This window comes from Actinomadura decatromicini (assembly GCF_008121305.1).
GTDB classification, from domain to species: Bacteria; Actinomycetota; Actinomycetes; order Streptosporangiales; family Streptosporangiaceae; genus Spirillospora; species Spirillospora syzygii.
The window spans coordinates 792670-847344 of record NZ_VSRQ01000004.1; the positions used below are offsets into that span (position 1 = coordinate 792670).

The following is a 54675-nucleotide window of genomic DNA, read 5'->3' on the forward strand; positions in this document are numbered from 1 at the left end:
GCCGTGCCCGGCCTCGTCGGCGACCTCCGCGGCCTCCTCCGACTCGGCGAGCCGCAGGGCCAGCTCCTCGGCCGCCTCCGTGTCGCGCTCCAGGGACTCGTTGGCCGCGTCGAGCGCCTTGGTCAGCCGCTCCGCCTCGCCGCGCGCGGCGCGGGCGTCGGCCTCCAGGCGGGCGGCGCGCTTGGCCTCCTGCGCGGCCTGCGCGTCGAACTCGCGCAGCCGGGCGCGGACGCGGTCGAGCTCGGACTGCGCCGCGTTGACGCCCGCCTGCGCCTCGGTGGCGGCGACCTCCGCGGCCTCCACCGCCGCCTGCGCGGACTGCTCGCGCTCCAGCGCGCCGGCCAGTTCGTTCCCGGCCGACAGGGCGGCGGTCTCGGCCGCGGCGAGGTCCTCGGTGGCCTCGTCCAGCGTCGCGCGCATCTGCAGAAGGCCCTGCGCGCCGGAGGCCCCGCCCTGCGCCCAGTGCGCCCCGACGAGCTCGCCGTCCCGCGTGACGGCCCGCAGAGTCGGCTCCCGCCGGACGAGAGCGGCCGCAGCGGAAAGATCGTCCACCACTGCCACATCACCCAAAAGGTGCTGAACCGCAGGCCGCACGACTTCCGGCACACTCACCGCGTCGACCGCGTAATCGACGCCCGGAACCCGCCGCGCCTCCGCGACGGGCCCTCCCCCGACCAGCAACCCCGCGCGTCCGGCATCCCGAGACCGCAGCAGCGCCAGTGCGGCCTCAGCCGTCCCCAGCGACCCGACCGCGATGGCCTCGGCCGCGTTCCCCAACGCGGCCGCGACGGCGGTCTCATATCCGGCCCGGACGTTCAACAGCGAAGCAACGGTGCCGAGAACACCCTCCAGCGACCCATCAGAGCCCGCCGACAACAATGCCTCGCCACCATCGGCGGCGCTGGCGAGCGTGAGGTTCAGCGCCTCGATCCGCGCCTGCAGCGCGGTGACCTTCTTCTGCGCGGCCTGGTCGGCGGAACGGGCCGCGCCGACCGCCGCGCGGGCCTGCTTGAGCGCGCGGCGCGGGCCGTCGACGGCCGCCCGCGCGGACTCGGCGGCGTCCTTGGCGGTGGCGAGCGCCTCCTGCACGGCCTGGTGCTCGGCGGCGAGCGCCGGGTCCTCCACGACGTCGGCCTCGAAGGCCTCGAACTCGGCCTGCGCGGTCCCGGCCCGCTGCTCGGCCTCCTCGCGGGCGTCGGCGAGCCGTCCGATCTCGGACCGCCCGGCCTGCGCCTTGCTGCGCAGCGCCTCGACGCGGCCGCGCAGCCGCGCCAGTTCCTCGCGGCGGTCGGCGGCGGCGCGGGCGGCGGCCTGCAGCCGGCGCTCCTCGGCGGCGAGCGCGTCCTCGGCGGCCGTCCGCTGGTCGACCGCGCCGGTCAGGGCGTCCTGTGCCTCGTCAAGGGCCGCGCGGAGCATGTCCTCCTGCGCGCGGATCTCGGCGGCCTCGCGCTCCATGTCCTCGGGGTCGCGGCCGCGCCGCTCGTCCTCGCGCGCTTCGGCGGCGTTGCGGTGCCGCTCCTCCGCGAGGTCGGCGACGCCCCGCAGCCGCTCCTTGAGCGCGGACAGCCGGAACCAGGTGTCCTGCACCTGGGCGAGCCTCGGCGCCGCGGCGGCCTCCTCGGCCTCCAGGACGCCCTCGCGCTCCTGCGCCCCGGCGAGCGCCCGCTCCGTCTCGGTGCGGCGCTCCCGGACGGCGGCCTCGTCGGCGGCCTCCTGTTCGAGCTTCGTCCGCAGCGTGACCAGGTCGTCGGCCAGCAGCCTGAGCCGCGCGTCGCGCAGGTCGGCCTGGATGACGGCGGCCCGGCGCGCGATCTCGGCCTGCTTGCCGAGCGGCTTGAGCTGCCGCCGCAGCTCACCCGTGAGGTCCTGGACGCGGGTCAGGTTGCCCTGCATGGCGTCCAGCTTGCGGAGCGCCTTCTCCTTGCGCTTGCGGTGCTTGAGGACGCCCGCCGCCTCCTCGATCACCGCGCGCCGCCCCTCGGGCCCCGCGTGCAGGACGCGGTCGAGCTGCCCCTGCCCGATGATCACGTGCATCTCGCGGCCGATGCCGGAGTCCGACAGCAGCTCCTGGATGTCGAGCAGCCGGCACGGGTCGCCGTTGATCGCGTACTCGCTGGACCCGGACCGGAACATCAGCCGGCTGATCGTGACCTCGGTGTAGTCGATCGGCAGCGCGCCGTCGGCGTTGTCGATCGTCAGCACGACCTCGGCACGGCCGAGCGGCGCCCGGCTGGCGGTGCCGGCGAAGATGACGTCCTCCATCTTCCCGCCGCGCAGCGACTTGGCGCCCTGCTCGCCCATCACCCAGGCCAGCGCGTCGACCACGTTGGACTTGCCCGACCCGTTGGGCCCGACGACCGCGGTGATCCCCGGCTCGAACTTCAACGTCGTGGAGGACGCGAAGGACTTGAAGCCGCGCAACGTCAGGTTCTTCAGATACACGCGCTAGCAGCCCCCTCCTCCTCGACACGTCCGACGCACGATACCGGCCGACGCCCCTCGGAGACCGCCACGCAGCCCAAGCAAGGTCACGCCCGCACCCCAAAACGGCACAAAAACACCAGAGCGCCATAAACCAAATACGGCCCGAACCTTGCCCGAACCATGACCGGCGAAGCGGGCCCAAGCCACCGCCGCCAGAAATGGCGACCGTCCCCACTTGGACCAATCAAAGCCCCGACCAGGAACGATGTCGATCCCAGGAACGAGCCATAATGCCCGTCTTGGGACGAAACCTGAACCGGGGCCACGGCTCGCGCGGCCGGAGGCGCCCCAGCGCCGGAGGCCGCGCGAGCCGCCGACGCAGGCGACCGGAGCGACGCCCCACCCACCGCAACAGGCACAAGAAACCGCAACGGCGTCGTGAGGATCGCCTGCGTCGCGCGGGGGGTCAGGGGGGTCGCCCCCCCTCGACAAAACAAAGGGACGCCACGTCGCGGCGTCCCTGTTCACACTGGGATTTTCAGGCGCCGATCAGGTCAGCGCCGGTTCACGGTCCTTCACCGCGAGCGACATCACGTCGTCGTCCGCCGCCGTCGCGAGCGCGTCGTTCTCCGCCTGGAGCCGTACGAGTTCGGCCTCCAGGTCACGTACGCGCCGCTGAAGGCGCCGCATCTCCGCGACCATCCGGGGGTCGGGACCGCCGACGTGGCCGAGTAGAGCCTTCGCCATGACTAAGGGTCCTCCACGCTGAGTAACCAGCAGGGATCGCGCACGAGAATCAATCGAAGTCGGTGCGCGTATCGTCTAGAGTCGCACCGGCCGCTGTCCTGGTCAAGACGCACATCACAGGCCGGTAACAACCTTCCTCTACTAGTTTAGCAGGTATAAACCAGAACTCCCTACCCGGTCAGCGCTCCACGAAACCCGCGGCCTCGCCGCGGGCCCCGCTCCAGCGCTCGGCGACGCCGGTGACCTTCCCTGGCCGGGCCGTCAGCGTGTCGCTTCCGGAGTCGTCCGCGGTCAGCAGGTCGAGGAGGCGGCGGCACCGCTCCCGCGGCCCCTCCGCGACGACCTCGACGCGCCCGTCGGACAGGTTCGTGGCGCTGCCCGCGAGGCCGAGTTCCAGCGCCCGCGCCCGCACCCACCAGCGGAACCCGACGCCCTGCACGCGGCCCCGCACCCATGCGGTGAGCCGCACGACCTCGTCGCCGCCGTCACTGTCCGCGTCCATGGACTCCCCCGTTCCGCTCATCGGTTCACCGTCCCTCCGCGCCGCCGTGCCCTAATACCGTGCCCGGCGGGGCTGGGGCTGGCACGTCGGGCAGCTGTAGGACGAGCGGTTCATGAACTCGTCGCGGCGGATCGGCGTCCCGCAGCGGCGGCACGGCTCGTCCCGCCGCCCGTAGGCGTCGAGGGAGCGCTCGAAGTACCCGCTCTCGCCGTTCACGTTCACGTAGAGGCTGTCGAACGACGTGCCGCCGACCGCGAGGGCCGCGCCCATGACGTCCTGAGCGGCCGCCAGGACGCGCGCCGCCTCCGCCCGGGTCATCGTCTCGGTCGGGCGCGCCCAGTGCAGCCTGGCGCGCCACAGGGCCTCGTCGGCGTAGATGTTGCCGACGCCGCTGATGAGCGACTGGTCGAGCAGCGCGCGCTTGATGCCGGTCTTGCGGCGGCGGAGGGCGCGGTAGAACGCGTCCGGGTCGAAGCCCTTCTCCAGCGGGTCGGCGGCGATGTGCGCGATCGGCTCCGGGACGAGCCCCGGGCCGTCCGGGCCGCCGACCGCGTCCGGGACGAGGTCGGCGACCATCAGGTGCCCGAACGTCCGCTGGTCGACGAACCGCAGGTCGTGGCCGCCGTCGCCGAACTCGACCCGGACCCGCAGGTGCTTCTCGCGCTCGCGGTCCGGCTCGCCGACGAGGAGCTGCCCGCTCATCCCGAGATGGGCGAGCAGCGCCTCACCGGGCTCCCCGTCAGCGGCCCCGTCATCGGCGCGGAGCGGCAGCCACATGTACTTGCCGCGGCGGCGCGGGGTCAGCACGGTCCGCCCGGCGAGCCGGCCCGCGAAGTCGGCGGGCCCGGCCTCGTGGCGGCGCACCGCGCGCGGGTGCAGCACCTCGGCGGACGCGATCGCGCGGCCGGCCGTCCAGCGTTCGAGGCCGCGCCGGACGACCTCGACCTCGGGCAGCTCAGGCACCGGCCTGGGCCGCCTGTCCGGCCTGCTCCTGGCCCGCGGGCGCCCGGCCGTCGACCGGCGCCGCCGCGGGCGCCGCCGGGGCCGCGCCGTCCTGCGCCGCCTCCCGCCGCACGACGAGCGCGCGGATCTCGTTCCAGGCGGCCTCGGCGGCGTGCTGCTCGGCCTCCTTCTTGCTGCGCCCCTCGCCCGAGCCGTAGGTCTGCCCGCCGACCCGCACCGACGCGCGGAACGTCTTCTGGTGGTCGGGGCCGCTCTCGGCGACGTGGTACTCGGGGACGCCGAGCTCCTCGACGGCGGTGAGCTCCTGCAGCGAGGTCTTCCAGTCGAGCCCGGCGCCGAGGCTCGCCGACCGGGTGATCAGCGCGTCGAACAGCCGGTGGACGAGGGCGGACGCCTCGTCCAGCCCCCGGTCGAGGTAGACGGCACCGATCAGCGCCTCCAGCGTGTCGGCGAGGATGGACGCCTTGTCGCGCCCGCCGGTGCCCTCCTCGCCGCGGCCGAGCCGGATGTGGGCGCCGACGCCGAGGCCGCGCGCGACGCCGGCGAGCGCCCGCATGTTGACGACGGCGGCGCGCAGCTTGGCGAGTTGCCCCTCGGGCAGGTCGGGATGGCCGCGGAACAGGGTGTCGGTGACGACGAGCCCGAGCACCGAGTCGCCGAGGAACTCCAGGCGCTCGTTGGTCGGCAGGCCGCCGTTCTCGTAGGCGTACGAACGGTGCGTCAGCGCCCGTTCGAGCAGGTCGGCGCCCACTTCCACGCCGAGTGCCCTGGTCAGTTCGGCACGTTCCGGCGCCGGGTCGTTCTTCTTGCCGCTCACAAGCCCTCCTCACGGGCTGCGCCGCGCAGTGCGCGGACGCGCGTCTGCGGCGCGCGGCCGTCGGGCCGGGACGGCGAGGACGCACGGCGGGGAGGGGTTGTCCGCGAAGACGAGGTGCGCGCCGGTCGGCTGATCCCGGCGTGCACCACGGCTCCGGGCGCTGCGAGCCGCGGTGGACCGCTGCTCGTTCCCGCGCCGGTCACCACGCCGACGTCGCGCCGGGTGGTCGGGTGCCCGTCCTGCCGCATCGGGGGCGGCCGCGCCGTGCGCGGATCCACCCCCGGATGCGAGAAGACTCAGGACGACGGGGCGATGACCTGCCGCCGGTCGTAGGTTCCGCACGTCGCGCACGCGGTGTGCGGCAGCTTCTGGTCGCGGCACGTCGGGCACTCGACCAGCGTCGGCGCCGATGCCTTCCACTGCGAGCGCCGGTGCCGCGTGTTGCTGCGCGACTTCTTCCGCTTCGGGACGGCCACGTCAGCCCTCCTGCCTTCGTTCTCGTCGGTCGGCTGTTCCGCGGGAGCCGTTGCTCCCGCTCCCCCGGTCGGGCCCCGCGGGCGTGTCGCCCTCGAGGCCCTGCAGCGCCGCCCACCGGGGGTCGACGGCGTCGTCGTGGCGGTGGCCGGGCTGGTCGGCCAGCCGTGCACCGCAGTCCGGGCAGAGGCCCGGGCAGTCGTCCCGGCACAGCGGGGACAGCGGCAGCGCGAGGACCACCGCGTCCCGCAGGACGGGCTCGAGGTCGATCAGGTCGCCCTCGAGGCGGAGCTCGTCGTCTTCGGCGTTCCCGCCGGAGCGGGTGTCGTCGTAGACGAAGAGCTCCTGGAAGTCCGCCTCGAAGGTCGAGGCGATCGGGTCGAGGCAGCGCGCGCACTCCCCCTCAAGGGGGACCGTCGCGGTGCCGGTGACGAGCACCCCTTCGAGAACCGCTTCGAGCCGGATGTCCAGCTCGATCGCGGCGCCCGCCGGGACGCCCACCATCTCGACGCCGAAATCCTCCGGTGCCGGCGCGGACAGGGTCTCCTCCCGCGACGACCCGGGTTGCCTGCCCAGAGCTCGGGTGTCGAGCACGAGAGGGGCGTTGGGGTCGAGGCGTGTCAGCGGATTCCTGCTTTCGTGCGGCATGAGAATGACGGCCGTGACCGATGGCCGATGTCCCAGGGTACCGAAGACACGGGCGAGGTCCCAACTCGCGGCCGTCCGACCAGGGGCGGGGGCCGCCGCCCGGCCGCGCCGGGTCAGCCCTCCCTGAGCCGGGTCAGTCCTCCTTGAGGCGCCGCACGAGCCGCTCGTGGACGGTGTCGGGGACGAGCCCGGAGATGTCCCCGCCGAACTTCACGACCTCTTTCATCAGGCTCGACGAGAGGAACGCGTACTCGGGGTTGGTCGCCATGAAGAGCGTCTCCACGCCCGCGATGCGGTGGTTCATCTGGGCCATCTGGAGCTCGTACTCGTAGTCGCTGACGGCCCGCAGCCCGCGGACGATCACCGGGATGTTCTGCTCGCGGCAGTAGTCGACGGTGAGGCCGTAGAACTTGTCGACCTTGATGTTGCCGTACTCCTCCGTGACCTCGGCGATCATGTCCGCGCGCTCGTCCACGGTGAACAGGCTCTTCTTGTTCTTGTTGATCAGCACGGCGACGACCACCTCGTCGTAGAGGCGGGAGGCGCGGCTGATGATGTCGAGATGGCCGTTGGTGACGGGGTCGAACGATCCCGGACAGACGACACGGCGCACGGCGCGAACCCCTTCGGTCCCGGTTTCTGACCTGCGGCGCGAACGTACCAAATCGCGTTCGGCCCGGTTCCACCCGGGCCCTCGGGTCACTCCCCTCAGGAGCCGAGCGCGTCGATGATCGCGGCGGCGATCGGCCCCGACTCGACGCCGTACCCGGGCGCCTCGGTCATCACCGCGACGGCGTACTTCGGGTCCGAGCGGGGGCCGAACCCGATGAACCAGCGGTCGTTGTAGGACGCTCCCTCGATGTCGGCGGTCCCGGTCTTGCCGCCGAGGACGGACGTCCCCTTCAGCGACTTGCCGGTGCCGCGCTCGACGACGGCCCGCATCATGTCGCGCATCTGCCTCGCCTGGTCGGCGCTCATCGCCTCGGACAGCTCGCCGGGCGAGAACCTCTCGACCGTCCGGCCGTTCGCGGCGCGCAGCCCGTCGACCAGGCGCGGCTTCATCACGACGCCGTCGTTGAGGATCCCTGCCGCGACCAGCGCCATCTGCAGCGGCGAGGCGACCGTGCTGCCCTGCCCGATGGAGCCGAGCGCGCTGAGCGACGGCTCGTCCGTCTCGGGGAACGAACTGGCGACGCCGCGCAGGCCGGGCGCGTACCCGATCCGGTCGCCGAACCCGAACCGCGACGCCGCCTCGCGGACGCCGTCGTTGCCGGGCTTCTCCGCGCCCATGAAGGCGAACGTGGTGTTGCACGACTGCGCGTACGCCTCGGCGAGCGGGATCCGGGGCAGGTCGCAGGACCCGCCGATGTCGCCCGCGTCGTTGGCGATCGCCTGCCCGGCGCGCGGCGGCTTGTAGCTGCGTCCGGCCCTGACCTGGGTGTTCTCGGTCGCGCCCGCCTGCAGCGCGGACGCCGCGACGACGGTCTTGAACGTGGAGCCGGGCGGGAACAGCTCGTTCGCCGCCTTGTTGAGCAGCGGCTTCAGCGGCTGGTCGCCGAGCCGGTCGAACGCCCGCACGGCCTTCCGCCGGTCGAGCGTGGACACCTCGTTCGGGTCGTAGGACGGCGTCGACGCCATCACCTTGATCGCGCCGGTCTTCGCGTCGAGCACGACCGCCGCCGCGCGCCGCGCGCCCGCGCCGCTCAGCGCGTCGTAGGCCGCCCGCTGCGCCTTCACGTCGACGGTGGACTCGACCGTCCCGCCGGGGACGTGCTTGCCGATGAGCCGGTCGACGAGGTCGGTGGTGGCGAGGCGGGCGTCGGTGCCGTCCAGGAAGTGGTTCTCGGCGTCCTCAAGGCCCGTCTGGGCGAACACGGAGAAGTAGCCGGTGATGGGCGCGAACACCGGGCCGTCCTTGTAGCGGCGCTGGTAGCGGTCGCCGCCGACCTCGTCCGACCAGGCGAGGCGCTCGCCGTCCGCGACGATCGGGCCGCGGTCGATCTTGAAGCGGTCCTCGAACTGGCGCGCGTTGAGGGGGTCGTCGCGGAGGTCCTGCGCCTCGAACCCCTGCACGTAGGTGATGTTGGCCATGAGCGCGCCGGCCATCACGAGCGCGACGATCCAGGTACGCCCCACGGCACGGTCGATGCCGGGCCTCATGGCCGGGCACCTACCCGGAAGCCGCCGCCCTCAACGGCCGATCGCGCGCCCGTACCAGAACACCGCCTCTCCGTAGCGCCGCTCCCGTTCGGCTTCGTATCCGTCCGGCCATGACAACGAACGGCCGCGGGCCGCGCGTTCCACGACGACCAACGCGTCCGGCGCCGTCCAGCCGTTGTCGCGGAGGTCTTCCAGGAGGGCGGTGACGGCCGCGTCCGCGAGCGCGTAGGGCGGGTCGGCGAAGACCAGGTCGTAGGGCTCGTCCGGCGGCCGCCGCACCAGCCGTTCCACCTTGTCGGCGCACGGGACCGCCCCCGGCAGCCCGAGCGCCGCCGCGTTCCGCCTGATCACCGCCATCGCGCGCGGATGCGACTCGACGAGCAGCGCGTGCGCCGCGCCCCTGGACAGGCACTCGAGCCCGACCGCGCCGGACCCGGCGTACAGGTCGGCGGCGCGCAGGCCGTCCAGCGGTCCGAGCAGGGCGAGGACGGTGCCGAACAGCCCTTCCCTGGCGCGGTCGCTGGTCGGCCTGGTGTCGCGTCCCGGCGGGACGTCGAGCCGCCGCCCGCCCGCGCTGCCCGCGATGACCCTGGTCATCCCCCCAGTATCGGGGCGGCGCGGCGGCGCCGCGCCCGGGGCCCGGAACGCGGGTCCCCGCACCCCCGACAACGGGCGTTTTCCAAAAAGATCCACAACCCGGACGTCAGCCTCTTGTGAACCTGCGCCCAAATGGGCCGAACGCTGTTCACAACGACTACGGGACGTGTAAACGTGCTCGCAGGTTGTGCAACCCAACCCCTCAGGAGAACTCTGTGCATAACGGTAGGAGACTGGCGGTGACGGCGGGGGCGGCGGTTCTCGGCGTCGCGGCCATGAGCGGCGTGTCGCACGCCGAGACCTCCCAGCCCCTCGCCAAGCGGACCGCGCACCCGGCATCGGCGGACGCGCCGCTTCTCGGCCTCCGTCTGGACGCGCCGGTGAAGCACGACGGGCGGACGCACACCACGACCGCCGGGCTCGACCTCGGCGCCGGAGTGAACACGCCCGTGGCCGGCGCGGACGTCCGGCTCAAGACGCGGGCGTCGGCCGGGCCCGGCGGCGTCAAGGCGGGCGCGCGCGCCGACGCCGCCGTCTCCACCCCGGCGGGCGGCGGGCGGCGGGCGCTCGCCGCGGGCGACCCGCAACTCCTGAACGTCGGGGCCGGGGCGGGCGCGTCGCTGTCCCCGGGGAGCGCGACGCCGCTGAAGGCGAACCTGTCGGCGCACGCCTGCCTCGGCGGCTGCGCCGCGCCGACGCCGCCCACCCCGCCGACTCCCCCGGTCCCGCCGTCGCCGCCGACCCCGCCGGACACGCCCCCGCCGGGCACCCCCGCGCCGCCCGGACCGCCGTCCTCGCCGCTGCTCCCCGAGCTGCCGTCCACCCCGGGGATGGGCGCGGGCGCCGTGGCCGCCGAGATCACCCCGCCGAAGGGGCTGCCGTTCACCGGCGCCGACTCGCTGCCGCTGCTGGCGCTCGGGATCACCGCCGTCGCGGCGGGCAGTGCGGCCGTGGCCGCGACGCGGCGGCGCACCGTCCGCGAGTCCTGACCGCTCCTCCCGAGAAGGGCGCCTCCCCGCCGGGGAGGCGCCCTTCTCGGCGTCTGAAGGGATTCGGCGTCTAGAGGGATTCGGAGCCGACGACCTTCCAGCCGCCGCCCGCGCGCTGGAGCCCGAGCCGCCGGAACGTGACCCGGTCGGCGTCGGTGCAGCCGCCCTTGCAGGCGCCGAGCGTCACCAGCGCCGTCACCCGGTCGGCCGGGCCGCCCGCGCGGAGGCCGATCTCCACGGGCGTGCCCGCCGCGACGGACGGGTCCCGGGCCACCGCGTCCAGCACGCCGTGCGCCGCCGTCCCCGGCCACTGCGCGCCCGCCGTGTCGGCGCGGGACGAGCCCGCCTTCAGCGAGAACAGGCTGTCCAGCAGCCAGCCCGCCCCCCGCTTGACCATCGTCGCGCGCATCGGGTCCTGGAGGCGGCTCGGGTCGGCGTTCTCGGCGCGGACCGTCCGCTTCACGTACGCGAGGACGGTGACCCTGCCCGGCGCCGCCGTCACCACCGCCGAGTCGACGACCTCCGTCGCGACCGAGCCCTTCTTCTCCTTCAACTGCTCGCGGTAGTCGCGGGTCGCGAGCTGGCGGTCGTACTCCGTCCCGTACCGGGGCGTGGACGCGCGGTGCGCCGCCGCGACGTCCCGGTCGAGGGTCGCGTGGTCGAGGCTCAGCACCGCCTTGATCGCGTGCGCGGCCGGGGCGACCGCCTCCGCCGCCGCGGCGGGCGGCGCGGCCGGGCCGGTGTCGGCCGTCGCGGGCTTCTCCCCCGAGCCGTCGGCCAGCAGTGCCCACGCCGTCGCGCCGACGGCCGCCGCGACCAGCAGCGCGACCCCGGCGGCGGCGAACCCGAGGCCCCGCCGCCGGCGCGGCGGCGGACCGGTCGGCGGCAGGTTCGGCGGCTGGTAGGGCGGGACCGTGCCGCCCGAGTCGGTCCCCATGAGCGTGCCGGGACGGCCCACGGTCGGCGGGTTCGGCGGCGTGCGCGGGTCCCCGGCGAGGTGGGCGCCCGTGCTGAGCGTGTCCTGGACGGGCAGCTCGTCCGGGACGTCGCCGCTGATCAGCCGCAGCAGCACGTGCTGCGCCTCCGGCCGCCGCGCCGGGTCCTTCGCCAGGCACAACGCGACGACGCCGCGCAGCGAGTCCGGCAGCGCCGACAGGTCGGGCTCGTAGTTGAGGATCCGGTGGAACACGGCGGAGATCGTGTCGTTGCCGAACGGGTGCCGTCCGGTCGCCGCGAACAGCATCGTCGCCGCCCACGTGAACAGGTCGACGCCCGTCCCGAGGTCGGTGTTCGTGACCTGCTCGGGCGCCATGTAGGACGGCGTCCCGACGACCCCGCTGCCCTTCTTCGCCGTCGTGCCGAGCACCCGCGCGATGCCGAAGTCGATGACGCGCGGGCCGTCCGGCCCCATCAGCACGTTGGACGGCTTGAAGTCGCGGTGCAGGATGCCCGCCCGGTGGATCGCCGCGAGCGCCGTCACCGTGCCGATCGCGAGGCGGTCGAGGTTCGTCCCGGTGCGCGGGCCCTCCTCGTTGACGAGGCCGCTCAGCGACGGGCCCGGCACGTACTCGCTGACGACGTACGGCAGGTCGCCGGAGATGTCGGCGTCCACGACCTGCGCCGTGCAGAACCCCGCCACCCGGCCGATCATCGCCAGCTCGCGCTCGAACCGCGCCCGCCACTCCGGGTCGCGGACGAACCGGTCGCGCAGCAGCTTCACCGCCGCGCGGCGGCCGTCGTCCTCGTGGCGCCCCAGGAAGACGATGCTCTGCCCGCCCTCGCCTATCCGTCCGACCAGCTCGTACCGCCCCAGCCTGGCCGGGTCGTTGGGCAGCAGGGGGCCGACCGCCGTCATTGGGAGCTCCTCCGTCGCATGCGAACCCGCGCTACATGTCAGACGTCTGTGATCAACCGTGTCTTCTCAGTATCCAACGGGGGGAACGCCCCAGAGAACCTTCCGCGCGCGTCACTTCGGCGTCGGACGTCAGGTCTTCTCAAGGAAGTCGGCGCGCTCCTCGTCCAGGAGGGACGCCAGGACGGTCGCCAGGCCCGGATGGTCGGCGAGGTCCGGATCGGACTCGACCAGCGCGGTCGCCTCGTCGCGGGCGTCGCGGATGACGTCCTCGTCCTTCTGGAGGGTGAGGAGGCGGAGGCTGGACGTCCGGCCCGCCTGCGCCGCGCCGAGCACGTCACCCTCCCGGCGCTGCTCCAGGTCGAGCCGGGACAGGGCGAAGCCGTCCGTCGTGGACGCGACCGCCGCGAGCCGCTCGCGCGCCTTGCTGCCGGGCTCCGCGTCGGTGACGAGGAGGCACAGGCCGGGGAGCGTGCCGCGTCCCACCCGGCCGCGGAGCTGGTGGAGCTGGGAGACGCCGAACCGGTCGGCGTCCATGATGACCATGACGGTGGCGTTCGGGACGTCCACGCCGACCTCGATGACCGTGGTGGCGAGCAGGACGTCCAGGTCGCGGTCGGTGAAGCGGCGCATCACCGCGTCCTTCTCGTCGGGGTGCAGCTTGCCGTGCAGGACGCCGATGCGCAGCCCGTCGAGCAGCTCCTCCAGCTTCGGCAGCACCTCCATGATCCCGAGCGGGGAGCGGCGGCCCTCCTCGTCCGCGGCGACGGCGTCGCCCTCGTCGCCCTCCTGCTCGCCGATGCGCGGGCAGACGATGTAGATCTGCCGGCCCTGCGCGGCCTCCTCCTTGATGCGCTCCCAGGTGCGGGCGAGGAACGCGGGCTTCTCCGGCGGCACCACGTGCGTCTGGATCTCCGACCGGCCCGCCGGGAGCTGCCCGAGGACGGACGTCTCCAGGTCGCCGAAGACCGTCATCGCCACCGTGCGCGGGATCGGCGTCGCCGTCATGACGAGGACGTGCGGGCGCCCGCCGCCGGTCTTCTCGCGCAGCGCGTCCCGCTGCTCGACGCCGAAGCGGTGCTGCTCGTCCACGACGACGAGGCCGAGGTCGGCGAACTGGACGGTCTCCTGCAGCAGCGCGTGCGTGCCGACGACGATGCCCGCCGCGCCGGACGCCGCGTCCAGCAGGGCGGCCTTGCGCGCCTGCGCGCCCAGCGACCCGGTGAGCAGCGCGACCCGCGTCGCGTTCTCCGCGCCGCCGATCTGCCCGGCCTCGGCGAGGTCGCCGAGCATCCCGGTGATCGACCGGTAGTGCTGCTGCGCGAGCACCTCGGTAGGCGCGAGCAGCGCGGCCTGCCCACCGCCGTCCACGACCTGAAGCATCGCCCGCAACGCGATCACGGTCTTCCCGGCGCCGACGTCGCCTTGGAGGAGGCGGTGCATGGGGTGTTCGACGGCCAGGTCGGCGGCGATCTCGTCGCCCACCTGGCGCTGGCCCTTGGTCAGCTCGAACGGGAGGCGGGCGTCGAACTCGGCGAGGAGTCCGCCGAAGGACGGCGGGCGCGGGGTGGCCGGGAGGGCGGCGGCCGCGAGACGGCGCTGGGCCAGCGCGACCTGGACGACGAACGCCTCGTCCCATTTGAGGCGGGCCTTGGCGCGACCGAGCTCGTCCCAGCTCCGCGGGCGGTGGATGCCCTCGTACGCCTCGCGCAGGCCGATCAGGTCGCGGCGGCGCAGCAGCGCTCCGGGCATCGGGTCGGCGGGCAGGGTCAGCTGGTCGAGGACCATGCCGACGGACGTCCCGATCGTCTCGATCGGCAGCGTCTTCGTGGACGGGTAGATCGGGATGATCTCGTCCGCCCACTCCTGCGCCGCCTGCTCGGCGCTCGTCTCGTGGACGACCTTGTACTGCGGGTGGGCGAGCTGCCGCACCGGGCGCCCGCTGCGCGGCCGGTAGGTGCTGATCTTCCCGGCGAACAGGCCGCGGGTGCCGGGCGACAGGTCCTTCTCCGGGCGGTAGGACCCCTTGCGGCCGAAGAAGCTCAGCTTGAGCTCGCCCGTCCCGTCCGTGACGGTGATCTCCAGGACGTAGCCGGGGCTGCGGTTGAGGCTGCGGCCCTGCACCTTCACGACCTCCGCCATGACGGTGACGTGCTCGCCGTCCTCCAGGCCGCTGAGCTGGGTCAGCTCGCCGCGGTGCGCGTAGCGGCGCGGGTAGTGGTGCAGGAGGTCGCCGACGGTGCGCAGGTCGAGGCCCTTCTCCAGGGCCTTGGCCGTCTTGTCGCCGAGGACGTCGCGCAACGGCTCGTCGAGGTTCGCCACGCAGTCTTTTCTAGCCCAAAGCGGCGGCGCGTATCACCGGACGCCTCACTCCACGCCGACGAGGAGCGGGTATTTCTCCTGCCCGCCGTCGTAGACCCCCGCCTCCACGTCGGGATGGACGTCGCGCAGATGCTCTTCGAGGACGGCGGCGAGGCCGGGCGGCGCGTCCCGTCCGGTGATCAGCGTGACCAGCTCCCCGCCGCCGGACAGCATCCGGTCGAGGACGCGCCGGGCCACCTCCGCGACGTCCGCGCCGATCGTCGCGACGTCGCCCTCGATCAGCCCGAGGACGTCGCCGCGCCGGCACAGCCCGACGCTCGTCACCGCCTCCCGCGCGGCGACCTCCAGGTGGCCGAAGCGGGTCGCGCCCGCCGCGCGGGTCATCTCGATCACGTCCTCGCCGAAGCGGCGCAGCGGGTCGTGCACCGCGAGCGCCGCCAGCGCCTGGACGGACGCCTTCGCGGGCACCACCTCGATCCGCGCCCCCGCGTCCCGGGCCCGCTCGGCGGCGGCCTCGGCCAGGGCGTGGACCTCCGGCCCGTCCGGCAGGACCGTCACCTCGTCGCCCGCCGCGAGGATCGCCTCGGCCAGCACCGCGAGCGGCGGCACGGTGCCCGGCTGTCGCCGGACGGCCCGCGCGCCGCTCTCCTCGAACAGCGCGGCGAGGCCGTCCGCGGCGGTCACCGCGACGACCGCGCGGCCGGTGCACGGCGCGTGCGGCTCCCCGGTGGCGGCGTGCAGGTACGTGACGCGGATCCGGTGCGGACGGCCCGCGTCGAGCCCCGCCTCGACGGCGGCCCCGGCGTCGTCCACGTGGACGTGGACGTTCCACAGGCCGTCGCCGCCGACCACGACGAGGGAGTCGCCGAGGGCATCGAGCCGTTCGCGCAGCGGGTGGACGGCGTCGTCTGGCGCGTCCAGCAGGTACATGACCTCGTAGCTCGGCCCGGACGGCGCGGCGGGCGCCGGGGCCTTCGCGCCGGGAGCGCGGGCCGGGACCTCGTAGCGCTCCGGGTACTCGTCGGTGAGCACGGCCGCGAGGGCGTCGAGGACGACGCAGAGCCCGGCGGCGCCCGCGTCCACGACGCCCACGCGGGCGAGGACGTCGAGCTGCCCGGGCGTGGCGCGCAGCGCGCGGCGGGCTCCGTCCGCGGCGGCCCGCGAGACGCCTGCGAGATCAGCTCCGGCGGACGCGCCCGCGGCCGCCGACGCGGCGAGCACGCTCAGGACCGTGCCCTCGACGGGATGCTCGACCGCGTCCCTGGCCAGCGCGGACGCGTGCGCCAGGGCCGCGGCGAGCGCGGCGCCGTCGGGCGGCGCGTCCAGCGGGCCGAGGACGTCGGCGAGCCCGCGGAGAACCTGGCTGAGGATCACTCCGGAGTTGCCCCGCGCGCCGAGCAGCGCGCCCCGCGCCAGCGCCCGCCACGTGTCCGGGGCGCCCGTGCCGGGCGGGAGCGCGTCCAGCGCGTCCGCCGCCGCGCGGACGGTCAGGTGCAGGTTGGTGCCGGTGTCGCCGTCCGGGACGGGGAACACGTTCAGCGCGTCGATCTCCGTCCGGGCGCGGCCGAGCGCGTCCGCCGCGAGCCCGCACCACCGGCGCACCGCCGCGCCGTCGAGGACCTCGCCCAACGCCCGCCCCTCCCCGCCGCCGCTCCGGCCGCGCGTGCGGCCGCGGCCGATTCGCCTACCCGACGCGCCGTCGGCTACTCTGATCCATGCGCCTCGTCCGGGGCGCCCGTCAGTGAGCACCCATGATGCCCGGTTCGCCCGCCTGCGGCCGCCGGGGCGGCGCTCCGTCAGAGCATCGACACCACTTGGAGTTTCCCGTGGCTTCCGTCTGCGACGTCTGCGGCAAGGGACCCGGTTTCGGCATGCGCGTCTCCCACTCGCACCGCCGCACCCCGCGCCGCTGGAACCCCAACATCCAGCGCGTGCGCGCCGTCGTGAACGGCGCCACCAAGCGGATCAACGCCTGCACGTCCTGCATCAAGGCCGGCAAGGTCGTCAAGCCGACCGTCTGAGGTCCGCCGCAGCCAGGCTTTCCCGCCAGTCCATCGGAGCCGCTCCGATGGGCTGGCTTTCGCATGTCCTGAATCAGGGGCGCCAGTGCCAGGCGTGGTCTACCGGGCCGATGCCCGCGCCGAGCGGGAAGCCCGCCGCGATGGCGCCGGTCACGTACTCCTTCGCCGCCGCCACCGCCGCCGGGACGTCGTCGCCGAGCGCCAGCCGGGACGCGATCGCCGAGGCGAGCGTGCAGCCCGTCCCGTGCGTGTGCCGGTTGTCGTGCCGGGGCGCGGTGAAGCGGTGCTCGCGCTCCCCGTCGAACAGCAGGTCGGCGGCCTCGCCCGGCAGGTGCCCGCCCTTGATCAGCACCCAGCGCGGGCCCAGCGCCCGCACGGCCTCGGCCGCCTCGCGCAGCCCCGACTCGTCCACGACCTTGACGCCGGTGAGCTGCTCCACCTCGTAGAGGTTGGGCGTGACGACGGTCGCGGCCGGGATCAGCGCCGACCGGACGGCGTGCACCGCGTCCGGCGCGAGCAGCGGGTCGCCGTGCTTGGACACCCCGACCGGGTCGACGACGGCGGGCGCGTCCGACCCGGCCAGCGCCTCCGCGACGATCTCGACCAGGCCGCTCGACGCGAGCATCCCCGTCTTGATCGCGTGCACCCCGATGTCGGACAGGACGGAGTCGAGCTGCGCGCGCACCGCCTCCGGCGGCAGTTCCCAGTACCCCTGGACACCGAGCGAGTTCTGCGCGGTGACGGCCGCGACGACGCTCATCCCGTGGACGCCGAGCGCGAGCATGGTCTTCAGATCCGCCTGGATCCCGGCGCCGCCGCCGGAGTCGGACCCCGCGATCGTCAGCACGAGCGGCGGCGCCTGAACGGGCGGCACGGACGGAGCGGACGAGGCGGACGGGGTGGGCGTCATGCCGTCCACTTTATGGCGTCATGACCGCGTCACGGCGGCCCGGACCCCGCCGGGCGGTCTCAGACCAGGGAGCAGGGGTTGCTGTTCATGACGCAGGTCGACGGCTTCGCGGGCGTCCCCTGCGCGGCGAAGGCGATCCGCACGGTGGCGCCGGGCGCGATCGCCGTGCGGCCGCGGACGAACGGGACCTTGCCCGTCCGGACGACGGTCGCCCCGCTGACCGCCGTGACCGAGGCGCTGTCGATCTTGAAGGCGAGCGCCCACTTGGCCACCGGCTGCGGGCCCTTGTTGGCGATCGTGGCGGTGAAGGTGAACCCGCCGGGCTTGCGGGACGCGACCCGGAACGCGACGACGAGGCCGTCCGGCCGGGCCGCGCCGCGGCTGGCGCGCTCGCCGGGCCCGCGCTGGGAGACCTGGTTGTCGCGCGGGTCGGGCTGCGAGTCGTGGGCGGGCGCGCCGCCCGCGAAGTTGAGGGAGATCTGCTGCGTGCTCAGCGCGTAGGCGACGATCCCGACCGCGATGACGAGGGCGACGATCGGCAGCATCGGGACGGGCAGCACCGAGAGGAGCTTGAGCCTGCCGCGCCCGCCCGGCTTCTCGGACGGCTGCGGCTTCTCGCCCCACGGCTCGCCGAAGTCGGGGGGAGGACCGTCCTGGTAGTCCCCCGGGAGCGGCTCGAAGCCGTAGTCGTACGGCGGGTCGTGCGGGTGCCCGGCGCCGGGCGCGGGTCCGGTCGAGGTGGTCTCGTGCGGCGACACGTAGAGCCGGTCGTCGGTCGGGCCGGAGTATGCGTCGAAGGGCGGTGCGGGTGGTGCCCCGTAGTACGAGCCCTGGGACGTGCGGGCGTCCGGTGCGGGCTCGTCATCCGGTTGACCGAGCTTGGTGTGTCGTCCCATCCCATCCCTCTTCGATCACACGGATGTATACCAAACCCTCACCAACCATGCCTACAAGACACGTCAACAAGCACGTAAGGACGCCCTCCGCGCGGCGCCCCTCACGTCGGGAAATGATCCCATGCGCCGGGCGGTGGCTCGCGCCCGTCCACACGGACACCTGTCCCTTCGGTGACGGTCCCGATCCGCGTCCAGGACGGCGGCAGGACGGCTCCGGCGGGGAACGTCCCGGCGAAGGCGTGGTCCTCGCCGCCGGTGAGGGCGTGCCGGAGCCCGTCCGGCCCGAGGACCGCCGGGACGGGCACGGCCGCCGATTCGACGTCGACGCGGACGCCGCTCGCCGCCGCGATGTGCCCGAGGTCCTGGACGAGCCCGTCGCTCACGTCCAGCAGCGCGGTCGCCCCGGCCGCCCGCGCCTCCGCCCCGGCCGCGTACGGGGGGCGCGGCCGCCGGTGCGCCTCGGTCAGCTCGGCGGGGCCGTCGCGTCCGGCGGCGAGCAGCGCGAGGCCGGCCGCGGCGAACCCGAGCCGGCCGCGCACGGCCACGGCGTCGCCCGGCCGCGCCCCGGCGCGGGTGAGCGGCGGCGCGCCGCCGAGGTCGCCGAGCGCGGTGACGGCGAGCGTGACCTCCGGCGCGGCGACGACGTCCCCGCCCGCGACCGACGCCCCGGCCGCCCGGCACTCGTGCGCGAGCCCGTCGTAGAGCCGCTCCGCCCATTCGACGTCCGTCGCGGGCGGCGCGGCGAACCCGACGAGCAGCGCGGTCGGGCGGGCGCCCATCGCGACGACGTCGGCGAGGTTCTGCGCGGCGGCCTTGCGGCCGATGTCGTAGGGGCCCGACCAGTCGCGGCGGAAGTGGCGGCCCTCGACCAGGACGTCCGTGGTGGCGACGACACGCCCGTCCGGCGCGCCGATCACGGCCGCGTCGTCGCCCGGCCCGAGCAGGACGGCCGGGCCCTGCGGAAGCCGCCGGGTCAGCGTGGCGATCAGCGCGAACTCCCCCAGGTCACCGATCGTCCCCATATCGCCGATTCCCCCTGATCCACGCGTGCCGGACGCGGCCGTCCGGCCCGCGCGCCCCCCGCCGCCCGCCGCGGCGCGTAACACGATACGGTGAACCGTCCGACGTAGATTCTCCGCCCGGGGAGGACGTGATGGTGCAGGCCTACATCCTCATCCAGACCGAAGTCGGCAAGGCGGCCGAGGTGGCCGGCCACATCTCCGGCATGACGGGCGTCACGCTGGCGGAGGACGTCACGGGCCCCTATGACGTGATCGTCCGAGCGGAGGCGCGGAATGTGGACGAGCTGGGCAAGCTCGTCGTCGCGCAGATCCAGTCGGTCGAAGGCATCACGCGTACGCTCACCTGCCCGATTGTCCATATCTGAGGCGTCGCCCCGGCGGCTGCGCCGGGCGCGGGCGGTGGCCGTCCTCGGCGTGCTGGCGCTGCTGGCCGCGGCGTGCGGCGAGGGCGCCGTGCGGGTGCCCGTCCCCGGGCCGGACGCGGCGACGCGGCGGCTGTGCGAGGGCCTCCGGCTCCCCGAGAAGGTGCGCGGCCTGGAGCGCCGCGACACCTCCCCCGACTCGCCGCTGACCGCCGCCTGGGGCTCCCCCGCGATCGCGCTGCGCTGCGGCGTGCCGCGGCCGGCCGCGCTCCGCCCCGAGTCCCAGCTCGTCACGATCAACGGGATCGACTGGTTCGGGCAGCCGATCGACCGTCCGGTGACGTTCACCGCGGTCGCGCGGCAGGCGTACGTCGAGGTGACGGTGCCGCCCAAGTACAACCCGGCCGGGGACGCGCTGATCGAGCTCGGCCCGTCGATCAAGGCGACGATCCCGCAGAAGCCCGAGGGCCAGATCTGAGCGCCCCGAGCCGCCATTCGGCGGCGTCGGGCAGGGTCGGCTCCGCCGTCCCGGCGAGCCGGTGGGGCGGGTGGGAGTCGAACCCACTCAGCGCGTGGCACTTGGTTTACAGCCAAGCCCGACTCTCCGACGTCGGCGCCGCCCCGTGCGCGCGGGGCCCCCGGACCCGCGCCGTACCTCCGGAGGGATTCGAACCCTCAGCACACGGCACCTCATGCCGCTGTCTCTGCCATTGGACTACGGAGGCGTGCGTGCGGCCCCCGGGATTCGAACCCGGAACAACCACTTCCTGAGAGTGGCCTCTCTGCCAATTGGAGTAGAGCCGCGTGAAAGCAATTCGCGTGAGGCGGCGTCACTCGCGGCGGCCCGGCCGGAACGGCCTCTAGGAGGCGGGATACCGGCCGGGGCGGGCGTGCGACGCCGAGGGCAGTCGAAGTCGGTACTGCTCCAGAGCCATGGCCGGTCCTCCTCTCGGAGCCTCGTGTTTCGGGCTGACGACGTCCACGATGCCATCGCCGCGTGAATGGCCGCAACGCATTTGTCCGGCCGTTCGCGGGAGCGGTCGCGCGGAGCCGGGCGGTGGAAGTCATGGGGGCGGTATGGGGGTCGAAATCGGTCAGGAGAGGATGGCGGCGGTGTCGGGCGGTGTCGGCGGAGGAGAGGCGGTCCGTTCATGGCAGTGGGGTTCATCGGGCTGGGGCGGATGGGCGCGCCGATGGCGGCGCGCCTCGCCGGGCGGGGCCTCGTCGTGTACGACGCCCGCTCGGAAGCGATGACGCCGCTCGTGCGGGTGGGCGCGCGGGCGGCGCGGAGCGTCGCGGACGTCGCCGCGCACGCCGAGCTCGTGTCCGTCATGGTGCGGGACGACGCGCAGGTGCGCGAGGTCGGCGAGGAGGTGCTGGCGAGCGCGCGTCCTGGAACGGTCCTCGCGATCCACTCGACGATCCGCGCCGCGACGGCCGAGGACCTCGCCGAACGCGCCCTCCGGTACGACATCCACGTCGTGGACGCCCCGGTCAGCGGCGGCTCCGCCGGGGCGGGCGCGGGCACCCTCGCGGCCATGGTCGGCGGGACGGACGAGGCGTTCGACCGCTGCCGCGAGCCGTTCGGGACGTGGGCGGACCTCGTCCTGCACATGGGCCCGGTCGGCGCGGGCACCCGCGCGAAGCTCGCCCGGAACCTGCTGCACTACGTCGCGTACACGGCCGCCGCGGAGGCGCAGCGGCTGGCCGAGGCGGCGGGGGTGCCGCTGCGCGAGCTGGGGCGGGTGGTCCGGCACACGGACGCGATCACCGGCGGGCCCGGCATGCTCATGCTCCGCGACACGACCGCGCCGCTCAAGCCGGACGACGACCTCTACGACACGCTGCGACACGTCCGCGACCTCGGTGAGAAGGACCTGGCGCTCGCCCTGGAGCTGGCGGACGAACTGGACGTCGACCTCCCGCTCACACGCCTCGCCCGCGAGAGGCTGTCGCCCGGACTCGGCCTGCCGGATGCGTCCGACTAAATCCAACTAAGGGGGAACCTGGACGGGCTTGTTTGCGTCCAAGGTCAATGCGTGGACGCACACTCGCATCGTCCGTGACAGCGCTCGCCCTGGCCGGAGCGGCCAGATGCGGCGGCTCCCCTGGCGGCGCGCACCGTCCCGCCCCGCCGGGGCCGGAGGTCCGGCTCGTCGCCTACGACGGCTGCGACGCGCTCCTCGACGGCCTGCGCCGCGCGACGGCGGACAAGGTCGGCCCGTACGGGCTGAGCGGCGTCCCCGGCATGGTGCCGCTGGAGGGCGACACCGCGCTGCGCAAGGGTCCCGAGGCGGCGCAGCCGGGCGTCCCGAACGCGGCGCCGCCGCCCGGCACGCCGCAGCATTCCACCACCAACTCGCACGAGCCGGGCGCGGACGAGCCCGACCTCGTCAAGACCGACGGCCGCCGCATCGTGACCGTGACCGGCGGCGAGCTGCGCGTCATCGACCCGGCCACCCGCAGGGTCGCGCACACCATGGACCTCCCCGGCCTCGGCGGCGCCTTCCGCGGCGCCGACGCGCAGCTCCTGCTCAGCGGCGACCGCGCGCTCGTGACGACCCAGCAGACGGCCATGCTCCCGTTGGAGCGCCGTCCCGTCCCCGGGCCCGGCGGGTTCGACGACCTGCCGACGCCGACCGCCGTGCCGACCACGCGGCTGACGCTCGTCGACCTGTCCGCCGCGCCGAAGGTCGTCGGGACGATGACCACCGAGGCCGCCTACGTCGACGCGCGGCAGACCGGCTCGACGGTGCGGGTCGTGATGCGGTCCACGCCGCGGATCCAGTTCCCCGGCGGGAACGGCGGCAAGGGCGAGAAGCACGCCGCCGAGGCGAACCGCGCCGCCGTCCTGAAGGCGCCGCTCGACGCCTGGCTGCCGTCCTTCCGGACGGACGACGGCGCCGGCGGCCGCGCCGCGACGTACCGGAGCCCGTGCGACCAGGTGAGCCGCCCGTCCTCGTACGCGGGGTCGTCGCTGCTGTCGGTGCTGACGTTCGACCTGGCGAAGGGGCTCGGCGACCCGAAGGCCATCGCCGTCGCCGCCGACGGGACGACCGTCTACGGCAACGGGAAGAGCCTCTACGTGACCGGCACTCCCCCGACCCCGTACACGTGGAACGCGCCCCCGCGCGCCCCCGAGCCGCGCACCGACGTCTACAAGTTCGACGTCGCTGGGACGGAACGCCCCCGCTACGTCGCGTCCGGCTCGGTGAAGGGCTTCCTGCTCAACCAGTACTCGCTGTCCGAACTGGACGGAAACCTGCGCCTCGCGACGACGACCAGCCAGATCGACTCCCGTGAGCGCAAGTCGGAGAGCGCGGTGTACGTCCTCGCGCAGCACGGCGGACGCCTCGACGAGATCGGCCGCCTCGGCGGGCTCGGCAAGGGCGAGCGGATCTACTCCGTCCGGTTCCTCGGGACGACCGCCTACGTCGTGACGTTCCGCCAGGTCGACCCGCTCTACACGCTCGACCTGAAGGACCCGCGGCGGCCCCGGCTCGGCGGCGAGCTGAAGATCACCGGATACTCCGCGTACCTGCACCCGCTGGCGGACGGGCGGCTGCTCGGCGTCGGCCGGGACGCCGACGCCTCCGGCCGCACGCTCGGGCTCCAGGTCTCGCTGTTCGACGTGTCCGCCGCGCAGCCCCGCAGGGTCGCCTCCTACCGGCTGCCGGACGCCTCGTCCCAGGCGGAGTTCGAGCCGCACGCGTTCCTGTACTGGCCGCAGTCCGGCCTCACCGTCATCCCGGTGACGGACCCCGGCGGCGGGACGAGCGAGGCCCTCGTCCTCAAGGTCGGCGGGACGTCCATCACCAAGGCGGGGACCGTCCGGCACCCGGACACCGAGCGGTTCGGCAACGGCGTGAGGCGCTCGCTCGTCGTCGGGAACACCCTCTGGACGTTCTCCGACGACGGCGCCCGCGCCACCGACGCCGCCACGCTCAAGGACGCCGCCTGGCTGCCGTTCAAGTGAGGGCGAGGGATCAGCGGAGGCCGGTGGAGCGGCCCAGCGCGGTCTGGATGAGCCGGTCGACGAGCGCCGGGTAGTCGAGCCCGGTCGCCGCCCACATCTGCGGGAACGCCGACGCCGGGGTGAACCCCGGCATCGTGTTGATCTCGTTGAGGATCCAGCCGCCGTCCGGCGTGTGGAAGAAGTCGACGCGGGCGAGGCCCTCGCAGTCGAGCGCGTCGAACGCCTGCACGGCGATCCGGCGGACCTCCTCGATCGCGGCGGGCGGCAGGTCGGGCGGGATCGCCATCCTGGTGGCGCCGTCGAGGTACTTGGTCTCGAAGTCGTAGAAGTCGTGGCCGCCCGCCATCAGCACCTCGGCGGGCAGGCTGGCCTCGGCGGGGCCGTCGTCCAGGCCCTGCAGGACGCCGCACTCGATCTCGCGTCCCTCGATCGCCGCCTCCACGACGACCTTCGGGTCGTGCTCGCGGGCCGCGTCGACCGCGGCCTCCAGGTCGGCCTCGGCGGTGACGCGGCTGATGCCCATGCTCGACCCGGCGCGGGCCGGCTTGACGAACACCGCGCGGCCGTCCGCGAGCCCCAGCTCCTTGATCTCGTCGATCTTGCGCTTGCGCTCGCGCCGCCACTCCCGGTCGCCGACCAGGACGTACGGGCCGACGGGCAGGCCGCGCGCCTGCCAGACGAGCTTCATGAACCCCTTGTCCATGCCGACCGCGCTCGCCAGCACCCCGGCGCCGACGTACCGGACGCCCGCGAGGTCGAGGAGGCCCTGGATGGTGCCGTCCTCGCCGTAGGGGCCGTGCAGCAGCGGCAGCACGACGTCGACGTCGCCGAGCGTCTCGGGGACCTTGCCCTGCTCGACGACGATCAGGCCGCGGCTGTCCGGGTCGAAGGGCAGCGCGAGGACGCCGCCGGAGCCCGTCACCTCGGGCAGCAGCCCGTCCTCGATGGCGAGCCGCAGGTCGGCGGGCGCGAGGACCCAGCGGCCGTCGCGGGCGATGCCGATCGGCACCACCTCGTACCGGTCCCGGTCGATGGCGGCCATGACGGCCCCCGCGGTGACGCAGGAGATCGCGTGCTCGGAGCTGCGTCCGCCGAAGACGACGGCCACGCGCGTCTTTGAAACCTGGGACATGAGGCCCGACCCTATCTGTGATCAGTCCGCGGCGGCCATGAGCGGGCCGCCCGCCTGCGCCCCGCCGGCGCGGGTCACACCCCGTACCGTTCGGGCTTCGGGGAGCGCGAGATCAGCGAGATCGCCGCCTCCTTGATGGGCATGCCGTGGTGCAGGACGGCGGTGACCGCCTCCGTGATCGGCATCTCCACGTTGTGCTTGCGGGCGAGCTCCAGCACCGGCTCGGACGACTTCACGCCCTCCGCCGTCTGCTTGGTGACGGCGATGACCTCGTCCAGCGTCATGCCGCGCCCGAGGTTCACGCCGAACGTCCGGTTGCGGGACAGCGGCGACATGCACGTGCCGACGAGGTCGCCCATCCCGGCGAGGCCCGCGAACGTGTGCTCGTCCGCGCCGAGCGCCGCGCCCAGCCGGGCGATCTCGGCGAGCCCGCGGGTCATCAGCACCGCCTGCGTGCTCGCGCCGAACCCGAGCCCGGCCGCCATCCCGACGCACAGCGCGACGACGTTCTTCACCGCGCCGCCGAGCTCGCAGCCCACCACGTCCGTGGAGGTGTAGACGCGGAAGTACGGCGTCATCGTCGCGGCCTGGAGGCGCTGGGCGACGGCCTCGTCGGCGCAGCCCGCGACGGCCGCGCCCGGCTCGCCGGTCGCGATCTCGCGCGCCAGGTTCGGCCCGCTGAACAGCGCGACCCGCTCCTCCGGGACGTCGGCGACCTCCCGGATCACCTCCGACATCCGCCGCGTCGTGCCGAGCTCGACGCCCTTCATCAGGCTGACGAGCACCGCGTCCGGCGGCAGCAGCGGCACCCACGCGGCGAGGTTCCGCCGGAGCGTCTGCGCCGGGACGGCCAGCGCGACGAAGTCGGCGCCGCGCAGCGCCTCCGCCGGGTCGAGCGTCGCCCGGACGGCCTCCGGCAGCGTCACGCCGGGCAGGTAGTCGGGGTTCTCGTGCCGCTCGTTCACCGCCTCGACGATCTCCGGGCGGCGGCCCCACAGCACGACCTCGCCGCCCGCGTCGTTGAGCAGCTTGGTGAACGTCGTCCCCCAGGACCCGGCACCCATCACGGCCGTGCGGAACGTCACGAGCCGTCCGCCTTCCGCTCGGCGGCGGTCTCCCGGCCCGGGGCGGCCTGCTCGGGCACGGCGGGCTCGAACGCCTCGGCCGCCGCGCGGCGCCGCTCCTCCAGGACGCGGTGGTGGTCGTAGCGCTCCTTCGGCGGCTGCTCGCCGCGGATCCCGGCGAGCAGGGCGGTGATCGCGGCCATGACCTCGTCGGTGGCGGCGCGGAGCGTCTCGCGGGTGAGCGGCCGTCCGGCGTACCGCGACAGGTCGACGGGCGGACCGGCGACGACCTTCATCGTCTTGCGGGGGAACGGGTGGAGGCCCTTCTTGAGGCTCCCGGCCAGGCCCGTCTGCTCGCCCTTCTTGTAGGGCAGCAGCTCGTGCGCGCCCCAGCTCGCCACCGGGACGACCTTCGCGCCCGTGGACAAGGCCATCCGCGCCACGCCCGTCTGCCCGGTCATCGGCCACAGCTCGGGGTCACGGGTACACGTGCCCTCCGGGTAGAACACGAGGCACTCGCCGTCCCGCAGGGCCTTCTCGGCGTCCTTGAGGGCGAGCGCCGGGTCGTCGCTGTCGCGGTGGACGGGGATCTGCCCCGTGCCGCGCAGGATGTTCTTCACGACCATCGTGTCGAACAGCGTCGACTTGGCCAGGAACACGGGGAAACGGCCGGACTCGTACACGAAGTGGGCGAGCGCCAGCGGATCGGACTCGGAGATGTGGTTGGCGGCGATGATGACGCCGCCCTCCCCGGGCACGTGCTCCCGGCCCCGCCAGTCGCGCTTCAGCAGGCCGAACAGCAGCGGGCGCAGGATGCCGACCGTGAGCCCGCGCCAGGCGGGCGAATATCCGTGGCTCATGCCCCCTCCTCGTTCACTCCCCACACCCCGCGGCGAACGCGGGGTGTCCTCAAGTGTCGCGGTTACGTGCGCATAGTGTCGAGTTGCCATGTCTACCGCAGCGCGCAGCGCGCTTGATCTCCGTTGGTCGCTCGTGGTGCCGGTCAAGGTGCTGGCCAGGGCGAAGACCCGCATGTCCGGCGCGGCGGGGCCGCTCCGCGAGCCGCTCGCGCTCGCCGTGGCGACCGACACGGTCGCGGCGGCGCTGCGCTGCGACCGGGTCCGCACCGTGATCGTCGTCACCGACGACCCCCTTCCCGCCGCGGACCTCGCCGCGCTCGGCGCCCGCGTCGTGCCGGACGTCCCGGACGCCGGGCTGAACCCGGCCCTCGTGCACGGCGCCGGCCGGGGCCGCGAACTGGCCCCCGGCGCGGGCGTCGGCGCCCTCTCCGCCGACCTGCCCGCTTTGCGCCCTCTTGAACTAGCCCGCGTGCTGGACGCGGCGGCGCGGGCGCCGGAGGCGTTCGTCCCGGACGCGGCCGGAACGGGGACCACGCTGTACACGGCGCGCCCCGGCGTCCCGTTCGCGCCCGCCTTCGGCGCCGACTCGCGCGCCGCGCACCGCGCCCGCGGGGTCCGCGAGATCGTCCTGCCGGGGACCGACACCGTCCGGCAGGACGTCGACACCCTCGACGACCTCCGCGCCGCGCTCGCCCTCGGCGCGGGGCCGCGCACGTCCGCCGTCGCGGCGCGGCTGCCCGCGCTGGCCTAGCATTCGGCTCATGCAGGCGACGGTGAAGGCGTTCGACGCGGACACCCGGTCGGGCAGCGTGCTGCTCGACGACGGGACGGAGCTGCCCTTCGACGCGGCCGCGTTCGCGGCGGGCGGGCTGCTGCGGCTGCGGTTCGGGCAGCGGGTGAACCTCGCGGTCGACGGCGGCCGGATCACGGTCGTCACGCTGTCGACGTTCCCGCTGCCGCCGCACTAGGCCTCGGAACGCGGCAGCGCCCGGGTCCCGTCAGCACGGGCCCGGGCACTGGCGCGGCGAGCTACTTCTTGCCGGGCTACTTCTTGCCGGCCACCAGGTTCTTGAAGTCGGCGCCCGCCTTGAACTTCGGCACGGACGTCGCGGGAACCTCGATGGTCTTGCCCGTTGCGGGATTGCGGGCCGTGCGGGCAGGCCGGTCGGCCTTCTCGAACGAACCGAACCCGGTGATCGCGACCTTGTCGCCCTTGGCGACGGCGGTCTGGATCGCCTCCAGGATGGCGTCGACGGCCTCGGCTGCGGCCTTCTTGCTGCCCAGCCGGTCAGAGATGGCGTCGACCAGCTCACGCTTGTTCATGGGTTACTCCTCTAGTTCCCCCCTTGCCCGAACGAAACTAAGGGACCCTCAGCATGGACACAATCACCTGCACGCACGAGTTGGCGTGTCGCTGGCGTTTTTGTCGGCCTCGCCCCCGTCTCGCCGGGTGACCGGACCGGATCCGGCCACTGCGCACGCTAACCGACGTCGGGGGCCTCGTGGAAATCGGCGAGGAACGTCTCCAGCCTCCGCGAGGCCAGTTCGGGGTCCCGTTTCGCCAGATCGGTGATCGCCAGGAGATGGCGGATGAGCCGCCGCCGGTCGTCCGGCGGCAGCGGCGCCACGGCCCGGTGGGCGTCGCGCAACCGCCGCGCGAGCTCGGTCAGGGCAGGGTCGTCCCACTCGGGCTCGGTCCGTGGGACCGTGCTCAATTCATCCCCCCAAACGGTCGGACGGTGTGTTCGCACTAAGGGAATTCTCCCCGCTCGACGTCGCCGTTCGTCCACCAGGGGGCGGAAAAGGGCCTGGCCCGCCGTCGCGGAGGACGGCGGGCCAGGCGAAACGCGCCATGCCCGCGAGGGCGCCGGAGCGCTAGAGCGTGACGGGAAGCCAGGGCGTGCGCCCGGCCTCGTAGTCGTTGATCGCGTCGGCGTGGCGGAGGGTGAGACCGATGTCGTCCAGGCCCTCCATGAGGCGCCAGCGGGTGTAGTCGTCGATCTCGAAGGCGGCGGTGCGGCCTTCCCAGCGGACCTCGCGCTTCTCCAGGTCGACGGTGACCTCCAGCGCCGGGTCCTTCTCGACGGCGGCCTGGAGCTCCTCGACCTGCTCGCCGGTGAGGACGACGGGCAGCAGCCCCATCTTCGTGGAGTTGTTGCGGAAGATGTCGCCGAAGCGCGGCGCGATCACGACGCGGAACCCGTACTGCTGGAGCGCCCAGACGGCGTGCTCGCGGGACGACCCCGTCCCGAAGTCGGGCCCGGCCACCAGAACGCCCGCGCCCTCGTACTGCGGCTGGTTCAGGACGAACTCCGGGTCCTCCCGCCAGGCGGAGAACAGGCCCTTGTCGAACCCGGTGCGGCTGACCTGCTTCAGCCAGACGGCCGGGATGATCTGGTCGGTGTCGACGTTGCTGCGGCGCAGCGGCACCGCGCGCCCGGTGTAGGTGGTGAAGGCTTCCATGGCTCGTGTCCTCAGAGGTCGGCGGGGGCGGTCAGACGGCCGGTGACTGCGGTCGCGGCGGCGACGGCCGGGGACACCAGGTGGGTGCGCCCGCCGGGGCCCTGCCGTCCCTCGAAGTTGCGGTTGGACGTGGAGGCGCTGCGCTCCCCCGGGGTCAGCTTGTCCGGGTTCATCGCGAGGCACATCGAGCAGCCCGCCTCCCGCCATTCGGCGCCGGACGCGGAGATGACCGCGTCCAGGCCCTCCTCCTCGGCCTGCTTCTTGACCCGCATGGAGCCGGGGACGACCAGCATGCGGACGCCGTCGGCGACCTTGCGGCCCTCCAGCACCCCGGCGACGGCGCGCAGGTCCTCGATGCGGCCGTTGGTGCAGGAGCCTACGAAGACGGTGTCGACGGCGATGTCGCGCAGCGGCGTCCCGGCCGTGAGGCCCATGTACTCCAGGGCCCGCTCGGCCGACTGGCGCTGCACCGGGTCGTCGAACGAGGCCGGGTCGGGCACGGACCCGCCCAGCGGCAGGCCCTGGCCCGGGTTCGTGCCCCAGGTGACGAACGGCGTCAGCTCGGCCGCGTCGATCACGACCTCCTTGTCGAAGACGGCGTCGTCGTCGGTGCGCAGGGACGTCCAGTACTCGACGGCCTTGTCCCAGTCCTCGCCCTGCGGGGCGTGCGGGCGGCCCTTGAGGTACTCGAACGTCGTCTCGTCCGGGGCGATCATCCCGGCGCGGGCCCCGGCCTCGATGGACATGTTGCAGACCGTCATGCGGCCCTCCATCGACAGCGACCGGACGGCCTCGCCCCGGTACTCGACGATGTGCCCCTGGCCGCCGCCGGTGCCGATCTTCGCGATGATCGCGAGGATGAGGTCCTTGGCGGTGACGCCGTCCGGCAGCGCGCCGTCCACCGTGACGGCCATGGTCTTCGGCTTGATCTGCGGCAGCGTCTGCGTGGCGAGGACGTGTTCGACCTCACTCGTGCCGATGCCGAACGCGAGCGCGCCGAACGCGCCGTGCGTGGACGTGTGCGAGTCGCCGCACACGACCGTCATGCCCGGCTGGGTCAGCCCGAGCTGCGGCCCGATGACGTGGACGATGCCCTGCCCGTCGTCGCCCATCGGGTGGAGCCGGACGCCGAAGTCCGAGCAGTTCTTGCGCAGCGTCTCGACCTGCGTGCGCGACACCGGGTCGGCGATCGGCTTGAGCAGGTCCGTGGTCGGGACGTTGTGGTCCTCGGTGGCGATCGTCAGGTCGGGGCGGCGCACCGGGCGGCCCGCCATCCGCAGCCCGTCGAACGCCTGCGGGCTCGTGACCTCGTGGACCAGGTGAAGGTCGATGTAGAGGAGGTCGGGCTCACCCTCGGCTCGCCGTACGACGTGCGCGTCGTACACCTTCTCGGCCAGTGTTCGGCCCATCGCTCCCACCTCGTCCTTGATCGTCGCGTGCTGCGTCGCGTGCTCGGTCGCCCGCTGCGCCGCGCGGGCGCTCCGGTGCGGCCCGCGGTTCCGGTCTGCTCGACTTGCATCTCAAATTACGAGACGGCAATATCAAGACATGGACAACTCTAGCGGAGTCGGCGTACTTGACAAAGCCGTTCTCGTGCTGAACGCGCTGGAAGCCGGGCCCGCGTCGCTCGCGCAGCTCGTCCAGACGACCGGGCTGGCCCGTCCGACCGCCCACCGGCTGGCCGTCGCGCTGGAGCACCACCGGCTCGTCCACCGGGACACGCAGGGCCGGTTCATCCTCGGCCCCCGGCTCGCCGAGCTCGCCGTCGCCGCCGGGGAGGACCGGCTGCTCGCCATCGCCCAGCCCGTCCTCGCCCAGCTCCGCGACGCGACCGGGGAGAGCGCCTCGCTGTTCCGCAGGCAGGGGGACGTCCGGGTCTGCGTCGCCGCGGCGGAGCGCACCAGCGGGCTGCGCGACACGATCCCGGTCGGCGCGGCCCTGCCGATGACCGCCGGGTCCGCCGCGCAGATCCTGCTCGCCTGGGAGGAGCCCGACCGGCTGCACCGCGGGCTGCGCGGCGCGAAGTTCGAGGCTGCGACGCTCGCGTCCGTCCGCCGCCGGGGCTGGGCGCAGAGCGTCGGCGAGCGCGAGCAGGGCGTCGGGTCGGTGTCCGCCCCGATCCGCGGCGCGGGCGGCCGGGTGGTCGCCGCCGTCTCGGTGTCCGGGCCGCTCGAACGGCTGACCCGCTCGCCCGGCCGGCTGCACGCCGCGCCCGTCGCGGCCGCCGCCGAGCGGATCTCCGAGGGGATGCGCCGCACCGCCTCCTGACGCGCCTCTCACCCCCGGCCGTGAATTCCGCCGGTTGCCGACGTTCCACGCAAGTCGGACGCCCGAGCGAAAGCCCAGGTATCGGCACAGCAGGTGCCGATAGCGTTGACCTCCGGCAAAGGGGGTGCGGCGGTGCAGATCTCCGAGCTCAGCGATCGGAGCGGTCTCACGGTGCAGACGATCAAGTTCTACATCCGGGAGGGCCTCCTCCCGAAGGGCTCGGCGGTGAGCGCGACGCGGTCCGAGTACGACCGCCGCCATCTGGAGCGGCTGCGGCTGATCAGCGCGCTGCGCGACGTCGGCGACCTGCCGGTGTCCTCGATCCAGCAGATCATCGCCGCCATCGAGGACGACGGGACCAGCCTGCACGAGCTGTTCGCCACCACCCAGCACGCGATCGGCCCGCACGTCGCCGCCCCGCACGACCCGCACTGGCGCGCCGCCCGCGAGGACGTGGACGCCCTCGTCCGCGAGCTCGGCTGGCACGTCGGCGAGCGCGCCCCGGCCCGCGACCTGCTCGCGCACACGTTCGTCGCGCTCCGCCGGCTCGGCTTCCCGATCACGCTGCGCGACCTGCGCCCGTACGTGAACGCCGCGAGCGAGGTCGCCGAGCACGAGATCGGCCGGGTCGCGGACGGGACGCCCCGCGCCCGCGCCGTCCATTCCCTGGTGGTGTCGACCGTGCTCTACGAGCAGGTGCTGACGGCATTGCACAGGCTCGCCCAGGAAGACGCCTCCGCGCGGCGTTTCGGCCCGGCCTGACCTGGGACGTCCCCCCAATTCCGGGATGATAGATCGGAATTGACCATTCATATCCCGGCAATTGAGAATTTGCAACGGGTGTCTAATATTGAATGCATGAGACAGCATTCGACCACGCCGCAGGGATTCCGCAGAGTGATATGCCGGTGACCGCCGCGCAGCGTCCGGAGACCTCCGGCGACCGGTGGACCGACCGCCTGCTCGCCGAGGGCGAGGACCCCGACCCCCGTTTCTCGCTCGCCAACGAGCGCACCTTTCTCGCCTGGATCCGGACCGCGCTCGCGCTGATCGCGGGCGGGATCGGGATCGCGCTCGCCGAGAGCCTGATCGAGACGCCGCTGCGGGCGGTCCTCGCGGTCGGCTTCAGCACGGCGGGCGCGCTGGTCGCGGTGCTCGCGTTCCGCCGCTGGCTGCGCACCGAGCGGGCGCTGCGCCGCGCCGAGACGCTGCCGCTGCCGGTGCTCGCCCCCGTGATGGCCTACGGGCTGGCGGGCACGGCGCTCGCCCTGCTGATCGCCGTCCTGCTGACCCGATGAAGGTCGGCGACCCGGGCGCGCAGCCGGAGCGGACCGCGCTGGCCTGGTCCCGCACGACGCTGGCGCTGATCGTCGCCGGTTTCCTGTGCGTGCGGCTCGCGCCGACGTCGGCGGGCGCGGTGGCGGCGGGCGCCGTCGTCTGCGGCGGCGCGGCGCTGCAGATCCGGCGGGCCAGGGCGAACCTGCGCGCCCGGCGGCACGGCGTCTCGGCGGGCAGGGCGGCGGCCGACCCCGGGTCGGTGCTGTTCGCGACCGCGCTGACGGTGCTGCTCGCGGTCGTCGCCGTGCTCCTCGCGCTGCACTGAGGCAGCTGAGGCATGCGCGCCGCGCATGCCAGACGTGCGAAGTCTTCGCTGGTGACATGGCCACTGGGCGCATAGCGTCGGTCGCGCCATGACACGAATCGCCTTTCTCGGACTCGGGCGCATGGGCGCCCCCATGGCCGGACGGCTCCTCGCCGCCGGTCACGACCTGTCCGTCTGGAACCGCACGCCCGCGCGGGCCGCGCCGCTGGCGGGGGCCGGCGAGCCGGCGATCCTCTGTGCGACGCCGTCCCGGGCGCCCCGGCCCGCTTCACGGTCGCCCTGGCGGCCAAGGACCTCGCCCTCGCCCTGGACGGCGCCCGTCCGGGCGGCGTGCTGCCCGCCGTCATGGACCGGGTGGACGCCGCGCTCGCCGCCGGACTCGGCGGCCACGACCTCACCGCACTCCCCGACCACGTCAGGAGGACCGCGCCGATGCGCGTCACGTTCGACAACCCCGCGACCGTCCCCGCCCCGCCGAACCCCGCCTATTCGCACACCGCCCACGTGACCGCGGGCCCGATGCTCTACGTGGCGGGGCAGATCGCCCTGGACGAGAACGGCGAGGTGGACGCGCCCGGTGACATGACCCGGCAGTCCGAGGTGGTCATGTCGCTGCTGGAGCGGATCCTCGCCGCGCACGGCGCGGGCTTCGCCGACGTCGTCAACATCCGGACGTTCCTCACCGACATCGGCCTGCGCGCCGAGTACGGGGCCGTCCGCGCCCGGTACTTCACCGGACCGCCGCCGACGAGCACGACCGTCGAGGTGTCGCGCCTGTTCCACCCGGAAGCGCTGCTGGAGGTGGAGATCGTCGCCGCCCTCCCCTAACTTCCCAGGTCCTCGGCCACTTCGCGCAGGACGGCGAGGAACGCGGCGACGGGCGGCGACCTGCGGGCGTGCCGCCCGACCGCCGCGTAGACGGCGCGGCGGGCGGGCGCGGCGGACGCGAGCGGGCGCAGCGCGACGTCGTCCCTGGACATCGCGGCGGCCGCGAGCGCGGGCACCAGCGTCACCCCGAACCCCGCCGCGACCAGGCCAAGCTTGGACACCCACTCGGCGACCCGCAGCGGCGTCTCCGGGACGAACCCGGCCGCCGCACAGCGGGCCCGGAGCGCGGCGACCGCGTCGGGCTGGTCGGCGACGATCCACGGCTCGTCGGCCAGCTCGCGGAGCGGGACGTGGTCGCGCCCGGCGAGCCGGTGCCCGCTCGGCAGCGCGACGAGCAGCGCGTCGTCCAGCAGCTCGACGAGGTCACCGGCGGGGATCGACGGCAGCGTGTGCGTGCTGACGACGGCGAGGTCGAGGTCGCCCGCCTCCAGCATCGGCAGCAGGCGCTCGGTCGTCCCCTCCCGCAGCAGCGGGCGGACGCCCGGGTGCCGCTCCCGGAACCGGGCGAGGGCGCGCGGCACCAGCGCGGCGTTGGCGGTGGGGAACGCGCCGAGCCGCAGCGTGCCGGTGTCGAGGCGGCGCAGGCCCTCCAGCGCGCGGGCGGTGTCGGCGAGCCGGTCGAGCAGGCCGCGCGCGTGCGGGAGGAGGTGCTCCCCGGCCGGGGTCGGGCGGACGCCGCGGGCGCCGCGCGCGAACAGCTCCACGCCGCACACGTCCTCCAGCGCCGCGATCTGCCGGGAGACGGCCGACTGGGTGTAACCGCCGGCGGCCGCGGCGGCGGTGAACGAGCCGAGGTCGGCGACGGCGACGAACGTCCGCAGGAGGACGGGGTCGAGGGCCTCTGCGCGCATCCCCGCAGGATACGGCGGTCTGGCCGGAGCCCCGGATGCGCCGCCGGATAGGGTCGCCCCATGCCCGACCGCCGCGCTTTCGTCAGCCTGGCCACCGACTTCGGCGCCGCGTACACGGGGATCTGCGCGGGCGTCGTCCACCGGATCGCCCCGGCGGCGACCGTGCTGGTGCTGACCGACGAGATCACGCCGTTCGACGTCCGGGAGGGCGCGATGCTGCTGCGGCAGGCGCTCCCGTACCTGCCGGTGGGCGTGCACACGGGGATCGTCGACCCGGGCGTCGGCACGCCGCGCCGCCCGGTCGCGATCGAGACGGGGCGCGGGGACGTGCTGGTCGGCCCCGACAACGGCCTGCTGGTCCCGGCGGCGGAGGCGCTCGGCGGGATCGCGCGGGCGCACGTCCTGGAGGAATCGGCGTACCGGCTGCCGGAGGTGTCGGCGTCCTTCCACGGGCGGGACGTCTTCGCCCCTGCCGCCGCGCACCTCGCCACCGGCGTGGACGTGGCCGCCCTCGGCGCGCCGGTCGAGCCGCTGCCGCTGGACGTCCCGCCTCCGGCGGCGCGCGACGGCGAGTTGGCGGCGCCCGTCCTCTACACCGACCGCTACGGCAGCCTGGTTCTCGGCGCGGGGCCGGACGACCTCGCCGCCGCGTTCGGCCCCCTGCCGCACGGCACCGTCCTCGCCTTGACCTGGTCCGATCCGGACGGACGGGAGCACTCCGCCCGCGTCCCGTTCGTGGAGACGTTCGGCAGCGTCGCGATCGGCGAGCCGCTGGTGTGGGTGGACTCGTCCGGCTGGCTCGGCCTGGCCGTCAACCAGGGCTCGGCGGCCGCCGCCTTCCGCGTCGCCGGGACGCTCACCCTGCGTGTAGCAGACTGACCGCCATGACCGATCTCGACGTGGTCGCCTGGGTCCAGGTGTCGGACGGCCGGATGCTCGCCGTCCGCTCCCGGGGCCGCGACCTCCTCTACCTCCCCGGAGGCAAGCGCGAGCGGGGCGAGGACGACTGGACGGCCCTGTCCCGCGAGGTCCGCGAGGAACTCGCCCTCGAACTGGACGAGGCGTCGTTCCGCGAGCTGGGCGTCGTCCGCGCCCCCGCGCACGACCAGCCCGACTTCGCGCACGTGCGGATGGCCTGCTTCACGGCGTCCTACCGGGGCGCGATGTCCGCGGCGGGCGAGGTGGACGAGTACGTCTACGTCGCCCCCGCCGAACGCCACCTCCTGGCCCCGGCCGCCCAGGCGGCCCTGGACCTGGCGCACCGGAACGGCCTCCTCACCTGAGCCTTCCTCCGTTTCAACGGTAAATCAGACGTGTGTTGACCTGAAACGGATGACGCCGGTGCCAAAAGTGGCCGCATCCGGCGCTGATCGAAGTTTCCGCAGGTTATCCGGCTATGATCCCCTCGACCGCGTCGCGTGAGAAGCCGGGGGATCCGATGGCGGAGGTTGACCATTTCTCCTACGGGGTGCTGACGCCCGCCCTGGCCTATCTCATGTCCGTCACCGGCTCGCTGCTCGGGCTGCTGTGCACGGCACGCGCGCGGGTCTCGGCCGGACGCGCCCGCGCCGCGTGGCTGGCCCTCGCGGCGCTCGCGATCGGCTGGACCGGGATCTGGGTGATGCACTTCATCGCCATGCTCGGCTTCAGCGTGGGAAGCGCCGAGATCCGCTACGACGTCCCCCGCACCATCCTGAGCTGCGTCATCGCCGTCGTGGTGGTGGCGGCCGGGCTGTTCCTCGTCGGCTTCCGCGAGGCCGGGCGACCCGCTATCGTCGCGGGCGGCGTCATCATGGGGATCGGCGTGGCGAGCATGCACTACCTCGGCATGACGGCGATGAACATGCCGGGCCACATCGGCTACCAGCCGGGCCTCGTGGCCGCGTCGGTGGCGATCGCCGTGGTGGCGGCGTCGGCGGCGCTCTGGTTCGCGCTGCGGGTCCGGGGCGGGTGGGCGACCGCCGGGGCCGCGATGATCATGGGCGTCGCGGTGACCGGCATGCACTACACGGGCATGGCGGCGATGCGCGTCACCATGCACCACGACATGGCGCCCCCGACCGGCGCGACCGCGACCGACTTCCTCGTGCCGCTCATCGGCGCGATCGGCGTCGTGTCGATCGTCCTGCTGGCGATCGTCGCGATGGCGCCGAGCGAGGACGAGATGCGCATCGAGGCCGAGTTGCGGGAACGCATCCGCGCGCGGCGGGAGATCCGCCCGCCCTATCCGCCGATGCCGCCGACGGAACCGTCGCGGACCCGCTCTCCCGCCGAGTGGTTCGACGGCTGACGGGGCGGCCGTCCGCTCAGGCGGCGAGCGCGATCCCGCTGCCGACGCCGAGCGCCAGCGACACGGCGGCGGCCGCGACGGCGACCGCCAGCGGGGCCCGGGACGGCGGCGGGCGGCCGTCCGGCCGTCCGAACAGCGGGACGATCCACCGCAGGTAGTAGAAGACGCTCGCGACCGTGTTGACGGCGGCGAGCGCGGCGAGCCAGGCGTAGCCGCCCTCCAGCGCCGCGCCGAACATCAGCACCTTCCCGACGAAGACGGCGGTGGGCGGCGTCCCGACGAGGCCGAGCAGGCAGACGATCAGCGACAGCCCGGCCGCCGGGGACCGGCGCAGCAGCCCGGTGTACCCGGCGAGGTCGTCCCGGCCGCAGGCGAGGACGACGGCGAACGCGCCCACGTTCGTCACCGCGTACGCCGCGACGTAGAACAGCACGGCGGGACGGGCGAGGCCGGCGCGTCCCGCCATGGCGACGGGGACGAGCAGGTACCCCGCCTGGCTGACGGTCGAGTACGCGAGCAGCCGCCGGACGTTGTCCTGCCCGAACGCGGCGAGGTTCCCGAGCGTCATCGTGGCGGCGGCCACGACCGAGACGAGCGGCGCCCAGCCGCCGGGCGCCGTCTCCACGCCGAACCGGAACAGCGCCGCGAACGCGCCGATCTTCGGGACGGTGGTGACGTAGGCCGCGATGGCGGGCGGCGCGCCCTCGGTCACGTCCGGGACCCAGAAGTGCCCGGGGACGGCGCCCGCCTTGAACAGCAGCCCGGCGAGCAGCGCGACCACGCCGACGGCCATCGCGGCGGCCGGGGCGTCGGCCAGCCCGGCGCGCAGCGTGCCGTAGGCGGTGCCGCGCCCGACACCGTAGAGCAGCGTCACCCCGGCGAGCATCACGACGCCGAGGAACGCTCCCATCAGGTAGTACTTCAGCGCGGCCTCGGTGCCGGGCGCGTCCTTGCCGAACCCGGCGAGCGCGTACGCGGGGATGCTCGCCAGCAGGTACGCGCCGACGAGCACCAGCAGGTCGGACGTCGCGCCGAGCACCATCGCGCCGAGCGCCGACAGCAGGATGAGCGCGTAGTGCTCGCTCTCGCGCGGGTGGTCGCGGACCTCCCCGGCGGCGAGCGCGACGACGAGCAGCGTCGAGCCGAGTACGGCGATCCGGGTGACGTGGGTGACCGGGTCGACGGCGAACGACCCGAACGCCATCAGGTCGGGTCGTGAGGCCGCGACTCCGGCGGCGGCCAGCCCGAACACGAGCCCGGCGGCGCAGACCACGGCGACGCGCAACTGCTTCGTCCGGGGCAGGAACAGGCCGTTGACGAGGCCGAGCACGGCGGCGAGCAGCACGCACAACTCGGGCGCGAGATCGGCCGGGTTCTCGTTCATCCCCATCGCCGCCGTCATCCCCATCGCCACCGTCATCGTCATCGCCATCAGCGGCCGACCAGCGCGACGACGGCCGCCGACAGCGGCTCGATCGTGTCGAGCAGCGCCCGCGGCGCGACGCCGATCAGCAGTGACAGCGCGAGCAGCGGGACGAGCGCCGCCAGTTCGGGCCGCCGCACGTCGGTGACCAGCGGCGTCAGCTCGCCGGGCGGCCCGAGCACGACCTTGTGCAGGACGCGCAGGAACAGCGCCGCCGTGATCAGGATGCCGGTCACGGCGAGCGCGCCGGTCACGGCGGTGGCGACCGCGCCGGCGCCGATCGTCCCGGCGAAGATCTGGAACTCGGCGATGAACCCGGACAGGCCGGGCAGCCCCAGCGCGGCGAACGACGCGACCGCGAGCAGGCCCGCGAACACGGGGGCGCCCCGCGCGACACCGCCGAACCGTCCGATGTCGTAGCTCCCGGCCCGGTCGCGCAGCACCCCGCAGAGCAGGAACAGGGCGCCGGTGACGAGGCCGTGGCTGACCATCTGCGTCACCGCGCCGGTCACGGCGAGCCGCCGCGCGTCCGTGCCGCCCGCCGCGTACCCGGCCGCGCCGAGCGCCAGGACGATGTACCCCATGTGGTTCACCGACGAGTACGCGACGAGCCGCTTCACGTTGTCCTGCGCGAGCGCGACCAGCGCCCCGTACAGCACGCTGACCAGCCCGATGATGAGGATCACCAGGGCGTAGCGGCGCCAGGCGTCCGGCAGCATCGGCATCGCGATCCGGACGAGCCCGTACGCGCCCATCTTCAGCATGACGCCCGCGAGGATCGCGGACCCGGCGGCGGGCGCGTCGGTGTGCGCGGGCGGCAGCCACGTGTGGAACGGGACGACCGGCGTCTTGATCCCGAGCCCGATCCCGACCGCGAGCAGCGTCAGCCCGGCGAGGCCCGGCGACCCGGACAGCGGCGGCGTCCGGGTCAGGTCCACCATGTCGAACGTGTGCGGGTCCGCGCCGAGGTAGAGGCCGATGAACCCCAGCAGCAGGACGAGCGACCCGAGGAACGTGTAGAGGAAGAACTTCAGCGCCGACCGCGCCGGATCCCCGTGCCCCCACACCAGGATCACGAAGTACATGCCGACGATCGACAGGTCGAAGAATACGAAGAACAGCAGCAGGTCGAGCGCGGCGAACAGGCCGAGGCACACCGTCTCCAGGAGGAGGAACAGCCCCGCGAACTCCCGCACGCGGTGCGTCTGCCGCAGCGAGTACACCGCGCACGCCGCGAACAGGACGGCGGTCAGCGCGAGGAGCGGGAGCGACAGCCCGTCCACGCCGACGTGGTACCCGGCCCGGACGGACGGGATCCACCGCGCGTCCGTCTCGAACGAGACGCCGCCGCCCGTCCCGTGGACGGCCCACATCGCGGTGACGAGGGCGGCCTCGGCGAGGGCGGCGGCGGTCCACGTCCAGGGCACGGCGCGGCGCGGGACGGCCGGGAGCACGACCGCGACCGCCAGCGGCAGGAAGATCACCAGGGTCAGCACGGCGTCACCCGGCGGCCAGGACGGCGACGGCGACGAGCACCGCGAGCACCACCGCGGCCTGCGCGTAGTACAGGTGGAGCTGCCCGGTCTGCGGACGCCTGGCCAGCGCGGCGAGCCACCGGGCGGCGCGGGCGGTCAGGCCGACGGCGCCGTCGACGCGGATCTCGACGCGGCGTCCGGCGAGCGCGGCCGTCCCGCGCCCGGCGCGGGCGACGCCGCGGACGGCGCCGTCCACGACCCGGTCGTCGAACCGGTCCAGCGCCCGCGCGAGCGCGAGCACCGGACGGACGACGCCCGCAGTCGCCGCCCGTTCCAGCAGCAGCCAGTCGAGCGCCCACCCAGGCTCCGGCGCCCGCCGCGCCAGCACGACCGTGCCCACGGTGACGACGGCGAGCACCCCGGACAGGACGAGCGTCCAGACGTCGGGCGTGAAGTCGCCGGTCGCGCCCAGCAGTCGCCGCCACTCCCCCGCGACGCCCGGCAGCCCGAGCGCGCCGAGCCCGCAGGCCGCCACCGCGAGCCCCGCCAGCGGTACCCGCTGCGACAGCGCCACCGGCGAGGACGCAACCGCACGCAACACGCGCAACAGCGCCTTCCCGGCGTAGGCGGCCGACAGCACCGACGCCGCGAACGCCACCGCGAGCAGCGCCGGGTCGCCGACGCCCGCGAGCACCTCGTCCTTGGTCACCCACAGCGCCAGCGGCGGGACGCCCGCCAGCGCCAGCGCGCCCGCGCCGAACGCGACGTCCACGAGGCGGTGGCTCCCGTCCCTGGTCAGCCACACCCCGGCGCACAGGAACAGCAGGCTCTTCACCGCCGCGTGGGCGACCAGGTGGGCCGTGCCGCCGCCGACCGTCCCGGCGCCCGCCGCGAGCACCATGAACCCGATCTGCGCGCAGGTGGACGCCGCGAGGAGCTGCTTGAGATCCCGCTGCGCGAGCGCGACCGCGCCCATCAGCAACGCGGTCAGCGCACCCGCCCACGACACGAGCGTGCTCGCCCAGCCGGTCGCGTCCAGCAGCGGATGGAGGCGCATCAGCAGGTACGCGCCCGCGACGACCATCGTGGCCGAGTGCAGCAGCGCCGACACCGGGCTCGGGCCCGCCATCGCCTTCGACAGCCAGAACGAGAACGGCAGCTGCGCCGACTTCCCCAGCGCGGACACCACGACCCCCGCCGCGATCAGGTCCCGCCACGGCGCGTCCGCGTGCGCGAGCGCGTCCAGCCGGAGCGAGTGCGCCCCGGCGACCGCGAAGCCCGCCGCCGCGTAGAGGCCGAGGTCGGCGGCCCGGGTGGTGAGGAACGCCGTGTCCGCCGCCCGGACCCGGGCCGCGTCCTGCCAGGCGTAGCCGATGAGCGCGTACGACATCGCGCCCATGACCTCCCAGCCCATCAGCAACAGCAGCAGGTCGGACGCCGTGACCGTCACGGCCATCGCCGCCGCGAACAGCAGCATCAGGACGAAGAACCGCGGCCCGTACCCCTCGCGCGCCGAGTAGGCGAGGACGGCGGCCAGCACGACCGCCAGGGTCACCAGCAGGACGGCGGACAACCCGTCCACCGCGAGCCCTCCCGGCCACCCCGGCAACATCATCCGCGTGCTCCCCGCGGGGGGACGACCCCCCGCACCCCCCGGTTCGCTTCGCTCATCCCTTGAGATCTCCTGCGTCATCTGTCATGTCCACGTCGCGGGCCCGGAAGAGCGCGGTGACGACGGCGAAGCCCATCGCCATCTCCAGCGCCATCACGGTGATCGCCACGAGGACGAGGACCTGCCCGTCCGCCGACCCCGGCGACACCCAGTGCCAGAACCCGGCCGCCGCGACCACCACGCCGTTGACCATCAGCTCGATGCCCATCATCAGCATCACGATCGACTGCTGGGACAGCGCGCCGTACAGCCCGACGCAGAACAGCGCGGCGGCGAGCAGCAGGAACGTCTCAAGCGTCATAGCGTCCCCGGTGCGTCGCGAGCACCACCGTCGCGATCATGGTGGCCAGGATGGCGACGCCGATCACCATCATGACCAGCATGGACGGTCCCATCACCGCGTCGCCGAGCGCGACCGTCGGGTCGTGCGGCGGGCGGCCCCGCCGCTCCGGCCACGGCACCGCGAGGATCCCGGCCGCGAGCGCCGCGAACGCGCCGCCCGCGACGGCGAGCGCGCCGCGCCGGTTGTGCGTCATCGACATCGGCATCAGCCCGGCCGGGTTCATCATGTACATGACCATGAAGACGGCCATCACCAGCATCTCCATGATCATCATCAGGACCACCAGGACGCCGAGGTAGCGGAGCCCCACGAGCAGCAGCTCGCCTCCCGCGCACAGGAAGGACGCGAGCAGCGCGAACGTCGCCCGCGCCATCGAGTCGACGACGAACACGGCGGCGCCCGTCCCGACCGCGGCCACGGCGAGCACCCAGAACGCGACGGCCTCCACCCGCACCCGCCTCCTCAGACGACGACGATCCCGACGACGAGCATCTGCAGCAGCGTGGCGGGGATGAGCACCGTCCACGCGGCCGTCATGAACCTGTCCATGCGCAGGACCGGCAGGCGATGCCGCGTCCACACCAGCAGGGACAGGACGGCGCACGCCTTCACCAGCGACCACAGCCAGCCCGGTAGCAGCGGCCCGGCGCCCCCGCCGAGGAACAGCGGGACGGCGGCGCCCGCCGACACTGCCAGCAGCCCGAACCGTCCGGCGAGGAAGACGAGGCGGTCGGGGCCGGACAGCTCCAGCGCCGCGCCCCCGGCGAGGTCCGCGCCGAGCGGGTGCCCGAACGGCCCCCAGAACGTCATCGCCAGCGCGGACACCAGGTAGACGGCGAACGCGACCGGCATCCACACCGCGTACCAGAGGCCGTGCTGCGCGTCGCCGATCACCCGCAGGTCGAGCGAGTGCGCGGCGAGCGACGCCGTGATCAGCGCGAACATGTGCGGCAGCTCGTAGGCGAGGCCCTGCGCGACGAACCGGTACCCGCCGACCAGCGCGTACGCCGAGTTGGCGCCCCAGCCGACCAGCCACACCGACGCCCAGGCCACGACCTCCATCGCGTTGAACCAGACGACGCCGACCGACGTCGACAGCGCGACGCGCCCGCCGAACGGCACGACCAGGGCGGCGAGCGCCGCCGCCATCGGCAGCGACACCACTCCGATCCTGGTCAGGAGGACGTCCGCCCGGACGGTCCGGCGGCGCTGCAAGGTCAGCAGCCGCGCGGCCTCCCGGAACGGCGCGGCGGCGGGACGTCCGGCGAGCGGCCCGCTCAGCGACGCCGCCGCCACCGCCAGCGCGCCGAGGACGAGCACCTCAACCATCGGCGGCCGTCCCGAGGTCGGGATCGAGGGCCGCCACGATCAGCCGCGCCTCGCCCAGCTCCGTCCCGGCGAGCAGGGCGGGCAGCGCGTCGAGCACCGCGCGCCACGGCGGGCGCGGCGGGACGTCCCGTCCTTCGAGGGCCGCGCCGATGTCGCGCAGCCGGCCGTCGAGCGCGTCGCGGACGCCGCCGACGTCCCGCGTCATCCAGCGCAGCAGCCGCGAACGTCCGACCCTGCGCGCGAACGGCGCGAAACGCCGCGCGAGCGTCTCCTCCGGCACCGCGCCCGACAGCGTCTCGTCGCGCAGCGCCGCCGCTCGCTCGGCCGCCGCGTCCCAGCCCGCGACGCGCAGCAGCCGGGCGAGGCCGTCGAGCCGGGACGCGGCCGGACGCCCGTGCCAGAACGAGCCGTCCGCCGTGTCCACCGCCGTGGCCTCGGCGTCCTGGACGACGTCGCCTTGCAACGTCAGGTCGACCCGCAACCCGGCGGGCCAGTCCGCGAGGACGGGGCCTAGCGGCACGTGCAGGACGTCCAGCCGGAGCCCGTCGCGGTCGTCGGCACGGTCGGCCATGGGGACGTCGTCCAACTCCAGCGGAGCCCGCGCCGCCCCGCCTCCGGCGCCTTCGAGGTCGGCGGACGCGCGGACGCGCGGCTCCGGCATGTCCCGCCACACGGTCTCGATGGCCTCCGCCAGCGCCGCCCCCGGCGTGCCGCACACGACGAGTGTCCCCGTCTCCGCCGGTGAGAGGGCCGGGCGCCAGCCGCGCCGCCGCATCTCCGCCTCCACCGCGAGCCGGTCGGGCGTGCCGTCCGCCGCCGAGACGACGAACGGGCGCGGCGCCGCGAACCCCCTCGCGAGCCCCCTCAGGCCCATCGCAGCGCCCCCTCGCGCCACGCGTACAGGACCCCGACCATGATCAGCCCGAGGAAGAGGAACATCTCGACGACCGCCTTCACCCCCACGGACGCGACGACGAGCGCCCACGGGTACATGAAGCCCATCTCCATGTCGAAGGCCAGGAAGACCATTGACACCGCGTACCACCGAACGTGGTACCGCGACACCGCGTGCTCGGCCGGACGCCGCCCGGACAGGTACGGCCCGGCCTCCGCCCCCGGCGGCGTCAGGACGTACGAGACGGCGTAGACGGCGGCGACCAGCGCCGCCACCAGCCCCACGACCGAGAGGACGACCGCGTACGGCGCCATTGCCCCTCCGGGGTACGGGTCACCTGTTCCACCTGACCTCTACCTGATCAGGCACCCCGGAAACCTGCGGGCCGACCGTCCCGTCCACCGCCCGGCCGACGGCCGGTCAGCCGTCCAGGCGGGTCCGCCGCCGGTCGGCCGCGGCGGCGGCGAGGATCATCTCGTCCACGACCCAGCGGGCCTCCGGCGACAGGTCGACGAAGGCGCGCAGCACCTCGGGGCGGATGACGCCGCTCTCGACGTCCCGGCGGATCGCCTTGAGCGTGAGGTCCTCCCCGATGGGCTCGGCCTCGCTCGGGAAGCCGAAGAACCCGATCGGCACGCCGAAGAAGGTGGCGAGCGCGGTGAGGGTCTTGAGCTGCGGGTTCTCCTGCCGTCCGGTGCGCAGCTTCCACACGGTGGTGGACGAGATCTCCTCCCCGGTGGCGCGCGCGACGGCGGCGGCCGCGTCCACGTTGTTGCGCGGCGGCTCCGCGTCCGCCGGCCACAGGTTCTGGATCAGCCATTCGACCTTCTCCGCGAGCGACGCCCCCGGAGAAACCTCGTGCAAGCGCTCCCGCATCATGCCCCTCTCTGAGTGATTTTAGTTGACCACATATGCCGTGCTCAGCCAACCGAAGCGCGCCCCCTCCGAAAGTCGTGGCCCGCCCGCGACCTTCGGCGGCGGCCCCCGCCGTTGGGCGCTGCCGCGCGCACCGCCCCGTCCGCTGCAATCGGCTACGTCGAATGAGAGGGGCACGGACGTGACCGAGTTCGCAGCGCGCGCCGAGGATGTGCGCAAGACCTACGGGACGGGCGACGCCCGCGTCACCGCGCTGGACGCCGTGACCGTCGCCGTCCCCCGCGAGCGCTTCGTCGCCGTGATGGGAGCCTCGGGCTCCGGCAAGTCGACGCTGATGCACGTCATGGCGGGACTGGACGCCGCCGACTCCGGCCACGCCTACATCGGCGGCACCGACATCACGGCGCTGGGCGACCGGGCCCTGACCCGGCTCCGCCGCGACCGGGTCGGCTTCGTGTTCCAGTCGTTCAACCTCGTCCCGACGCTGACCGCGCTGGAGAACATCACGCTCCCCGCCGACATCGCCGGACGCTCCCTCGACCCGGCCTGGCTGGACGAGGTGATCGACGCGGTCGGGCTCCGGGACCGGCTCGGGCACCGTCCGGCCGAGCTGTCCGGCGGGCAGCGGCAGCGGGTGGCCTGCGCCCGCGCCCTCGCCGGGCGCCCCGAGCTGATCTTCGCGGACGAGCCGACCGGCAACCTCGACTCCCGCTCCGGCGCCGGGGTCCTCGCCCTGCTGCGCCGCGCCGTGGACGAGATGGGCCAGACGATCGTCATGGTCACCCACGACCTGTCCGCCGCCGACCACGCCGACGACGTGATCACCCTGAGCGACGGCCGCGTCCTGTCCGACTGAGCGGACTCGACCGGGAGGGGCAGGCCGCCCCTCCCCCTCAGGTCGCAGGCCCTCACCCTCCTCGGTGAACTTTGCCAAGAACCGTTGCAAAGGCCCTTTGCGACTTCTAGCGTCCGGGGCATGAAGGAACGACCGCCGCCCGAGACGATCACCGATCCGCGGCGGGTGCGGCTGCTCGCCCACCCGCTGCGCAAGCGGATCGCCGAGCTGACGCGGCGCGGGCCCGTGTCGTCCACGACGCTCGCCCGCGAGCTCGGGCAGAGCACCGGCGCGACGAGCTACCACCTGCGCCAGCTCGCCAAGCACGGCCTCGTCGAGGAGGTCCCGGAGCTCGCGCGGGGCCGGGAGCGCTGGTGGCGGGCCGTGCCCGGCGACCGCAGGCTCCCCCGGTACGGCGAGCAGACGCCGGAGATGCGCGCCGCCGTGGACGAGCTGACCCGGCTGGAGTTCGCGAACGAACTGGAGGCGCTCGACCGCTTCCAGGACGCCCGCGACGACCTCGGCCCGTGGGCGGACGCGCTGCTGTTCTCGTTCGCCACGGTCACGCTGACGCCGGACGAGGTGCGTCCCTTCTTCGAGGAGTACATCGCGCTCCTCTACCGCTACAAGCGCGCCGACGACGACCCGCCGCCGGACGCGCGCACCCTCCACGCCAGATTCCTGGCATTCCCCGAGGTGTAGGTCCCGGGACCGAGCCCGGAAGGTCCGGACCGCCGAGTTGCCCCTCGGCGGCCCGGACGGGCGGAGGTCCCGCATCACCACGCCGAATCCGGCGTGTTCGCACGCGACACCGAACCCCCGAACGAAAGGAGAGCACCTCATGCTGCTCTCACGCAAACGACCATCGCCCAGTTCACGCTCGCGCCTGCTGAAATGGGCGGTGCTGCTGCTCTGGGTCGTGATCACCGTGCTGGCCGTCCCGGCGGCGAGCAGGCTCCCGGACGTCGTCGAGGGCAAGTCGTCCGCCGAGCTGCCGCGCGGCGCGCAGTCGACCGAGGTCGAGAAGCTCGCGGCACGCTTCCCCGGCGGCGAGCTGGCGCCGGGGATCGTCGTCTACGTCCGCGGCTCCGGCGTCACGGCCGCCGACCGCGCGAAGGCGGAGGCCGACCGCCGCGCGCTCGCGCCCGTCGCCGCCGGGACGATCGCGCCGCCCCGCCCGTCCGGCGACGGGAGGGCGCTGCTGCTGGCCGTCCCGCTGGCCGACGACGACTCGCTCTCCGACCGGGCCGAGAAGGTCCGGGACCAGTCCCGCCGCGACGTCCCGGACGGCCTGGAGGTCCGCCTCACCGGCCCGGCCGGGGGCGCGCTCGACGTCGGCGACGCGTTCGAGCACGTCGACAAGGCGCTGCTCGTCATCACGATCCTGCTCGTCACGGCGGTGCTGCTCGTCACCTACCGCAGTCCGGTCCTGTGGCTGCTGCCGGTCGTGAACGCGGCGATCGCGCTCCAGGTCACGAACGCGGTCGTCTACCTGCTCGGAAAGCACGCCGGGCTGTACGTGGCGGACGGGATGTCCGCGATCCTGAACGCGCTCGTCTTCGGGATCTCGACCGACTACGCCCTGCTGCTCCTCGCCCGCTACCGCGAGGAACTGCGCCGCCACCCGGACCGGCACAGGGCCATGGCGGTCGCGCTGCGGCGGGCCGCCGCGCCGGTCGCCGCGTCCGCCGCGACCGTGTCGCTCGGCCTGCTGTGCCTGCTCGCCGCCCGCATGGGCTTCAACTACGCGCTCGGCCCGATCGGCGCCATCGGCGTGCTCGGCGGCCTCGTCGTCGTGATGACGCTGCTGCCCGCCCTCCTCGTGATCCTCGGACGGTGGGTCTTCTGGCCCCGGATCCCCCGGTACGGCGACGTCCCGTCCGGGCGCGGCGCGTGGGAGCGGATCGGACGGCGCGTCGCGGCGCGTCCGCGGCTCGTCTGGGTGGGCGGCATGGCCGTCCTCGGCGCGCTCGCCGCAGGGACGCTCGGCATCGACACGGGGCTCGACCGGGCCCACTTCCTCACTAACACCCCGGGCTCCACCATCGGGGAACGCCTGCTGATCGAGCACTATCCGGGCGGGCAGGGGCGTCCGCTCCAGGCCGTCACGGGCGACGCCCGCGCGGCGGACGCGATCCGGAACTCCCCCGGCGTGGCGCGCGTGGAGAACCCGCGGCCGTCCTCGGACGGACGCCTCACCAGGCTCGACGTCGTCCTCGACGCCCCGCCGGACAGCGCCGCCGCCGCGGACGCCGTCCGGAGGCTCCGCGCGGACGTCCCGACCGCGGCGTTCGGCGCGGGCACCGCGAGCAAGCTGGACCTCGCGGACGCGCAGGCGCACGACCGGCGCGTCGTCATCCCGCTGATCCTCGGCGTGGTGCTCGTCGTGCTCATCGCGCTGCTCCGCGCCCTGGTCGCGCCGCTGCTGGTCATCGGCACGGTCGTCGCGTCGTACTTCGCGGCGCTCGGCGCGGCCTGGCTGCTTTTCAAGCACGTGTTCGGCTTCCCGGCCCTGGACGAGCAGGTCGCGCTGATGGGGTTCCTGTTCATGGTCGCGCTGGGCGTGGACTACAACCTGTTCCTCGTGTCCCGGATCCGGGAGGAGGCGGCGCGGCACGGGCACCGCGCCGGGGTGCTGCGCGGCCTCGGCGTCACCGGCGGGGTGATCTCCAGCGCGGGGCTCGTCCTCGCCGCGACGTTCGGCGTCCTCGGGGTCATGCCGATCACGATGATGGTGCAGATCGGGGTGCTCGTGTCGCTGGGCGTGCTGCTGGACACGTTCTTCGTCCGGTCGGTCATCGTCCCCGCTCTGGCCCTGGACGCGGGGCCTCGGTTCTGGTGGCCGGCGCGGCGCTCCGCAGCGGAGCCGGAAGAGGGCGGCGACGCTCGAACGGGGCCGCCGCCACCAGCCACGCCAGCAGGACGGGACCGAGCGCGAGGCTGAACAGGACGTCGGTCAGCCAGTGCTGGTCCGACACCGTGAGCGCCGCCGCCGTGACGACGCCCGCGACCAGGGCGGCGTCCCGGCGGCGGCGCGCGGGGAGGACGCCGTCCACCGCGGGCAGGGCGGCGGCCAGCAGTTCGAGGACGACCCACACCAGCACGAACCCGTTGAGCGTGTGCCCGGACGGATACGCGTCGCCGTACCGGCCGATGACGTCCACGCCCCCGTACGGGAACGAGCGCGGAACGACCGACTTCAACCCCGTCTGCGTCAGCGACAACGCGTACGCGATCAGGACGGCGAACGCCGGATACCGCAGCGACCGTCTCCGCACGGCCGCCACCACCGACAGCGGGATGATGACGCGCACCAGGTAGCCGCGCTGGCCGAGCTTGCTGACGCCGCGCACGAACTCCAGCGCGCGGCCCCGCACGTGCGCGTCGCAGAACCCGTGGACGGCGTGGTCGAGCTGCCGCAGCGGGCCGTCGACCACGACGTCCAGCGTGACCAGCGCCATCACCGCGGCGAGCGAGCCGTACGACCTCCACCCCACGGCCGGACCATTCCCCGCTCCGCGGCGTTCACCGCCGCACGGGGGCGAGAATGGGCCTCCGGACGGACGAAGGGGTCCGGAGATGCGGCTCGCCCTGGTCACGATCGTCGTGGACGAGGCCGCCCATCGGCGCATGACGGCGGCGGGCGTCGAGTTCGTGACCGCGCCGCGCACCGAGCCCTATGGCCGGGTCGCGGTCTTCCTCGACACCGCCGGGAACCGCTGGGATCTGCTCGGCCCGGCGCCCGGCTCGGAAGCCGTTTCCGGTTAGGGATTCCAGAAGACGGTGACGTCGGTCTGGTCGAAGCGGCGGGCGGCGAGGTCGGCCCGGCGGATGGCCCAGTGGACGGTCGCGCCCTCCCGGCCCTTGATGTCGGTGTACCAGTCGGCGAGCAGCACCCAGTCGTCGGCCCGGCGCGATTCGTCCGCCGGGAGGACGGGGTCGATGTCGCTGGACTCGTCCGAGGCGTATCCGCCGATCTGCAACACGCCGCGTCCGGCGATCTCGTCGGCCGTGTCCAGCCACGTGTCGCGCAGTTCCTCGGAGTGGGGATGACCGGGGAGGGGCTCGACGTAGGGATGGTCGGGGACCTCGACCCAGCAGTGGTACGGAAGCGACACGTCGACGGCCAGATGCAGCGGGCCTCGTGGAAATGCCGCTGTGACGTCCGCGTACGCCTCGGCCTCGAAGTAGGGGTTTCCTTTCCGTTCCTCGACGGCCGTACCAGCGGGGACGTACACGGCCTCGCCGTCGGTCTCCGTGTCGGGATAGGCGAACAGGAGCAGTCGTCCGTCGGGTGGGAGCGGCAGATCCGTGGCGTCGGCGGGGAGGGCCGCGAGGTCGATGGCCGCGACGAGCGGATACCAGGGGTCCGGGGCATCGGCGGGGAGGAGTAACGGCCCGCCGAGAGTGCCGACGACCGGTCCGTCGCCGTGCCGGGTCAATGTCGCGCACGGCCGGGCGGTGCGAATCCACCGCTCGACATCGGCGGACGGAATGCCGCGCTTGAGTGCGGCGGCGCGGAAGGGGGCGAGCCGCTCCAGCATTTCGATCTTCATGCGGGCACCCTAGTGCGGGGCCAGAGGTACCCCCGAGCGGATTCGAACCGCCGTTACCGCCTTGAGAGGGCGGCGTCCTAGGCCACTAGACGACGGGGGCAGGACTTGTGTGCGCCTTCGCGGTCTCCCGCTCCGGCTTCCACCACTTTACTGGACGGACGTTCTCCGCCTCGACCCGATTCCCGCTCCCCCGACCCGCAGGAGGGTCACCGGGAGAGGGATGGTCGGGCGTACCCCCGAGCGGATTCGAACCGCCGTTACCGCCTTGAGAGGGCGGCGTCCTAGGCCACTAGACGACGGGGGCGTGTGTCCGTGGTGAGCGGACGCAGCTGGGGTACCAGGACTCGAACCTAGACTAAGTGAACCAGAATCACTCGTGCTGCCGATTACACCATACCCCAGGGAGGTACGGACGACCTCGCCGTTTCCAGCGGGTCGCTCGCGCCTCGATGAGCTTACAGGACGCCGGGACCGCGACCAAAACGGTTACCGCGCCCGCGTCCCGCCGTCCTGAATCGGGCACCCGCGCGGCGGCCGGGACGGTGCCAGCGCGGCGGGCGGACGGTGCCGGCGCGGCGGGCGGGCGGCGTCAGCGGGTGAAGTCGGGCGGGCCGATGTGCCGCCGTCCCCACTCGACCAGCGGGCGAAGCCGCCGCCACGAATCGCGGACCCGGGCCACCGCCTCCGGCGTCGCCATCCACGGGTCGGCGGGCCAGCCCTCGTGGGCGTAGAGCGAGCGGTGCCGCAGCAGGTCGAGCCGGGGATGGTCCTCGGGCGTGCCGCGCGGACGGGTCTTGAGCCGGTCGCCGGCGATCTCCATCCCGGCGGAGCGCAGGTCGTCCACGATGGCCTGGAGCTCGCCGCCGAACGTCTCGGACCCGGCGGCCTCGCGGTAGGCGCGGAGCTGGTCGGGGCTCGGCGCGTACATGCCGCCCGCGACCATCAGCCCGTCGGCGTCGATCTGGAGGTAGAAGCCCTCGTTCGTGTGCCCGCCCTGGTGCGTCTTATAGGGCGTCTTGTCCTTGCTGAAGCGGACGTCCCGGTAGGGGCGGAAGAGCTTGACGGCGCCGAACTCGTCCTCGAGCTCGGCGCACAGCTCCATGAGGGGCTCGCGCACGTGGCGTTCGTAGGCGTCCTTGTGGGCCGTCCAGTAGGACTTGGTGTTGTCGGCCTGGAGCCCTTCGTAGAACGCGAACGCCTCGTCGGTGAAGCCGCTGAACGCCACGGCGTCCCTCCCGGTCGTCGGTAGCGCGGTCGTCGGTAGCGCGGTCGTCGGTAGCCGGTCGTCAGTAGCCGGTCGTCAGTCGCGGGCGATGACGCGGTTGGTGAGGCTGCCGACGTTCTCGATCGTGACGGTCACCTCGTCGCCGATCTCCAGCGGGCCGACCCCGGCCGGGGTGCCGGTGAGGATCACGTCGCCGGGCAGCAGCGTCATGACCTGGCTGACGTACTCGACCAGCGCCGGGACGTCGTGCAGCAGCAGGGACGTGCGGGCGTCCTGCTTGACCTCGCCGTTCACGGACGTCGTGATCGCCAGGTCGGCGGGGTCGACCTCCGTCTCGATCCACGGGCCGAGCGGGCAGAACGTGTCGAAGCCCTTCGCGCGCGTCCACTGGCCGTCCTTCGCCTGGAGGTCGCGGGCCGTGACGTCGTTCGCGCACGTGTAGCCGAGGATCACGTCGGCGGCGCGGGACGCGGGCACCTCGCGGCACATCCGGCCGATGACGACCGCCAGCTCGCCCTCGTAGTCGACCCGCTCGGACAGCTTCTGCGGGTACGCGACCGCCTCCCCCGGCCCGATCACGGCGGTGGACGGCTTGGCGAACACCACCGGCTCGGCGGGCGGCGCCGCGTGGCCCATCTCGCGGACGTGGTCCGCGTAGTTCTTCCCGATCGCGATGACCTTGCTGGGCAGGATCGGCGCGAGCAGCCGGACGTCCGCGAGCGGCAGCCGCACCCCGGTGAACGTCAAGTCACCGAACGGGTGAGCCGCGATGGCCGCGACGGTGTTCTCCTCCACCACGCCGAAGGACATGCCCTCGTCGGTGGCGAACCTGGCGATACGCATGGTCGAGAGCCTAGCCCTTGCCCCGGACACGCCCGGGATGCGCCCGGGGCGGCGCGTGCCCCCGTCGGCCGCGGGTCAGAAGCCGCACGCCTTCCCGTTCAGCTTGCAGCCCTTCGGCGCGGCCGTCGCGCCCGCCGCGCCGAACTGGACGTCCCACGTGCCGCCCGGCGGGATCGCGGGCGCGCCGTCCAGGTTCCTGATCTCGACGGTCGCGCCACCGTGCACGAGCCGCGCGCCCCAGATGTTCTTCACGTCCGCGCCCGGGGTGCGGAACGTCAGCCGCCACGCCTTCATGGGCTTGTTCGTGCGATTGGTGATGACCATCCGGCCCTCGAAGTAGCCCTCGTCCCGCTGGACGAGCTGGTAGGTGATGCCGTCGCCGTCCACGACCGGGCCGATCGGCGCGGTCGAGGCGGGCGGCGCCGGGGACGCCGGCTGCCCCTCCGGCGGCGTCCCGGACGGCTGCGGTGTGGCGGGCGCCCCGCCCGGCGACGGCTCACCGGACGTCGTCGGGGCCGCGCCGCCCTCAGGAGTCTGCGGCGTGGACGCCGAAGGCGCCCCGGCCTTCCCCTTCGAGTCCGATCCGCCGGTGAACAGGAGCACGACCACAGCGGCGGCGGCGAGCGCCAGGAATACGCCGATCACCGCGACGACCAGCAGCGGACGCCGCGACCGGCCCGTCCCGGACGGCGGCGGGCCGGGCGGCACGGGCGACGTGGCGGGCTGGGGCGGCGGAGGCGGGGACGGCGTGTACACGGGGGCGCCCGCACCGGGATGCGTCGCCTCGGCTCCGGCGCCGAACTGCTCCGTCCAGGGCGCCTCCCCGACGACCGCCCCGGCGGCGGGCGGCGGCGCCTGTTCCCGCATCGCCGCCTGCTCGACCACGGAAGCCTCGGGGGCTTCGGCGGCCTCTTCGGGTTCGACGGGGTCCGCCGGTTTCGCGGGCGCGGGCACCTCGAACCGCACGGCCTTCGGCCGGACGGGAATGTCCGAGACGGTCACGGACGCGCCGTCGTCGCCCGGGTCGTCCGCGACGGTCGCTTCCGCCAGGTCTTCGAAGTCGTCCTCGGGATCGTCTTCAAGGTCGTCGACCGGGACGTCCTTGAAGGTGACGCCCGGCGCGTCGTCCTGCGGGAGGTCCTGAGAGGTGACGCCCGGCAGGTCGTCGACCGGGACGTCCTGGAAGGTGGCGCCCGACAGGTCGTCCTGCGGGACGTCCTGGAGCGTCGCGGCCGGACCGACCGGACCGACCGGCTCGGCCAGGTCGTCCACGGGCTCGTCGACGATCGTCGCCTCAGGGCCGGGCACGGCGCCGCCGGGCACGGTCTCCGCGGGCTCCGCGCGCCTGCGCGGGGCGCGGAACTCGGCGGTCGTCTTGTGGTCCGGGGGCACGTACCCGGGCTCCTCGCCGCTCAACTCGCCCACCTTCCAACGTCGTCGATCTCATGGAGTCCGACGACGAAGGGCGCGAATAGGTTCATAACGAACCGGGCAGGCGCGCCGGGCCGGATCAGCCCGCGTGGGCGGGCTCCAGGCCGCGGCGCGCCGCCCGCCGGAGCTGCCGGTTGAGCATGTCGGTGATCAGCTCGATGGCGTCCGGGGTGGTGGCGTCGTGGGCGCCGCTCAGCCAGCGGGTCGCCTCGGCGAGCAGTTCCTCGGCGGAGTCGGCGGCGGAGCCCGCGTCCGCCATCCGGCCGAGGACGCCGCCGAGCCGCAGCGCCGCGTCGGCGCGGCCGGACTCGGCCGCCCGCCGGTACCAGTCGGCGGCCTGCTCCAGGTCGCCTTCGTGCTCGTACAGCTCGCCGAGGCCGAAGGCCACGTCCGCCCACGTGCCGTCCGTCGGACGCCCGAGGTCCGCGGGGCTCCAGGGTCGGACGAGCATACGATCACTCCGGTGGGTCGGTGCGCTGAGAAGAGTGGCGCGCGGAATGCGGCACGCGCGCTGTGTCGCCCCCATAGTGGACGCTCTGCACGAAAACCGCCACCGATTTCGGCGTGTTCGACGAAATTTCTCCGTGACCGAGCCGATGTGAACGGAAGGAACACCCGTTCGCATCGGACAGCCGAATCTGCCGGACGACCTCACACCTTGCCCGTATCGG

At 74.0% G+C, this 54675-nt stretch carries 59 protein-coding genes, 6 tRNA genes and 2 pseudogenes (2 of these 67 cut by a window edge); 21 read left to right on the forward strand and 46 right to left on the reverse strand.

Features of this window, described 5'->3' with window-relative positions; translation table 11 throughout:
- From smc to rsmD, 10 genes are all read right to left on the reverse strand, one after another.
- Positions 1-2442, reverse strand: the 5' portion of a protein-coding gene (gene smc, locus FXF68_RS22140) for a chromosome segregation protein SMC (RefSeq protein WP_148762123.1). Its footprint begins 1218 nt before the window's first position; the window shows 2442 of its 3660 coding nt (coding positions 1-2442); the start codon lies at positions 2440-2442; the stop codon falls past the left edge of the window.
- 531 nt (positions 2443-2973) lie between these two features.
- Positions 2974-3171 carry a hypothetical protein gene (locus tag FXF68_RS22145; RefSeq protein ID WP_148352878.1) on the reverse strand — a complete coding sequence of 66 codons (198 nt, stop codon included), beginning with the start codon at positions 3169-3171 and terminating at the stop codon, positions 2974-2976.
- A gap of 178 nt (positions 3172-3349) precedes the next feature.
- A complete protein-coding gene (locus FXF68_RS22150) occupies positions 3350-3694 on the reverse strand; it encodes an acylphosphatase (protein ID WP_246178859.1) in 345 nt (114 codons plus the stop codon).
- A 30-nt stretch (positions 3695-3724) separates the two neighbouring features.
- Complete coding sequence (gene mutM / locus FXF68_RS22155) at positions 3725-4636, reverse strand: bifunctional DNA-formamidopyrimidine glycosylase/DNA-(apurinic or apyrimidinic site) lyase (RefSeq protein ID WP_148762127.1); 912 nt, start codon at positions 4634-4636, stop codon at positions 3725-3727.
- Complete coding sequence (gene rnc / locus FXF68_RS22160) at positions 4629-5453, reverse strand: ribonuclease III (protein WP_148762129.1); 825 nt, start codon at positions 5451-5453, stop codon at positions 4629-4631. Before rnc ends, mutM begins: the two co-directional genes overlap by 8 nt.
- Before the next feature lie 296 nt (positions 5454-5749).
- On the reverse strand, positions 5750-5929 hold the full coding sequence (rpmF, locus tag FXF68_RS22165) for a 50S ribosomal protein L32 (protein WP_148352881.1): 180 nt from the start codon (positions 5927-5929) through the stop codon (positions 5750-5752).
- A gap of 1 nt (position 5930) precedes the next feature.
- On the reverse strand, positions 5931-6575 hold the full coding sequence (locus FXF68_RS22170; RefSeq protein WP_148762131.1) for a YceD family protein: 645 nt from the start codon (positions 6573-6575) through the stop codon (positions 5931-5933).
- Positions 6576-6708: 133 nt separating this feature from the next.
- Complete coding sequence (gene coaD, locus FXF68_RS22175) at positions 6709-7188, reverse strand: pantetheine-phosphate adenylyltransferase (RefSeq protein WP_148762133.1); 480 nt, start codon at positions 7186-7188, stop codon at positions 6709-6711.
- A 95-nt stretch (positions 7189-7283) separates the two neighbouring features.
- On the reverse strand, positions 7284-8735 hold the full coding sequence (locus FXF68_RS22180) for a penicillin-binding transpeptidase domain-containing protein (protein ID WP_148762135.1): 1452 nt from the start codon (positions 8733-8735) through the stop codon (positions 7284-7286).
- A gap of 30 nt (positions 8736-8765) precedes the next feature.
- On the reverse strand, positions 8766-9332 hold the full coding sequence (gene rsmD / locus FXF68_RS22185) for a 16S rRNA (guanine(966)-N(2))-methyltransferase RsmD (RefSeq protein ID WP_148762137.1): 567 nt from the start codon (positions 9330-9332) through the stop codon (positions 8766-8768).
- 215 nt (positions 9333-9547) lie between these two features.
- On the opposite strand from rsmD, the gene FXF68_RS22190 reads away from it, so the two are divergent.
- On the forward strand, positions 9548-10321 hold the full coding sequence (locus FXF68_RS22190) for a hypothetical protein (protein WP_187438037.1): 774 nt from the start codon (positions 9548-9550) through the stop codon (positions 10319-10321).
- A gap of 70 nt (positions 10322-10391) precedes the next feature.
- Here FXF68_RS22190 and FXF68_RS22195 read toward each other — a convergent pair whose 3' ends face one another.
- The 3 genes from FXF68_RS22195 to FXF68_RS22205 form a co-directional block, all read right to left on the reverse strand.
- On the reverse strand, positions 10392-12176 hold the full coding sequence (locus tag FXF68_RS22195) for a serine/threonine protein kinase (protein WP_148762141.1): 1785 nt from the start codon (positions 12174-12176) through the stop codon (positions 10392-10394).
- Between the two features lie 129 nt (positions 12177-12305).
- A complete protein-coding gene (gene recG / locus FXF68_RS22200) occupies positions 12306-14495 on the reverse strand; it encodes an ATP-dependent DNA helicase RecG (protein WP_148762143.1) in 2190 nt (729 codons plus the stop codon).
- A 45-nt stretch (positions 14496-14540) separates the two neighbouring features.
- Complete coding sequence (locus FXF68_RS22205; protein ID WP_148762145.1) at positions 14541-16124, reverse strand: DAK2 domain-containing protein; 1584 nt, start codon at positions 16122-16124, stop codon at positions 14541-14543.
- A 197-nt stretch (positions 16125-16321) separates the two neighbouring features.
- Between FXF68_RS22205 and rpmB the strand changes: the two genes are divergently transcribed.
- Positions 16322-16516, forward strand: a complete 195-nt coding sequence (rpmB, locus tag FXF68_RS22210) for a 50S ribosomal protein L28 (RefSeq protein WP_067883900.1) — start codon at positions 16322-16324, stop codon at positions 16514-16516.
- Positions 16517-16589: 73 nt separating this feature from the next.
- On the opposite strand, the gene thiD is transcribed toward rpmB, so the two are convergent.
- The 3 genes from thiD to FXF68_RS22225 all read right to left on the reverse strand — a co-directional run bounded on the left by thiD (position 16590) and on the right by FXF68_RS22225 (position 19344).
- Entirely contained in the window at positions 16590-17426 is an 837-nt protein-coding gene (gene thiD / locus FXF68_RS22215) for a bifunctional hydroxymethylpyrimidine kinase/phosphomethylpyrimidine kinase (RefSeq protein ID WP_148762147.1), read from the reverse strand.
- Between the two features lie 59 nt (positions 17427-17485).
- Positions 17486-18322: a cellulose binding domain-containing protein gene (locus tag FXF68_RS22220; RefSeq protein WP_148762149.1), complete on the reverse strand. Its 837-nt coding sequence runs from the start codon at positions 18320-18322 to the stop codon at positions 17486-17488.
- Positions 18323-18423: 101 nt separating this feature from the next.
- On the reverse strand, positions 18424-19344 hold the full coding sequence (locus FXF68_RS22225) for a thiamine-phosphate kinase (RefSeq protein ID WP_148762151.1): 921 nt from the start codon (positions 19342-19344) through the stop codon (positions 18424-18426).
- Positions 19345-19475: 131 nt separating this feature from the next.
- Here FXF68_RS22225 and FXF68_RS22230 point away from each other — a divergent pair, with 131 nt between their 5' ends.
- Positions 19476-19709, forward strand: a complete 234-nt coding sequence (locus tag FXF68_RS22230) for an Lrp/AsnC family transcriptional regulator (RefSeq protein ID WP_148352893.1) — start codon at positions 19476-19478, stop codon at positions 19707-19709.
- Positions 19696-20184: a DUF3515 domain-containing protein gene (locus FXF68_RS22235; RefSeq protein ID WP_342787160.1), complete on the forward strand. Its 489-nt coding sequence runs from the start codon at positions 19696-19698 to the stop codon at positions 20182-20184. Before FXF68_RS22230 ends, FXF68_RS22235 begins: the two co-directional genes overlap by 14 nt.
- 62 nt (positions 20185-20246) lie before the next feature.
- Here the strand turns inward: FXF68_RS22235 and FXF68_RS22240 are convergent.
- The 3 genes from FXF68_RS22240 to FXF68_RS22250 form a co-directional block, all read right to left on the reverse strand.
- Positions 20247-20329 (reverse strand) — tRNA-Tyr (locus FXF68_RS22240).
- A 29-nt stretch (positions 20330-20358) separates the two neighbouring features.
- Positions 20359-20431: transfer RNA gene (locus tag FXF68_RS22245), tRNA-Leu, on the reverse strand.
- Positions 20432-20436: 5 nt separating this feature from the next.
- Positions 20437-20510, reverse strand: a tRNA-Leu gene (locus FXF68_RS22250).
- Positions 20511-20857: 347 nt separating this feature from the next.
- Between FXF68_RS22250 and FXF68_RS22255 the strand changes: the two genes are divergently transcribed.
- Positions 20858-21694: an NAD(P)-dependent oxidoreductase gene (locus tag FXF68_RS22255; RefSeq protein ID WP_148762155.1), complete on the forward strand. Its 837-nt coding sequence runs from the start codon at positions 20858-20860 to the stop codon at positions 21692-21694.
- A gap of 74 nt (positions 21695-21768) precedes the next feature.
- Positions 21769-23682 (forward strand): beta-propeller domain-containing protein, encoded by a 1914-nt coding sequence (locus FXF68_RS22260; RefSeq protein WP_246178860.1) that lies wholly within the window; start codon positions 21769-21771, stop codon positions 23680-23682.
- Positions 23683-23692: 10 nt separating this feature from the next.
- Here the strand turns inward: FXF68_RS22260 and FXF68_RS22265 are convergent, their stop codons facing one another.
- From FXF68_RS22265 to FXF68_RS22275, 3 genes are all read right to left on the reverse strand, one after another.
- Positions 23693-24814: a D-alanine--D-alanine ligase family protein gene (locus FXF68_RS22265; protein ID WP_148762159.1), complete on the reverse strand. Its 1122-nt coding sequence runs from the start codon at positions 24812-24814 to the stop codon at positions 23693-23695.
- A 74-nt stretch (positions 24815-24888) separates the two neighbouring features.
- Entirely contained in the window at positions 24889-25878 is a 990-nt protein-coding gene (locus tag FXF68_RS22270) for an NAD(P)H-dependent glycerol-3-phosphate dehydrogenase (protein WP_148762432.1), read from the reverse strand.
- Between the two features lie 17 nt (positions 25879-25895).
- Positions 25896-26738: a lysophospholipid acyltransferase family protein gene (locus tag FXF68_RS22275; RefSeq protein WP_148762161.1), complete on the reverse strand. Its 843-nt coding sequence runs from the start codon at positions 26736-26738 to the stop codon at positions 25896-25898.
- A gap of 88 nt (positions 26739-26826) precedes the next feature.
- Between FXF68_RS22275 and cofC the strand changes: the two genes are divergently transcribed.
- Positions 26827-27489: a 2-phospho-L-lactate guanylyltransferase gene (gene cofC, locus FXF68_RS22280; protein WP_148762163.1), complete on the forward strand. Its 663-nt coding sequence runs from the start codon at positions 26827-26829 to the stop codon at positions 27487-27489.
- Positions 27490-27499: 10 nt separating this feature from the next.
- Positions 27500-27706, forward strand: a complete 207-nt coding sequence (locus FXF68_RS22285; RefSeq protein ID WP_148762165.1) for a hypothetical protein — start codon at positions 27500-27502, stop codon at positions 27704-27706.
- Between the two features lie 76 nt (positions 27707-27782).
- Here the strand turns inward: FXF68_RS22285 and FXF68_RS22290 are convergent, their stop codons facing one another.
- From FXF68_RS22290 to leuC, 4 genes are all read right to left on the reverse strand, one after another.
- Positions 27783-28061: an HU family DNA-binding protein gene (locus FXF68_RS22290; RefSeq protein ID WP_026403810.1), complete on the reverse strand. Its 279-nt coding sequence runs from the start codon at positions 28059-28061 to the stop codon at positions 27783-27785.
- A 158-nt stretch (positions 28062-28219) separates the two neighbouring features.
- Positions 28220-28453, reverse strand: a complete 234-nt coding sequence (locus tag FXF68_RS22295; protein ID WP_067883875.1) for an SCO5555 family protein — start codon at positions 28451-28453, stop codon at positions 28220-28222.
- A gap of 160 nt (positions 28454-28613) precedes the next feature.
- Entirely contained in the window at positions 28614-29201 is a 588-nt protein-coding gene (gene leuD, locus FXF68_RS22300) for a 3-isopropylmalate dehydratase small subunit (protein ID WP_148762167.1), read from the reverse strand.
- A gap of 11 nt (positions 29202-29212) precedes the next feature.
- Positions 29213-30610, reverse strand: a complete 1398-nt coding sequence (gene leuC / locus FXF68_RS22305; protein ID WP_148762169.1) for a 3-isopropylmalate dehydratase large subunit — start codon at positions 30608-30610, stop codon at positions 29213-29215.
- Between the two features lie 139 nt (positions 30611-30749).
- Here leuC and FXF68_RS22310 point away from each other — a divergent pair, with 139 nt between their 5' ends.
- The 6 genes and pseudogenes from FXF68_RS22310 to FXF68_RS22335 all read left to right on the forward strand — a co-directional run bounded on the left by FXF68_RS22310 (position 30750) and on the right by FXF68_RS22335 (position 33900).
- Positions 30750-31469 (forward strand): IclR family transcriptional regulator, encoded by a 720-nt coding sequence (locus FXF68_RS22310; RefSeq protein WP_067883871.1) that lies wholly within the window; start codon positions 30750-30752, stop codon positions 31467-31469.
- Between the two features lie 132 nt (positions 31470-31601).
- A complete protein-coding gene (locus tag FXF68_RS22315; RefSeq protein WP_148762170.1) occupies positions 31602-32231 on the forward strand; it encodes a MerR family transcriptional regulator in 630 nt (209 codons plus the stop codon).
- A gap of 92 nt (positions 32232-32323) precedes the next feature.
- The gene (locus FXF68_RS22320) at positions 32324-32767 is read left to right on the forward strand and encodes a YidH family protein (protein WP_246178861.1); all 444 of its coding nucleotides are present in this window, start codon (positions 32324-32326) and stop codon (positions 32765-32767) included.
- On the forward strand, positions 32764-33072 hold the full coding sequence (locus tag FXF68_RS22325; protein ID WP_148762172.1) for a DUF202 domain-containing protein: 309 nt from the start codon (positions 32764-32766) through the stop codon (positions 33070-33072). The genes FXF68_RS22320 and FXF68_RS22325 overlap by 4 nt, the downstream gene beginning before the upstream one ends.
- A gap of 88 nt (positions 33073-33160) precedes the next feature.
- Positions 33161-33313 (forward strand): annotated as a pseudogene (locus FXF68_RS43975) (NAD(P)-binding domain-containing protein); the annotation flags it as partial.
- Between the two features lie 89 nt (positions 33314-33402).
- Positions 33403-33900, forward strand: a complete 498-nt coding sequence (locus FXF68_RS22335) for a RidA family protein (protein WP_246178862.1) — start codon at positions 33403-33405, stop codon at positions 33898-33900.
- On the opposite strand, the gene FXF68_RS22340 is transcribed toward FXF68_RS22335, so the two are convergent.
- Entirely contained in the window at positions 33897-34811 is a 915-nt protein-coding gene (locus FXF68_RS22340) for a LysR family transcriptional regulator (RefSeq protein WP_148762176.1), read from the reverse strand. The two genes, FXF68_RS22335 and FXF68_RS22340, sit on opposite strands and share 4 nt — an antisense overlap.
- A gap of 60 nt (positions 34812-34871) precedes the next feature.
- Between FXF68_RS22340 and FXF68_RS22345 the strand changes: the two genes are divergently transcribed.
- From FXF68_RS22345 to FXF68_RS22355, 3 genes are all read left to right on the forward strand, one after another.
- Positions 34872-35690 carry an SAM hydrolase/SAM-dependent halogenase family protein gene (locus FXF68_RS22345; RefSeq protein ID WP_148762178.1) on the forward strand — a complete coding sequence of 273 codons (819 nt, stop codon included), beginning with the start codon at positions 34872-34874 and terminating at the stop codon, positions 35688-35690.
- A gap of 5 nt (positions 35691-35695) precedes the next feature.
- The gene (locus tag FXF68_RS22350; protein WP_148762179.1) at positions 35696-36094 is read left to right on the forward strand and encodes an NUDIX hydrolase; all 399 of its coding nucleotides are present in this window, start codon (positions 35696-35698) and stop codon (positions 36092-36094) included.
- Between the two features lie 155 nt (positions 36095-36249).
- Positions 36250-37101, forward strand: coding sequence for an MHYT domain-containing protein (locus FXF68_RS22355; RefSeq protein ID WP_148762181.1), 852 nt, complete (start codon positions 36250-36252; stop codon positions 37099-37101).
- A gap of 16 nt (positions 37102-37117) precedes the next feature.
- Here the strand turns inward: FXF68_RS22355 and FXF68_RS22360 are convergent, their stop codons facing one another.
- The 9 genes from FXF68_RS22360 to FXF68_RS22400 all read right to left on the reverse strand — a co-directional run bounded on the left by FXF68_RS22360 (position 37118) and on the right by FXF68_RS22400 (position 45114).
- Entirely contained in the window at positions 37118-38533 is a 1416-nt protein-coding gene (locus FXF68_RS22360; RefSeq protein WP_246178863.1) for an NADH-quinone oxidoreductase subunit N, read from the reverse strand.
- Complete coding sequence (locus FXF68_RS22365) at positions 38533-40020, reverse strand: complex I subunit 4 family protein (protein ID WP_148762183.1); 1488 nt, start codon at positions 40018-40020, stop codon at positions 38533-38535. Before FXF68_RS22365 ends, FXF68_RS22360 begins: the two co-directional genes overlap by 1 nt.
- A 4-nt stretch (positions 40021-40024) precedes the next feature.
- Positions 40025-41581, reverse strand: coding sequence for a proton-conducting transporter transmembrane domain-containing protein (locus FXF68_RS22370; protein ID WP_246178864.1), 1557 nt, complete (start codon positions 41579-41581; stop codon positions 40025-40027).
- A gap of 85 nt (positions 41582-41666) precedes the next feature.
- Entirely contained in the window at positions 41667-41972 is a 306-nt protein-coding gene (nuoK, locus tag FXF68_RS22375) for an NADH-quinone oxidoreductase subunit NuoK (protein WP_148762187.1), read from the reverse strand.
- Positions 41962-42462: an NADH-quinone oxidoreductase subunit J gene (locus FXF68_RS22380; RefSeq protein WP_148762438.1), complete on the reverse strand. Its 501-nt coding sequence runs from the start codon at positions 42460-42462 to the stop codon at positions 41962-41964. Before FXF68_RS22380 ends, nuoK begins: the two co-directional genes overlap by 11 nt.
- 14 nt (positions 42463-42476) lie before the next feature.
- Positions 42477-43343 (reverse strand): complex I subunit 1 family protein, encoded by an 867-nt coding sequence (locus tag FXF68_RS22385; RefSeq protein ID WP_148762189.1) that lies wholly within the window; start codon positions 43341-43343, stop codon positions 42477-42479.
- The gene (locus tag FXF68_RS22390) at positions 43336-44217 is read right to left on the reverse strand and encodes a hypothetical protein (RefSeq protein ID WP_148762191.1); all 882 of its coding nucleotides are present in this window, start codon (positions 44215-44217) and stop codon (positions 43336-43338) included. Before FXF68_RS22390 ends, FXF68_RS22385 begins: the two co-directional genes overlap by 8 nt.
- A complete protein-coding gene (locus tag FXF68_RS22395) occupies positions 44208-44552 on the reverse strand; it encodes an NADH-quinone oxidoreductase subunit A (RefSeq protein WP_148762193.1) in 345 nt (114 codons plus the stop codon). The genes FXF68_RS22390 and FXF68_RS22395 overlap by 10 nt, the downstream gene beginning before the upstream one ends.
- Before the next feature lie 106 nt (positions 44553-44658).
- Positions 44659-45114, reverse strand: coding sequence for an XRE family transcriptional regulator (locus FXF68_RS22400; protein WP_187412530.1), 456 nt, complete (start codon positions 45112-45114; stop codon positions 44659-44661).
- Between the two features lie 181 nt (positions 45115-45295).
- Here FXF68_RS22400 and FXF68_RS22405 point away from each other — a divergent pair, with 181 nt between their 5' ends.
- The 3 genes from FXF68_RS22405 (at position 45296) to FXF68_RS22415 (ending at position 48893) form a co-directional block, all read left to right on the forward strand.
- Positions 45296-45970 (forward strand): ABC transporter ATP-binding protein, encoded by a 675-nt coding sequence (locus FXF68_RS22405; RefSeq protein WP_246178865.1) that lies wholly within the window; start codon positions 45296-45298, stop codon positions 45968-45970.
- A 120-nt stretch (positions 45971-46090) separates the two neighbouring features.
- On the forward strand, positions 46091-46651 hold the full coding sequence (locus tag FXF68_RS22410) for an ArsR/SmtB family transcription factor (RefSeq protein ID WP_148762197.1): 561 nt from the start codon (positions 46091-46093) through the stop codon (positions 46649-46651).
- Positions 46652-46790: 139 nt separating this feature from the next.
- Positions 46791-48893: an MMPL family transporter gene (locus FXF68_RS22415; RefSeq protein ID WP_148762199.1), complete on the forward strand. Its 2103-nt coding sequence runs from the start codon at positions 46791-46793 to the stop codon at positions 48891-48893.
- 10 nt (positions 48894-48903) lie between these two features.
- On the opposite strand, the pseudogene FXF68_RS43980 reads toward FXF68_RS22415, so the two are convergent.
- Positions 48904-49410: pseudogene (locus tag FXF68_RS43980) on the reverse strand (phosphatase PAP2 family protein); the annotation flags it as partial.
- On the opposite strand from FXF68_RS43980, the gene FXF68_RS44655 reads away from it, so the two are divergent.
- Positions 49397-49717, forward strand: coding sequence for a VOC family protein (locus tag FXF68_RS44655; RefSeq protein ID WP_342787161.1), 321 nt, complete (start codon positions 49397-49399; stop codon positions 49715-49717). The pseudogene FXF68_RS43980 and the gene FXF68_RS44655 overlap by 14 nt on opposite strands.
- Here FXF68_RS44655 and FXF68_RS22430 read toward each other — a convergent pair.
- The 9 genes from FXF68_RS22430 to FXF68_RS22470 form a co-directional block, all read right to left on the reverse strand.
- Positions 49714-50505: a DUF1963 domain-containing protein gene (locus FXF68_RS22430; RefSeq protein WP_222870024.1), complete on the reverse strand. Its 792-nt coding sequence runs from the start codon at positions 50503-50505 to the stop codon at positions 49714-49716. The genes FXF68_RS44655 and FXF68_RS22430 overlap by 4 nt on opposite strands.
- A 27-nt stretch (positions 50506-50532) precedes the next feature.
- Positions 50533-50605 (reverse strand) — tRNA-Glu (locus tag FXF68_RS22435).
- Between the two features lie 131 nt (positions 50606-50736).
- A tRNA-Glu gene (locus tag FXF68_RS22440) sits at positions 50737-50809 on the reverse strand.
- A 25-nt stretch (positions 50810-50834) separates the two neighbouring features.
- Positions 50835-50906, reverse strand: a tRNA-Gln gene (locus FXF68_RS22445).
- A 188-nt stretch (positions 50907-51094) separates the two neighbouring features.
- Positions 51095-51730: a DUF2461 domain-containing protein gene (locus FXF68_RS22450; protein WP_148762203.1), complete on the reverse strand. Its 636-nt coding sequence runs from the start codon at positions 51728-51730 to the stop codon at positions 51095-51097.
- A gap of 75 nt (positions 51731-51805) precedes the next feature.
- Positions 51806-52573 carry a fumarylacetoacetate hydrolase family protein gene (locus tag FXF68_RS22455; protein ID WP_148762205.1) on the reverse strand — a complete coding sequence of 256 codons (768 nt, stop codon included), beginning with the start codon at positions 52571-52573 and terminating at the stop codon, positions 51806-51808.
- Between the two features lie 75 nt (positions 52574-52648).
- Positions 52649-53989, reverse strand: coding sequence for a cellulose binding domain-containing protein (locus FXF68_RS22460; protein ID WP_148762207.1), 1341 nt, complete (start codon positions 53987-53989; stop codon positions 52649-52651).
- A 94-nt stretch (positions 53990-54083) separates the two neighbouring features.
- Positions 54084-54455, reverse strand: coding sequence for an SEL1-like repeat protein (locus FXF68_RS22465; RefSeq protein ID WP_148762209.1), 372 nt, complete (start codon positions 54453-54455; stop codon positions 54084-54086).
- Between the two features lie 200 nt (positions 54456-54655).
- Positions 54656-54675, reverse strand: the 3' end of a protein-coding gene (locus tag FXF68_RS22470; RefSeq protein ID WP_148762211.1) for a hypothetical protein. 337 nt of this gene lie beyond the right edge of the window; the window shows 20 of its 357 coding nt (coding positions 338-357); the start codon falls outside the window, past its right edge; it ends in the stop codon at positions 54656-54658.

Coding starts and splice junctions, on each gene's coding strand:
- FXF68_RS22145 (WP_148352878.1), bottom strand. CDS start 3,171: ATGGCGAAGGCTCTACTCGGCCACGTCGGCGGTCCCGACCCCCGGATG.
- FXF68_RS22150 (WP_246178859.1), bottom strand. CDS start 3,694: ATGAGCGGAACGGGGGAGTCCATGGACGCGGACAGTGACGGCGGCGAC.
- FXF68_RS22170 (WP_148762131.1), bottom strand. CDS start 6,575: ATGCCGCACGAAAGCAGGAATCCGCTGACACGCCTCGACCCCAACGCC.
- FXF68_RS22180 (WP_148762135.1), bottom strand. CDS start 8,735: ATGAGGCCCGGCATCGACCGTGCCGTGGGGCGTACCTGGATCGTCGCG.
- rsmD (WP_148762137.1), bottom strand. CDS start 9,332: ATGACCAGGGTCATCGCGGGCAGCGCGGGCGGGCGGCGGCTCGACGTC.
- FXF68_RS22195 (WP_148762141.1), bottom strand. CDS start 12,176: ATGACGGCGGTCGGCCCCCTGCTGCCCAACGACCCGGCCAGGCTGGGG.
- thiD (WP_148762147.1), bottom strand. CDS start 17,426: ATGACGCCCACCCCGTCCGCCTCGTCCGCTCCGTCCGTGCCGCCCGTT.
- FXF68_RS22220 (WP_148762149.1), bottom strand. CDS start 18,322: ATGGGACGACACACCAAGCTCGGTCAACCGGATGACGAGCCCGCACCG.
- FXF68_RS22225 (WP_148762151.1), bottom strand. CDS start 19,344: ATGGGGACGATCGGTGACCTGGGGGAGTTCGCGCTGATCGCCACGCTG.
- FXF68_RS22230 (WP_148352893.1), top strand. CDS start 19,476: ATGGTGCAGGCCTACATCCTCATCCAGACCGAAGTCGGCAAGGCGGCC.
- FXF68_RS22255 (WP_148762155.1), top strand. CDS start 20,858: ATGGCAGTGGGGTTCATCGGGCTGGGGCGGATGGGCGCGCCGATGGCG.
- FXF68_RS22265 (WP_148762159.1), bottom strand. CDS start 24,814: ATGTCCCAGGTTTCAAAGACGCGCGTGGCCGTCGTCTTCGGCGGACGC.
- FXF68_RS22270 (WP_148762432.1), bottom strand. CDS start 25,878: ATGGGTGCCGGGTCCTGGGGGACGACGTTCACCAAGCTGCTCAACGAC.
- FXF68_RS22275 (WP_148762161.1), bottom strand. CDS start 26,738: ATGAGCCACGGATATTCGCCCGCCTGGCGCGGGCTCACGGTCGGCATC.
- cofC (WP_148762163.1), top strand. CDS start 26,827: ATGTCTACCGCAGCGCGCAGCGCGCTTGATCTCCGTTGGTCGCTCGTG.
- FXF68_RS22285 (WP_148762165.1), top strand. CDS start 27,500: ATGCAGGCGACGGTGAAGGCGTTCGACGCGGACACCCGGTCGGGCAGC.
- FXF68_RS22290 (WP_026403810.1), bottom strand. CDS start 28,061: ATGAACAAGCGTGAGCTGGTCGACGCCATCTCTGACCGGCTGGGCAGC.
- leuD (WP_148762167.1), bottom strand. CDS start 29,201: ATGGAAGCCTTCACCACCTACACCGGGCGCGCGGTGCCGCTGCGCCGC.
- leuC (WP_148762169.1), bottom strand. CDS start 30,610: ATGGGCCGAACACTGGCCGAGAAGGTGTACGACGCGCACGTCGTACGG.
- FXF68_RS22310 (WP_067883871.1), top strand. CDS start 30,750: ATGGACAACTCTAGCGGAGTCGGCGTACTTGACAAAGCCGTTCTCGTG.
- FXF68_RS22320 (WP_246178861.1), top strand. CDS start 32,324: ATGCATGAGACAGCATTCGACCACGCCGCAGGGATTCCGCAGAGTGAT.
- FXF68_RS22325 (WP_148762172.1), top strand. CDS start 32,764: ATGAAGGTCGGCGACCCGGGCGCGCAGCCGGAGCGGACCGCGCTGGCC.
- FXF68_RS22340 (WP_148762176.1), bottom strand. CDS start 34,811: ATGCGCGCAGAGGCCCTCGACCCCGTCCTCCTGCGGACGTTCGTCGCC.
- FXF68_RS22345 (WP_148762178.1), top strand. CDS start 34,872: ATGCCCGACCGCCGCGCTTTCGTCAGCCTGGCCACCGACTTCGGCGCC.
- FXF68_RS22350 (WP_148762179.1), top strand. CDS start 35,696: ATGACCGATCTCGACGTGGTCGCCTGGGTCCAGGTGTCGGACGGCCGG.
- FXF68_RS22355 (WP_148762181.1), top strand. CDS start 36,250: ATGGCGGAGGTTGACCATTTCTCCTACGGGGTGCTGACGCCCGCCCTG.
- FXF68_RS22360 (WP_246178863.1), bottom strand. CDS start 38,533: ATGGCGATGACGATGACGGTGGCGATGGGGATGACGGCGGCGATGGGG.
- nuoK (WP_148762187.1), bottom strand. CDS start 41,972: ATGACGCTTGAGACGTTCCTGCTGCTCGCCGCCGCGCTGTTCTGCGTC.
- FXF68_RS22385 (WP_148762189.1), bottom strand. CDS start 43,343: ATGGTTGAGGTGCTCGTCCTCGGCGCGCTGGCGGTGGCGGCGGCGTCG.
- FXF68_RS22390 (WP_148762191.1), bottom strand. CDS start 44,217: ATGGGCCTGAGGGGGCTCGCGAGGGGGTTCGCGGCGCCGCGCCCGTTC.
- FXF68_RS22395 (WP_148762193.1), bottom strand. CDS start 44,552: ATGGCGCCGTACGCGGTCGTCCTCTCGGTCGTGGGGCTGGTGGCGGCG.
- FXF68_RS22400 (WP_187412530.1), bottom strand. CDS start 45,114: ATGCGGGAGCGCTTGCACGAGGTTTCTCCGGGGGCGTCGCTCGCGGAG.
- FXF68_RS22410 (WP_148762197.1), top strand. CDS start 46,091: ATGAAGGAACGACCGCCGCCCGAGACGATCACCGATCCGCGGCGGGTG.
- FXF68_RS22415 (WP_148762199.1), top strand. CDS start 46,791: ATGCTGCTCTCACGCAAACGACCATCGCCCAGTTCACGCTCGCGCCTG.
- FXF68_RS22430 (WP_222870024.1), bottom strand. CDS start 50,505: ATGAAGATCGAAATGCTGGAGCGGCTCGCCCCCTTCCGCGCCGCCGCA.
- FXF68_RS22455 (WP_148762205.1), bottom strand. CDS start 52,573: ATGCGTATCGCCAGGTTCGCCACCGACGAGGGCATGTCCTTCGGCGTG.
- FXF68_RS22465 (WP_148762209.1), bottom strand. CDS start 54,455: ATGCTCGTCCGACCCTGGAGCCCCGCGGACCTCGGGCGTCCGACGGAC.